This is a genomic window from Burkholderia sp. MSMB1459WGS (genome assembly GCF_001534535.1).
Lineage (GTDB): Bacteria > Pseudomonadota > Gammaproteobacteria > Burkholderiales > Burkholderiaceae > Burkholderia.
Window position 1 is genome coordinate 1 of record NZ_LPMU01000012.1, and the last position, 56,545, is coordinate 56,545.

Genomic DNA, 56,545 nt, shown 5'->3' on the forward strand with positions numbered 1-56,545 from the left:
GCGCTGGCGGTGCACAAGCAGATGGGCTGGGACACGTCGAAGGTGAACGTGAACGGCGGGGCGATCGCGATCGGTCATCCGATCGGCGCGTCGGGCTGCCGGATCCTGGTGACGCTGCTGCACGAGATGGTCAAGCGCGATGCGAAGCGCGGGCTGGCGTCGCTGTGCATCGGCGGCGGGATGGGCGTCGCGCTCGCGGTCGAGCGCGTCTGAGCGGGGTGACTGCACGGTTCGCTTGCGGCGCGGGGCGGCGCCGCGGGTGAGCCGGGCGGTTTTTGCGCAAGACAGGCAATCGACAATACGCGCGAGGTACCGGTGCGTGCCGCACCCGCGATGCGGGCGGATGCACATCGAAGCGGCGGGGCGGCAGCATGTGCGATGCCGTTGCCCGGCCTTTCATCGATCACTTTTTTGTCGGTAATTAATAGGATGACTAAGCGAATTGCAGTTGTGACGGGTGGGATGGGCGGCCTCGGCGAAGCGGTCAGCATCCGGTTGAACGATGCGGGTCACCGGGTAGTCGTCACGTATTCGCCGAACAACGCCAACGCGGACCGCTGGCTGACCGAGATGCATGCGGCCGGCCGAGCGTTCCATGCGTACCCGGTGGACGTGGCCGATCACGACTCGTGCCGGCAATGCATCGAGAAGATCGTGCGGGATGTCGGCCCGGTCGACATTCTCGTGAACAACGCAGGCATCACGCGCGACATGACGCTGCGCAAGCTCGACAAGGTCAACTGGGACGCGGTGATCCGCACGAACCTCGACTCCGTGTTCAACATGACGAAGCCGGTGTGCGACGGCATGGTCGAGCGCGGCTGGGGCCGTATCGTCAACATTTCGTCGGTGAACGGCTCGAAGGGGTCGGTCGGCCAGACCAACTACGCGGCCGCGAAAGCCGGCATGCACGGCTTCACGAAATCGCTCGCGCTCGAGGTCGCGCGCAAGGGCGTGACGGTGAACACGGTGTCGCCGGGCTATCTCGCGACGAAGATGGTCACCGCGATCCCGCAGGACATCCTCGACACGAAGATCCTCCCGCAGATTCCGGCGGGTCGGCTCGGCAAGCCCGAGGAAGTCGCGGCGCTGGTGGCCTATCTGTGCTCGGAGGAGGCCGGCTTCGTGACGGGCTCGAACATCGCGATCAACGGCGGTCAGCACATGCACTGACGCGCGGCGGCCCGCACGGCGTTCGAAGCCGTGCAGGCCGCGTTTCCCACTATCCCGCGCCGGAGCGGCGGCAGGCGCGCCGCTTCGGCCTCGCATTCCGGAGAACGCATGGGCGACACCTGGATGGGACTCGTGATCGGCGGGGCGGCGCTGGCCGTCGCGCTGGCGATGGCGATCTCGCTCTACTGGCTCGAGCGGCGCCGCGCGCGGCTGCTGCGGAACTTCGATCATCGCGATTGCTGGCTGGTCGCGTACGGCAAGTGCTTCGCGCGCAGGCCGGCGAGGCCGCTACGGCGCATGCGCGGCGCCCGCTGACGGCGGCGCCGGCGCGTTGCGATCGGCGAGCGACCGATGAGTGGTCGAGTCCCGCGCGCATGCCTTCGGCAACGCGCGCGGGACGCGCGATCAGTCGTGCTTCTGGCTTTTTCCCGCCGACTCGCCCGAATCGTTCTTGTGGAAGATCCGCTTCGTCGTGCGCTTGGTGGCTTCCCAGCCTTCGCGCGACGCATGGGCGACGCCGTGCCCGACCGCCTTCGCGGCGCTCGCGGTCGCGTGGCCGAAGCTGCGCGCCGCGTCGCCGGTCTTGTGCGCGGCTTCCTTCGAATCGCGCTTGATGTCCTGCTTCACTTCCGACATGTCCGCGTGCGCGAGCGGGCTGAGCAGCGCCGAAACGAGCGCGGCGCCAATGAACTGACGAACTTTCACGACCGGTTTCCTTGAGGTAGGCCTCTTCATCGAGGATTCGTGTGGCCGGCAGGCGCCGGTTGAAACGCGCCGGCGGCCGATGCGTCGAGCATCACCGCCGCGCGGCCGGACAGCAGCACGCGCTCGCCGCAGCGCAGCGCGAAGCCGTACAGTACCGAGCGGCCGTCGCCGCTCACGCGTTGCGCGTCGACGGTGAGCGGCTGCTCGAAGGTGTCGAGCCGGTCGACGAACGCGTCGACGTTGCGCACGCTCGCGAGATAGCCGACGCGCGGGCGCGCTTCGTGCGCGCCGAGCAGCGCGCCGTGCACGGCCATCGCCTGCGCGGCATATTCGATGCCGCAGACCGACGCGAGCCGCCCGTGCGCGCGCAGCGGGTTGTGCGGGTCGCGGTGGCTCGTCGCGGTGCAGCGGATTCGTTCGGTATCCCACGCATCGACCGAATCGAGCACGCACATCGTGCCGGCATGCGGAATGTGCGCGGCAATCCACGCATGGTCGAGCGGTGAGGTCAAGACGGCCGTTGCGATCATGGCGCGTGCTCCGCGACGGGTTTGGGCATCGCGACGTCGACCTGCACGCGCGTATCGGCCAGATAGTCGAGCACGACGCGCGTCGAACGCCGCGCGGCGAGCGCATCGAGCAGCGGCAGCACGCGGGCGGCCGGATTGCCGGCGCGCAGTGCGTCGAGTCCGGCATCGGCGAGCGTTGTCGCGGGTGCATCGGTGAGCTGCACGTCGATGCGGGCGAGCGTGCGCTCGCTTGCTTGCGGCGAGAGCACGAGCGCGACGCCGAACGCGTCGTCGATCGGCCGCACCGTGCGCAGCGGTTCCGGATAGTCGGTGTCGTACGCGATCAGCAGGCTCGGCACGCGATCGACGACGACCTGGCACAGGCTTTCGAGCAGGCCGGCGGCAAAGCTGCCGTCGTGCGCACACAGTACGTTCGACGTCGCCGTCGCGCGGGTCGCGATGCTCCAGTAGCCGGCCGGGGCATTGTGCACCGAGTTGTGGAAGCGGGTCGGCGACAACTGGCGATCGTCGCCGGCCAGCGTTTCGCAGATCGCGTGGCAGTTCTGGCCGTCGCCGCCGGATGCGCTGAATACGGTCGCGAGCGTCGCGGCGTCGCGGCCGCTCGCCGCCACCGCTTCGTGGCCGACCGCGAGCGCGGCGCGCACGACGGGACCCGTGCGCCGCCGTTCGGCGGACGGCAGGCCGGCCGGCGGCGGCAGCTCGGTGCGGGCGGGCGCGTAGGGCGCGCGGCCTGCGAGCACGTCGGCCGCGTGCGGCCAGTCGTTCAATCCCGGCCCGACGAGGCCGATGCTTTCGATGAAGGCGGTCAGGGTCATGGCGGGCCTCAACGGCGGGCGTGATCGGCGCGGCCGAGGATCAGGCTGCAGTTCGTGCCGCCGAAGCCGAACGAGTTGGAGAGGACGGCGCGTACGCGCGTGTCGCGGCTCGCGAGCACGTAATCGGCTGCGAGCGCCGGGTCGGGCTGCGTCGTGTTGACGCCGGCCGGCACGAACTGCTCGCGCAGCGCGAGCGCGGCGACGATCGCCTCCAGCGCGCCGGCCGCGCCGAGCGTGTGGCCGGTCGCGCCCTTCGTCGAGCTGCACGGCGTGCGGGCGAACAGCGCGCCGACCGCGCGGCTTTCCGCTGCATCGTTGCTCGGCGTCGCGGTGCCGTGCAGGTTCACGTAGTCGATATCGTGCGCGCCGAGGCCGGCGGACGCGAGCGCCTGCTCGATCGCGGCGCGCGCGCCGCGCCCTTCCGGATGCGGCGACGACATGTGGTGCGCGTCGCTCGTTTCGCCGACGCCGAGCAGCAGGATCGCGTCGCCGTCCAGCGCGGCGGGCGGCGCAGAGGCGCGCTCGACGAGCGCGAACGCGGCGGCCTCGCCGATCGAGATGCCGTCGCGGGCGACGTCGAACGGCCGGCACGGCCGGCGCGACAGCAGTTCGAGCGAATTGAAGCCGTACAGCGTGGTCAGGCACAGCGAATCGACGCCGCCGACGACGGCCGCGTCGATCAGCCCGGCCTCGATCATGCGGCGCGCGGAGCCGAATACCTTCGCGCCCGACGAGCACGCGGACGAGATCGCCATCGCCGGCCCGCGCAGCGCGAAATACGCTCGCACGAACGCGGCCGGCGAATACGGGTTGTGCGTGTGTGCGTAGCGGAAGTCGGCCGGCAGCGCGCCGCTCGCCGGGTCGCGGCGCCGGTACGCGCGTTCGGTTTCGAGGATGCCGGCCGTGCTCGTGCCGACGAACACGCCGACGCGTGCGGGGCCGTAGCGCGCGACGGCCGCCGCGACGCGGGCGTCGAAGCCGTCCTGCGTCAGGCCGAGTTGCGCGAGGCGGTTGTTGCGGCATTCGAAGTCGGCGAGATCGGCGCGCACGGGGTGCGCATCGACGCCGTCCACCGCGCCGATCCACGTGTCGAGGTCCGCACGCTCGAAGTTGCACGGCACGAGCCCGCCGCGGGCGTGGCGCAGCGCATCGAGGGTCGCGTCGAGGCCGCGGCCGATGCAACTGGTGGCGGTGAAGTGCGAGAGCAGGAGAGGTTTCACGAGGGTCGCTTCCGGTGGCCGGAACGGGCGCTGCAGCAGGGCTGGCGGGCGCGTCGTTCGAGGTCAGATTTTATCAAACGGGGGTGCCGGAACGCCCGGCTGGCCGGACGGTTCGGGCGCGAGCGCCGCGCGCAAGGTGGTCCAGTGCAACTGCGCATCGGCGGCCGCGCGCAGCACTTCGCGCAGCACGTCGAGCACGACCGGTTCGTCGCGCGCATCGCGCGCCGCATGACCGTCGTGGACCAGCAGGATGTCGCGCGCATCGAGGCCGTGCAGCAGGCGGCGCGTGACGGTCGCGGCGTTGCGGGCGCGCGTGTCGAAGCCGCGTCGCGTCCAGCTCGCGAGTTGCAGGCCGAGTTCGCACAGCACCGGTTCGAGAAACGGATTGCGCAGGCCGGCCGGCGCGCGGAAGAACAGCGGACGCGTGCCGGCGATGTCGGTCAGCGTCTGCTGCGCGGCCGCGATTTCGCGTCGCAGCGCGGCCGGCCCCGATAGCGAGAACGTATGGCTGTGCCGCTGGCTGTGGTTCTCGACCGCATGGCCGCGCGCGACGATCGCTTCGACCCAGCGCGGATGGCGGCGCGCGAGATCGCCGATGCAGAAGAACGTCGCGCGCGCGTCGTAACGGTCGAGCAGGTCGAGCACGCGCGGCGTGACGTCCGGGTCCGGGCCGTCGTCGATCGTTAGCGCGATGCGGCGGCCCGCGCCGGGCGGCAGGCGCGTCCAGTTCGGACCGAGCAGCGTGCTGCGCGGCCACAGGCCGGCCGCGGTCAGCGCGAGATGCGACGCGACCACGCCGCCGACGGCCCACGGCCACGTGGCCGGTTGCGCGATCGCGGCGGCGGCAGCGCCCGCATGCAGCGCGGCGGCGCCCGCGATCAGCGGCGTGGGTTTCCAGCGCCGCGCGGCGCCGGCGTGGTGCGGCGGAGTCGACGACGGCGCATTCATGCGCGGCCTCCTCGTTCACGATGGCCGACCGCCGGTGCGGCGCGCGGCGCGAGAATCGCCGCGAACGCGAGCGCGAGCATCGCGCCGGGGCCGACGGTCAGCCCGAAGGTTTCGAGCAGCGGCACGCGCGACAGCGCGAGCAGCCCGAAGCCGGCGACCGTCGCGAGGTTCGCGATCAGCAGCGACACCAGTGTGTACGGCATGACGGGCTGCGTGTCGTCGCGCCGGCAGAAGAACAGCGCGTAGTTCGAGCCGACCGCGACGATCAACAGCATCCCGACGAGGTGCAGGATCGTCAGCTGTACGCCGGCGAGCGCGAAGCCGGCCGTCACGACCAGCACGGCCGCGACGAGCGGCGCGAGGGCGCGCACCGCACGGCGCGGCGAGCGCAGCGCGATCAGCAGCAGCACGGCGATCGCGGCGAACCCGGCGAGCGACAAGCGGATGTCTTCGTGCACATAGCTCACGTACAGCCGATCGGCTTCGGTTTTCATGTCGACGAACAGCGCATCGGCCACGCCCGCGCGCGCGACGGCGGCGCGAATCGGCGCGGCATCGAGGCTCGACGCCGGCTGCGCGGTGCGGGCCGCGTCCGGCGCATGCAGCGGCAGCATCGCGCTCCAGCGGCCGTCGCGTTCGGTCAGCAGCGCATCGACGGCGAGCGCCATCGACGTGCCGCGCAGGTCCGCGCGCGTCAGCAGCGGTGCGTGACGCGCGGCGTCGACGTCGGCGAGGAACGGCGCGAACAGGTCGGGCTTGACCGCGATCGGCTGGTGCGCGACGGCGTCGCGCATCCGTGCGGCAAGCGCGTCCGCATCCGGCAGGCTCGCCCGGCGCGCGCGTTGCGCGGCGTCGCTCGGCAGGTAGCGGGCGGGGTTTTCGAAACCGCCGAGCGCGCCGCGGTCGACGAGCGGCTGCAATTGCGCGGCGACTTTTTCCGCGCCTTCGAGTGCGGCCTGTTCGGTCGGCGCGGCAATCACGACGAGATAGCGCACGTCGGGCGCGCCGACATCCGCGCGCAGCCGTGCGTCGAGCGCTTGCGCTGCCGCCGGCACGGGGCTGAGCGCGGCGAGTTCGCGGCTCCACAGGTCGTCGCGATGCAGCACGAGGGTCGCGCATGCGGCGACCACGAGCACCGCGAGCGGCCAGCGCAGCCGCGGCGCGGCGTCGGCCGCGCGCGCGAGTACGGCGCCGATGCGCGAGACGTCGCGGATCGCGCCATGCTCGCCGCGCAGGTGCGGCAGCACGAAGCGCGTGACGAGCGCGGCGGCCGTCAGCCCGACGATCGAATAGAGCCCGAGTTGCACGAGGCCCGGGAATCCGGAAAACAGCATCGACGCGAATCCGCACACCGACGTCAGCACGCCGAGCCGGATCGTCGGCCAGTACGCGGCGACCCAAGCGCGCGTCGCGTCGGCCGGGCGCGCGGCGGCGCCGCGCGTGCCGGCTTGCGCCGATTGCACGAACAGGTAGATCGAATAGTCGACGGCTTCGCCGATCAGCGTCGTACCGAACCCGAGCGTCAGCCCGTGGACCGTGCCGAACGCGACGCCGACCGCCGCGATTCCGGCCGCGACGCCCGTCAGCACCGGCAGCAGGCCGAGCGCGAGCGTGCGCGGCGAACGGTACAGCGTGAGCAGCAGCGCGACGATCAGCACGACGCTTGCCGTCGACAGCCGCTCGACGTCGTGCCGGATCGTGTCGCGCGTGTCGACCGAGAACACGCCGGGGCCCGTCATGGCGAGCGTGGTTGCCGCTGCATTCGGGATGGCCCGTTTCGCGGCGGCGAACGCGCGACGCACCGTGTCGATCGCGCGTGCCTGCGCATCGGTATCGGAGCCGGCGGCGGCCGTCTGCACGACGAGCACCGCGCGCGTGCCGTCGCGCGACGCCCACACGCCGTCGCGGCTCGCCGGTTCGGCTGCGCGGTCGAGGCCGTCGACGAGCGCGGCGACTTCGCCGGTCGGGTCGCGCGGCAGCATCGCTTTCGCGACGAGGCCGGCCGACGAACTCAAAAGGTCGAGGCTGTCGCCGAGCGCCCGGTGCAGGCCGTCGGCGCTGAAGCGCTGCGGCGTGACGGCCGGGCTCAGCAGATAGCGGTGATCGAAGATGAATTGCCGGTCGCGCGCGTCGTTCGCGGCTGCGCCGTTGTGCACGGCCGCGAACTGCGGATCGGCGCGCAGCGTGCCGGCGACGCGCCGCGACAGCGCGGCGCGCGTGCTTGCATCGCCGCCGTCGATCGCGACGAGGATCAGGCGCGACACGATGCCGTCGCGCAACTGGTCGACGAGCACGCGTTGCCCGGCGCTCGGCGCATTCGGCAGGAACGCGGACAGGTCGGCCGTGAAGTGCGCGCGCCCGATCGCGACGCCGCACACGGCGAGCGCGAGCAGCCACACGAGCACCGCGCGCTGCCGCCACACGGGCAGGCGGCGCGCGACGGGGGAGGGGCGCGTGCGATCGTCCATCAGTTCGCGTTCGCCGCAACGGGGTGCAGGCGCATCACCGAACGATCGCCGTCGGCCTGCCGGATCGCGACGCTGCGCAACACGTCGCGCGTGCCGTCGAGCGTGATCGTGCTGACGACCTTCAGCATCCGCGAGTCGAGCGGCGTGAGCGTCAGCGTCCAGTCGTCGCCGCGTCCGGAAAGGGCGACCTTGTACACCTGCTCGAGCGCGAAGCGGTTGCCGGCGAGCGTCGCGCGGATGCTGTCGATGAACGCGCCGAGCTCCGGATAGCGCGCGAGCGCGAGCGTGTACTTGCGGTTGTTGCGCTCGACGGTGAGCATGTCGCCGTCGACGACGAGGTGTTCCGGCTTCGGGCTCAGCGTGTGTTTTTCCAGGTGGTCGGGCGCGACGAACACCAGCTCGCCCGACGATTCGATCGGCTGCGCGGCGATCGACAGGGTCTTCGTCTCGGTGAAGGTCGCGCGGCCCGACTTGTGCTGCGCGAGCGTCGACATCAGCCGGTCGAGGCTCCACGCCGGTCCGGCGTCGGCCGCGTGCGCGGGCGCGGCCAGCGCAATGGCGGCGGCGCCGGTGGCGAGCACGCGGGCGACGCGGGGCAACGAGAACGGGAACGGGCGGCGGCGAACGGCGGTCATGCGTCGGAATCCCTCGTGGCGGGCAGCTCGGCGCCGGTGCGCACCACGTCGCGGCGCGCGGCCGCGGCATCGCCGCCTTGCCAGAAATCGAAATAGTTGAACCAGTTGTACGGCGCCATGCGGCAGTACTTGTCGAGAAGCGCGACGTAGCGCGCGAGTGCCGCGTCGACCGCGGCCGCACGCGCGTCGCGCCGCACGTCGGAGAAATCGGCGAGCGTCTCGAAATGCACGTCGTAGCGATTGCCGTCGCGATAAAGGCCCGTCATGAAGATCACCGGGCGCTTCAGCATCGCAGCCATGTAAAGCGGGCCGAGCGGGAACGCGGCCGGCGCGCCGAGCAGCGGCAGGCGTCGCAGCGACGCGGCCGCGTCGTCGAGCAGCGTGCGGTCGGCGAGCATGCCGACCATGCAGTTTGCGTCGAGGCGCTCGCGCACCTTCAGCATCGAGTCGACCTGCCCGAGCGGAATCACTTCCGGCTGCGCGGCCGGGTTTACCGCGGCGAGCGTCGCGTTGATCTTGCGCGCGTTCTTCTCGTACATCGTGACGACCACGCGCAGGTCCGGATGCGTGCGGCCGATCGCACGCACGACCTCGAAGCTGCCGAGGTGCGCGCCCATCAGGAATGCGCCGCGCCCGCCCGCGAGCGCGTCGTCGACGAGCGTCTCGCCGTGCAGCCGGATGTCGAACAGGTCGAAGCGCCCGTTCATCAGGTAGATGCGATCGTGGATCGTCGCCGCGAACGTGAACACGTGCCGGTACACGTCGCGCCAGCGCGCGGGGCGGCCGAGCACGCGGCGCAGGTAGTCGCGCGACGCCGCGCACGCGACCGGCGAGAACAGCACGAAATACGTCGCAATCAGGTGCAGGACGATGCGCGCGCGCTGCCGGCCGAAGCGCAGCGATATCCACGTCATCGCGCGCAGCAAGCTCGCGTTGCTGCGCTCCTGGCGCTCGGCCCATGCGGTGCGCTTCATGGCTGCGCGCCGTCCTGCGCGGGCGGCGGTGCGGACAGCGCGCCGGTCGCGACCTCGCGCGACCCAGCGCGCACCGTGAAGCGGATCGCGCCGCTGGCAGCAGCGTCGTACGCGAGCGCGAGCGGTTCGCCGGGCGCGACCGGGCTCAGGAATTTCGCGGACCCGAGCCGCCACGCATGCAGCGGACGGTTCAGCGCCGCGCCGATCGTGTGGATCGCGTGATCGAGCAGCACGACGCCCGGCACGACCGGATGGCCGGGGAAGTGGCCGGGCAGCGCGGGATGGTCGGCGGCGATCGTGAACGCGAGCGCGGGCGCGTCGGCCGGTTCGCGCTTGGCCGGCGGCGCGGCCGGCGTGCCCGCGGCACGCGCATGTTGCGCAACGAGCGCGGCCAGTACGTCGCGCGGCAGCTTGCCCGTTTCATTGCGCGGCAGCGCATCGACGAACACGAGCGGGCGCGGCATGAACGCGGGATCGATCCGCTCGCGCAGCGCGCGTTGCAGATCGGTGGCCGCGAGCGTCGGCGCGACGACCAGCGCGACGAGGCGCGTGACCGGCTTGAGGGCGGTGTCGCCCTGTGCGGGCGCGGCTTCGTCGGGCATGAAGAACACGCCGTCGACCACTTGGGGAATCGCGTTGAGCTGATGGTTCAGGTACGCGAGCGACGTACGCTTGCCGGCGATGTTGACGAGATCGGCCTTGCGGCCGTGCAGCAGGAACCGGCCGTCGCCGAGCAATTCGAGCGCATCGCCCATCGGCACGGGCGCCTCGACGTGTCCGCCCGACACCCAGACCGTCGGCCCGCCGTCGTCGCCGTCCGGGGCGTCGCGGGCGTCGAGCCGGATGTCCGGGAACAGTTCCCACGCCGCGCCTTGCGACGTGCGACGGGTCGCGATCTGCCCGGTCTCGGTGCTGCCGTAGATCTCGACGAGCGGTGCGTCGAGCGCGGCCTCGGCCTCGCACGCGAGCTTCTCCGACAGCGGCGCGGTGGCCGACAGCACCAGCGCCGCGCGTGGCAGCGCATGGCCGGCCGACAGCAGCGCACGCAGGTGGATCGGCGACGTGACGAGCACGCGCGGCTGCGGGATCGCGTCGAGTTCGTCGCGAATGTCGCTCGGGTAGAACGGCTGGCGATTGCTGAATGCGAGGCCGCCGATCAGCGCGAGCAGCACCGTCGATTCGAAGCCGTACATGTGCTGCGCGGGCACCGTGCCGATCAGCGTGGCCGGGCGGCCATCGAGCAGCCCGAGGCGATCGGCCGCCGCATGCACACAGCCGACCAGGAAGCCCCAGGTCTTGCGGTGCGGCACCGGCGCGCCGGTCGAGCCGGACGTGAACACGTAGGCCATGATCCGCGCCGCATCGATCTGCGGGACGGCGAACGGCGCGTCGCTCGCGAGTTCGCCGGGCGCGGCATCGGGATACGCGAAGCGCGGCAGGTCGATCGTGCAATCGGGCGCATCGTGCAGGCAGAACGCGTCGGGCGCGAACGACGCGAGCTGGCGGACCATTTCCGGCGTGTGCGTCGACGGCAGCAGGCTGATCTTGCCGGCGACGAGCGCTGCGCACAGGCTGACCGCGAAGCGATAGCGGTCGCGGCACACGTTGAACACATGGCCGCCCGCGGGCAGCGCGGCGGCTACGCGCGCGACGTCGGCGACGAATGCGCGCACGGTGACGGGCGAGCCGTCGCGCCAGGCGATCGTCTGGTCGGGCGAGGCATGGAATACCAGCGGGTGAGTCGGCATAAATCGGTCAAGACGGGAACGAAGGCCGCGCGGCCGTAGGGGCGCGCCGGTCATGAATTCATCGCGAGGCCTGCGACGCGTGGGCGGACGCGCGATACGCGCGCACCGCGTCGATCATGCGCGGCCGCGGCTCGTGCGGCAGCGCGACACGCCGGCACGCATGCTCGGCGGCGAACATCACGGCGACGAGCGGCAGCGACAGGTAGTTCGCGAAGGTCGACCACGTGACGATCGACGCGGTCGCGAACAGCAGCGTCGACACGGCGGCGATCGCGACGAAGAACACCGTCCATGCGAGCGTGATCTGCCGCGTGTAGCGCGCGACGGCCGGCGTGACCGTACCGTGGATCATCGCCGCGAAGCGCGTGCACAGCGGCACGTCGCCGGTCGCGAGCGTGCGGCCGAACAGCAGCGCCATCGCGACGTTGAAGCTCACGTGTTCCAGATACAGGCCCCATTCGAAGTGCCGCGCGAGCGGGGCGCGCGCGGCCCACAGCGCGGCGGCGGCCAGCAGCCATGCCGGCACGAGCCAGGCGCGCCGCGGCGAGCGCAACGCCACGCCGAGCGCGAGCAGCAGCGGCGGCACGAGCGCCATCGCGAGGCCGAAGCCGTGCGCGCCGGGCGTTGCGCTCGCGTAATGCGCGCCGGCCTGGTAGGCAGCCACGGCGCCGACCGCCGCGACGCCGCGCACGACGGGCAGCAGCCGGCTCATCGGCGGCCTCCGGGCGCGCGGCGCGTACACCGGCCGGCAGCCGGGTTGCAGCGGCTGACGGGCGGGCGAACCGGAACGGAGCGCAAGGGCGGACGCGGTATCACTGGAGACATCGGATCGTGGACGGAACGCGCGGGCGGGCCGTCGAAACATCATATGAATGGCGGCCGGGACGCGGGTCCGGGCCGGTGGTCGGGACGCTCATTTTAGGGCCGCGGCAGCGCGGGTTCGGGGCGGCCGCGAGCGGGTTTTGTAACCGATTGTATGGCACCGGACGAACGATTTTGCGGGGTCGGTCCATTTCCGTCCAAAGCGGCTCAAGCGTCTCGTGCATTCGCGTCCGAAACGGGCTGCCGCGGCGGCTCGCCAGTCTTGTAACCATTCGCGGTATACGGCCCGATACCCTTCGTCTAGAATCCGCGTAACTTTTACAAACGATCCCCAAACGACGCAGGCGGGGAAGCCGGCAGAGGCCGGAGGGACGGAGATTCGCACGCGCCGGGCGTGCACGACGGCTTGCCGTTTCCGGGCGCCTCCCGCTGCCGTGGGCCGCCTGCACGCACGCATGATGAACGCACTGGAACAAGAGCTCGCCACGCTGATCATCGGCGAACTGAATCTCGAAGACGTCCCGCTCGACACGGTGACGGCCGATACCCCGCTGTATGGCGAAGGTTTCGGGCTCGATTCCATCGACATCCTGGAAATCGCGCTGCTGATTTCGAAGAAATACGGCTTCGAACTGCGCTCGGACAATCCGGACAACCAGACGATCTTCGCGACGCTCGGTGCGCTGGCTGCCTACGTCGCCGCGCATCGCACGAAGTGACGGCGTCGCGCACGGGCGTCGCGCACGGGCGCGGCGCAACGGTGAAGACGGCATGCGGCGGCGCGCGAAGGACGATGCGCGGCCGCGTCGATCGAGGTGACAACGCGATGAACGGAGCCATTCGATGCGGGCGCTCGTGACGGGCGGCAGCGGCGCACTCGGGCAGGCGATCTGCACGGCGCTCGCGCAAGCCGGCCATGAAGTATGGGTGCATGCGAACCGCCATCTCGCGCAGGCGCAGGCCGTCGCGCAGCAGATCGTCGCGGCCGGCGGCGCCGCGCACGCGATCGCGTTCGACGTGACCGACGCCGATGCGACGCTCGCCGCGCTGCGGCCGTTCATCGACGATGCGCCGGTGCAGATCCTCGTCAACAACGCGGGCATTCACGACGACGCGCCGATGGCTGGCATGTCGCGCCAGCAATGGCACGGCGTGATCGACGTGACGCTCAACGGCTTTTTCAACGTCACGCAGCCGCTGCTGCTGCCGATGATCCGCACGCGGCGCGGACGGATCGTCAACATCGCATCGGTGGCCGGCGTGACCGGCAATCGCGGGCAGGCCAACTACGCGGCCGCGAAGGCGGGGCTGATCGGCGCGACGAAGTCGCTGTCGCTGGAGCTCGCGTCGCGCGGCATCACCGTGAACGCGGTGGCGCCCGGCATCATCGCGTCGCCGATGGCCGAACAGGCGTTTCCCGCCGAACGCATCAAGCAGCTCGTGCCCGCGCAACGCGCGGGCCGGCCCGACGAAGTCGCGGCGATGGTCGCGTATCTGGTGTCCGACGCCGCGGCCTATGTGACGGGGCAGGTGTTGTCCGTCAACGGCGGGCTCGCATGACGAAGCGCGCCGCGTTGGCCTGACGTCACGCAACGCGGTGCAAGGCCGCGGTGTCGGGCGGCCAGCGTCATCTAGTGAGGAAATCGAAGTGTCCGTGCATCCAGTCCACGCCGAACGGCGCCCGTGTTCCCCGTTGCCTGCCGCCGCGCCGTTCGCGCACGGCGACGGCCGCGCGCTGCGGCTCGTCCGGATGAGCCACGCGCGGCTCGTCGCGCTGCTGCACGATGCGCACCGCGGTGGCGACGGACTCGAGCGCGTGTTTCCCGGCGCACTGGGCGCGGTGTGCATCGGCGCAGCGGGAACGCCGGACGAAGCGCGCGCGCAGACGATGGCGCGGATGCTGACCGATGCCGCGCCCGGCCTGCCGGTCGCGCCGGTGCAGATGGCGCTGCTCGGCGCCGAGGTCGCACCGGGCGATGCCGTCTGCGAACTGTGGCAATGCGATGCGCACGACCTGCGCAGCGAGCGGCGCGGTGCGCTGTGCTATCGCCACAGCGAAGCCGCGGGGCTCGTGTTCGGCAGCCTCGTCGTGCACGAGGCCGATGCCGCATGCGACGCACCGCGCGACGGCGGCACGCCGCTCGAACGCGCGACGTTCGACGCGTACCGCGCGCTGTTCGACCTGCTCGATACGCTCGGCATGCCGCATCCGCTGCGGATCTGGAATACCGTGCCGGCAATCAATGCGGTGCAGTACGGGATCGAGCGCTATCGTCAGTTCAACATCGGCCGTCAGCGTGCGTTCGACGCGTGCCGTCGTGCCTTGACGGGCGGCGTGCCGGCCGCGTGCGCGCTCGGCTCGGTCGTGCCGGTCGCGGGTGACGCGTCGCCGGCCGCGCCGCTCGCGATCTACTTCCTCGCGAGCCGAACGCCGGCCGATTCCGTCGAGAATCCGCGCCAGGTGAGCGCGTATCACTATCCGGCGCAGTACGGCCCGCGTGCGCCGACGTTCGCGCGCGCCGCTGCGTGGGCGGACGGCGAGGCGGCGCCGGTGCTGTTCGTATCGGGCACCGCGAGCATCGTCGGGCACCGCACCGTGCATCGCGGCGACGTCGTCGCGCAGACGCGCGAGACGGTCGCGAACCTCGCGGCGGTGCTCGAGCAGGCCGCGCGGCAGGGGCACGGCCCGTTCTCGCTCGCCGACCTGAGCTATCGCGTCTACGTGCGCGACGCCGGCGATACCGCGACGCTGGCCGCGATCGGGCAAGTGCTGCGCGAGGCGGCCGGTTCTCACGTGCGGCCGCTGTTCGTTCACGCGGACGTGTGCCGCGACGACCTGCTGGTCGAGATCGAAGCCAGCGCCGGCCATGCCGTGGAGTGGCTGTCATGAAGCGCGAGAGCCTCGCGATCCGGCAGCCGGCGCGGCATGCGGCCGGGGTCGACGACGCGTGCCGACGGTCGTCGGCACGTCATACACTTTTGTCAGGATCCCCGTCTTCGCCCTCGGCTGTTCCCATGTCCAAGCTGCACGCGTCGTCCACTCATCTCGTCCTGATTCCCAGCTACAACCCGGGCGCCAAGGTCGACACGACCGTGCGCCAGGCACGCGAGCAGTGGAATCCGGTGTGGGTCGTCGTCGACGGCAGCACTGACGGCAGCGCCGAACGGCTGCAGGCGATGGCCGAGCGCGATCCCGGCTTGCGCGTGATCGTGCTGCCGGAGAATCGCGGCAAGGGCGCCGCGGTGCTCGCGGGGCTCGACGCGGCCGCCGCGAGCGGCTTCACGCACGTGCTGACGATGGATTCCGACGGCCAGCATCCGGCCGACCTGATTCCCGCTTTCATGGCGGCATCGCAGGCCGCGCCCGACGCGATGGTGCTCGGCGTGCCGAAGTTCGATGCGAGCGCGCCGCAGTTGCGCGTGCAGGGGCGCCGGCTGTCGAACGCGTGGGCCGACCTGGAGACGCTGTGGGCCGGGATCGGCGATTCGCTGTACGGCTTTCGGGTCTATCCGGTCGCGCCGCTGGCGGCGATCATGCGGCGCCAGCCGTGGATGCGCGGCTTCGACTTCGATCCCGAAGCGGCCGTGCGGCTGTGCTGGGCCGGCGTGCGCCCGATCCGCATCGACGCGCCGGTGCGCTATTTCGGCCGCCACGAAGGCGGCGTGTCGCACTTTCACTACGGCCGCGACAACGCGCTGCTCGCGTGGATGCACTTGCGTCTTTTCACCGGCTTCGCGATGCGGCTGCCGATGCTGGTCGCGCGCCGTTTGACGCGGCGCCGCGATCAGACGGCCTGAGCGCAGGCCCGCCCGTTTTTCTTTCCGTTCGCCGCCCCGGCGTGCGGCGATTGCCGCGCTTTTGTCGTCGATATGGCGCCGGATCGGCGCGCCGTTTCAATCCGCTGCGTAATCAACGTGTCATCTAGTGTAAACATCTGGTAATTTTCTGCCGGATTATGCAAAATCGCCGCTCCCAAATACAACTATCGAGGGATTCCGGGATGCAACTCAAGAAAGCGGTGGCGGCGTGTGGCGTGGCGTTTCTGTTGAGCGCATGCGGCGGGGTACAGAACCTTGACGCGAACAGCCTGACGTCGGCGGGGACCAACCTGTTCAAGGCAGCGACGCTGTCGGACAGCGACATCGCGGCGCTGTCGAACGAATCGTGCAAGTCGAGCGACGCCGAATCGAAGATCGCACCGCCGAACAGCGCATACGCGAAGCGTCTGACGAAGGTGATGAAGGGCTTCGGCGACATGACGCTGAACGGCCAGAAAATCAACTACAAGGTCTATCTGACCAAGGACGTCAACGCATGGGCGATGGGCAACGGCTGCGTGCGCGTGTACAGCGGCCTGATGGACATGATGAACGACGACGAGCTGCGCGGCGTGATCGGCCATGAAATGGGCCACGTCGCACTCGGCCACTCGAAGAAGGCGATGCAGACGGCATACGCGGTGAGCGCGGCGCGCAGCGCGGCCGGCGCCGCGTCGCCGGGCGTGGCGGCGCTGTCGAGCTCGCAGCTCGGCGACATCACCGAGAAGTTCATCAACGCGCAGTTCTCGCAGTCGCAGGAAAGCGCGGCCGACGATTACTCGTTCGACCTGATGAAGCAGAAGGGCATGAGCCAGAAGGGCCTCGTCACCGGCTTCCAGAAGCTCGCGCAGATGGACGGCGGCCAGAGCTCGATGATGAGCTCGCATCCATCGTCGGCGAGCCGTGCGCAGCACATCCAGGATCGCATCGCAAAAGGCAGTTGATCCCGCAACCGATTGCGCAACCGATCCCGCGGCCGATTGCGCAACGGATCGCCGGTCGTCGACGCAGGCGATCGGCACGCCAAATGAAAAACCCACGCTCGTCCGGGCGTGGTTTTTTTGTTTTTTCGGCGTGCACGTTGCCGCTTGCAGCACCATCCACGCGCGGTCGAACGACGACGCGTCCGTCGAGGCCGCGACCGACGCGAAGCTGCACGAGGCGATCGCGCTCGCGTCGCCCCAATACGATGTTTCTGCATCTGCACACGAGCGTGGTCGGGATGTTGCGCGAGCACATCTCGATCAACGTGGCCGGGATGACGATGGGGGACGAGCAGGCATCCGAGTTGCTGTTGTTGCAGCACCGGGCCGTGTGCGACGCGATTTGCGCGCACCGCGATGCAGACGCATATCGACTACGTGCGCAGCCATTTCGAGCGCAGCGGCGAGATGGCTTGAGATTGATCGGACCGGCGGGCGCGCCGGCCTGCGCGGTGGTGGGCGGGCGTCACGAGTCGCCCGGCAGTGCGGGTGGCGGCTGCGCGGCCCGGCCTGCGCGGCCCGGCCTACGCGGCCCGGCCTGCGCGGCCCGGCCCAATTGACCGGTTCGTCGGGCGCCCACTAGAATCGACCGGAACCGCCTGTCAGCCGCGCGCCGCGGCGATGATGTGCCCATTGATCCGACTGTCGAGGAAGCTTCCGTGCTCACATCCTTGATCCGGCGCGCATCGGCCGCGCCGTCGTGGCGCGCCGCATGCCGCCAGGCCCGCGCGCTGATCGTCTGCGCGCTGCTGCCGCTCGCTGCGTGCGCGACGCATCCGCCCGCCACTTCGCTCGATCGTCCCGTCTCCCACGCGTTGTCGGCCGATACCGCGACGCCGCTGCGCGATGCGCTGGCCGCGCCGGCAGCCGCGCATCCGGCGCAGTCGGGCTTCCGGCTGCTGGCCGACGGCGCCACCGCGTTGCAGATGCGCATCGCGCTCGCGCGTGCGGCGACGAAGACGCTCGACATGCAGTACTACATCGCGACCGAGGATACGACCGGCAAGCTGCTGCTTGCCGCGGCGCTGTACGCGGCCGATCGCGGCGTGCGCGTGCGGATGCTGGTCGACGACCTGAACTTCGACGATATCGATCGCGTGATGGCCGCGCTGAACACGCACCCGAACATCGAGATCCGCGTGTTCAACCCGTTCGGCGCATCGCAGCGCGGCGTGATGGAGCGCACGGCCAACTTCTTCACGCGGATCGACAGCTTCACGCGCCGGATGCACAACAAGGCGATGATCGCCGACAACCAGCTCGCGATCATCGGCGGCCGCAATCTCGGCGACGAATACTTCAGTGCGAGCCCGACGCTGCAGTTCCGCGATCTCGACGTGCTGGCGGCCGGCCCCGTGACGCACGACATCTCGAAGAGCTTCGACGACTACTGGGCGAGCGCGAGCAGCTATCCGTTGCGTGCCCTCAATCATCAGACGTTCGATCCGAAGGATCTCGACGCGATGCGCGACGAGCTGCGCGACCACTGGCGCAAGAATGCCGATCCGTACAACGCGAAGCCGCTGAACGCGACGCCGCTTGCACGACAGATCGCGCGCGACGAACTCGAACTCGTGTGGGCGCCGGCCGAATTCAAGGTCGACGCGCCGACCAAGGTCGCGCAGCCGACCGGCACGTACGTGAGCCCGCCGATGCAGCGCCTGGCCGAGCTGACGCGCGGCGCACAGAAGGAATTCCTCGCGTTTTCGCCGTACTTCGTGCCGCACGACGTTGGCGTGAAAATCCTCGGCGACACGGTCGCGCGCGGCGTGCGCGTCGCGATCGTGACGAATTCGCTCGCGGCGACCGACGCGGTCGCGGTGCAGGCCGGCTATGCGCCGTATCGCGTGCCGTTGTTGCAGCGCGGCGTCGAGCTGTACGAATTCAAGTCGCAGCCGGACCAGCAGCCCGCGCGGCTGTTCGGCTCGCGCTCGCGCGCGAGCCTGCATGCGAAGGCGTACGTGATCGACCGGCAGATTCTCGTGATCGGCTCGCTGAACCTCGACCCGCGTTCCGCGCACCTGAACACCGAACTCGCGCTCGTGATCCACAGCCCGGTGCTCGCGCAGCAGGCCGCGGCGATCTTCGCGCGCGTGACGCAGCCGGACGAAAGCTACCGCGTCACGCTCGCGACGCGGGCGGACGGCAGCCCGCCCGCGCTCGAATGGACGGGCACCGAAGGCGGTCGCACCACCACCTATCACGTCGACCCGCATGCCGGGCTGCTGCGCAACATGATGACGGGCATCTTCACGCTGCTGCCGGTCGACGACCAGTTGTAAGGGCGAAAACGGCTCCGGCAAAACCCGCGATACCGGTGTGCGGGGAAAGGTGATATGGTTGTGCACGCAACGATGTGCATATCGTGAAGGGCGCCGCGGAACCCGTCGCATAATGCGGGCCGGAACGACGCCGAACGACGTACCGCCGCACGTGCGCGATACGCACCGCGCGCGGCGCCGGCGGACGATGGACGATGCGCACCGCCACTCGCCCGGGGCCGCGCGCCCCTCGCAACCGGAGTTCCTCATGCAACGTGTACCGAACCAGCCGTTCGCGCGTCCCGCGCGCTTTTCCGAAGCCGAATGGCAGGCGCGTGTGCAGCTCGCGGCCGCCTACCGCATCTTCGACACCCTCGGCTGGACCGAGCTGATCTACAACCATATCTCGCTGCGCGTGCCGGGCGAGGACGGACATTTCCTGATCAACCCGTTCGGGCTCCATTACCGCGAGGTGTGCGCGTCGAATCTCGTGAAGATCGACATCGACGGCAACGTGATCGGCCATGCCGACTGGCCGATCAATCCGGCCGGCTTCACGTTCCACAGCGCGATCCATGCGGCGCTGCCCGATGCGCACTGCGTGATGCACGTGCATACGACGCCCACGATGGCCGTGTGCTGTTCGCGCGACGGGCTGTCGTTCTCGAATTTCTATTCGGCGCAGCTGTACGGGAAGGTCGCGTATCACGACTTCGAAGGCATCACCGTGCATCTCGACGAGGGCCGGCGTATCGTCGAGAGCGCGGGCGGGCGGCCCGTGCTGCTGCTGCGCAACCACGGGCCCGTGACGATCGGCGCAACCCTCGCGCAGACGTTCTCGCTGATGTGGCTGCTCAATCGCGCGTGCGAGGTGCAGATCGCGACGCATGCGATCGGCGATGCGCTGCCGATTGCGCCGTCCGTGCTCGAAGGGTGCGTGCGCGATTCACTGAATTTCGATCCGAAGCATGGCGCGGGACAGGACGCGTTCGACGCGCTGCAGCGTCTCGTCGACCGGATCGATCCGGGCTATCGCGCGTGACGCGGGCGGCGCGCCCGACGCGTGCGCCCGGCTAGAACCGGTAGCCGAGGCCGGCCTGGATCACGTCGGTGTCGCGATCGTAGCGCGTGACCACGCGGTTCCACGTGATGCGCGTGAGCCAGCGCTCGGAAATCCGGTAACTGGCCGAGATCGACACGATGCCGGAGAGCCGGCCGTCGCCCGGGCCGGGCTGGCCTTCGCGGTTGCGCTGGTTGACGGTGAAATACGCGCCGGCGCCCGCCGACAGCGTGGCCTTGTCGTTCAGGAACGCGCGCGTGAGCCACAGCTCGGACGCGATCCCGTTGCGGCGGACCGCCTGCTTCGCGCCTTCGTACATCCACGTCGCGGTCCAGTCGATCGAACGCGTGAGGCCGCGCCGGTATTCGACGCTGCCGCCGAGTGTCGAAGGCGACGAGCGGCTGTTGAGAATCGTCTCGCCGAGCATCGCGGTGACTTCGTTGTTCGTAACCTTGCGCGTGCGCGGCAGCGCGGCGTCGCGCGGGCCCGGCGTGTCGGGCGCGTCGAGCTGGTAGCCGACGCCGAACATCACCGACGTCGTGTCGGGCCCGCTGAACACCTGTGCGCGGTTGACCTGAAGCTGCGCAATCCAGCGGTGCGACGTGTAGTACGCGGCACGCACGCTCATCAGCACGCCCCAGCCATGGGTATTCGAGTAACCGCGGCCTTCGGCGGCCGGAACCGTGTCGAAGTAGCGATACGGGCCCGCGCCGGCCGACAGCACCAGGCGGCGATTCTCCAGCGGCATGCGGCCCCAGAATTGCACCGCCTGGCCATCGCGATGGTGATTCGGAATGTGCCCTTCGTTGTACCACGTGAAGCCGAGCGCGGTGTGCGGGCTCAAGCCTTCCTGGTAATCGAACGCCCACGTATACGTGCGTTGGCCGCCGCCCCACAGTTGGCCGGCGAACAGCGAGAATTCCTGCGCGTCGACGGGCGCGCCGTAGAGGGCGGCGGCGGAGCAGAGACCCGCCAGCAGCGGGCGGACACGGACGGGGCGGGGCGGGCAGGGCATCGGGAGACGGGCCGGCACGGTTCACTTCCAGTCACGACAACATGCGGCATTTTCCTGCGCGGGAAAACACGTGTCGACCCGGGTTCGCGCAATAACGTATTACACGTATCGTGACAACCTGCTGGGTACGCGATCCGGTTTCGGCAACTGTCCGCACGCGCACTTATCGCGACTCGCGTGGGACGAAAAACGATTCGTCCTGCTTGGTATTCTGGAAAGGGCGCATGCGTGCGCGGCGCGCCGCTTGCCGCAGGACACACGAAAAAAACGCGGCCGGGCGGCCGCGTGAATACTCGCAGACTCCTTCGGACGAAGGAAACAAGCAACTGTGAAACGAAGTGTAGCGAAAGGCCGTGCGCGGATTCAGCGGGCATGCTGCAAAGGTGTCTTCCAGGTTTCGGCAGGCTGCCCGGATCGACCGCAATCGACTACCATCCAGTGACGCGCCGCCGCCGGGGCGGCGTACCACGTCGTACAAGGAGAATCCATGCTCAAGCTGCGTTTGCTCCAGGTCGCGTTGTTCGCGGGCGTGCTGGCCGCCGGCGGCGCCGCCGCCGAAACGGTGCGCCTGTCCGCCAGTCTGCAGCCATCGAGCGAAGTGCCGCCGACGGCGACCAAGGGGTCGGGCGCCGTCGCCGCCACCTACGACACGGCCACGCACATGCTGCAGTGGACGGTCACTTACGAACACCTCACGGGGCCGGCCACCGCCGCGCATTTTCACGGGCCCGCGCCGGTCGGCCAGAACGCCGGCGTGCAGGTGCCGGTTCCGAAGGACGAGCTGGCGAGCCCGATCAAGGGTTCGAAGGAACTCACCGATGCGCAGGTCACCGACCTGATGGGCGGCAAGTGGTATTTCAATATTCATACGAAGGAGCACCCGTCCGGCGAGATCCGCGGCCAGGTGATGCCGGCGAACTGAGCGCCGACGTTTGATATAGAGGCACTTGTCGAGCGACGCGGGAACGTTCGCACGTACCATCGTCACATTGCGATGACGGAGTGCGTCCGATGAGTTGGCAAAGCAAGTTCGCCTGCTGGCTGCTGCGCTGGCAGTTTCGTCCGGAAACCACGCGCGAGGTGCTCGACCCCGCGCGTGCCCGGCGCTTTACCGACCTGCGGATGATCGTGCCGCGCCGCGCGCCGTCGGGCTACCGGCTGCGCCAGTGCTACGGCGCCGGCGACGCGCCGCTGCGCGGCGAATGGCTCGAACGCACCGACGCGGGCGCGGCGCGCGAGCCCGGCCGCATGCTGCTGTATTTCCACGGCGGCGGTTACTACTTCTGTTCGACGAAAACCCACCGGCCGTTGGTGTTCGGCCTGACGAAGCGCGCGGGCGTGCGTTCGTTCTCGCTCGACTACCGGCTCGCGCCCGAAAACCGCTTCCCGGCCGCGCTCGACGATGCGCTCGCCGCATACCGGCAACTGCTGGCGCTCGGCACGCCGCCCGAGTCGATCGTATTCGGCGGCGATTCGGCGGGCGGCGGCCTCGCGCTCGCGACGCTCGTCGCGCTGCGCGATCGCGGCGAGCCGCTGCCGGCCGGCGCGATCCTGTTCTCGCCGTGGACCGACCTGGCCGGTACCGGCGGCACGATGCGCGGCAACGACGGCCTCGACCCGATGTTCGCGGCCGCAGCGCTGCCGAAGGCCGCGAAGCTGTATCTCGGCGACGAGTCGGCAACCCATCCGTACGCATCGCCGCTCTATGCGGATTTGGCGGGCCTGCCGCCGCTGTACATCCAGGTCGGCAGCACCGAGGTGCTGCTCGACGATTCGCGGCGCGTCGCCGAGAAGGCGAAGGCGGCCGGCGTGGCGGTGGAGATCGAGGTGTGGCCCGACATGCCGCACGTGTGGCAGCTGTACGCGCCGATGGTGCCGGAAGCGCGCGACGCGCTCGACCGCGCGGCCGCGTTCCTGCGCCGCGTCGCGGTCGAGCGCGCGGTTCAGCGCGTCGGCGAGGCGTCGATCGCCTGATAGGCGGCCTTGACCGCCACCGAGCCGTACTTGCGTTCGAGCCGGCGCACGGTGAAATGGCCGTGCGCCATCTGCTGGAAGTGGTCGATGAACAGCGTGTTGACGGTCGCGCCGAGCACGGCGCCGATCGCCGGGATCGACTTCGCGGCCATCTGCTCGGTCACCTGCACCGAGAAGCGCGACGCCACCGTCTGCACGAGCTTGAACACGGCCGCCGAGCTGTGCGCGGCGATGCCTTTCGCCGTGATGTCCGACGACGCCTTCGAGATCGCCTGCGCGAGCGCGCCGCGCAGCACGAAATAGCCGAGATCGGCGTCCTCCTCCTGCTTGTCCGGGTTGCCGCCCATGCCGAGCACGGCCAGGCATTGCAACTGCGTATCGACCGACGTCAGGTTCTCGCCTTCGCTACGCGCGATGTCGCACACGGAGCGGAAGATCAGCGTGGTCGTCACCGGCAACTCGACCGGCAGCGCGAGAAAGCCGAACGCGCCGCCCGCCGCGCCGGTCGTCGCGACCGCGAGCTTGTGCAGCAGGTTGCTGGGCTTCTCGGGCTCGGCGTCCGGCGACGGCGGCTTGCCGAGCGTGCGCAGCGCGATGTTCAGGCACTTGCGCAGCGCAAGCTGCGTCGCATCGTTGATCTTGCCGGTCGCGAAATCCGGCAGCCGCGCGATCATTTTCTCGACCGGCGCGCCGAGCACGCCCGTCAGCTTCATCGTCAGCGACGGGCTTTCCAGCACCTGTTTCGCGCGCCGCAGCGCGTCCCGATCCTCCGGCGACAGCGTCGCGGCGGGGGTGATTGAAATCGGTTCCATCTTTCTCCTTGGCGTGAACGAGGCCCTGAACCATCGCCGGCCTAGATTACTCCGGCATGCTACAATTTTGAGATAATTTGACTCGGCAAAAGTTGCATCGACAAAAAATGGCCGTCCATACTGCCGCCCACCATTCGAGCGGGCAAGTCCTGCCGTTCCGCGAATCGCTGCTGGCGATGATCGGGATCTCGTTCGTCACCATGCTGGTCGCGCTGGACCAGACGGTCGTCGGCACCGCGCTGCCGACCATCGTCGCCGAACTTCGCGGCTTCGACCTGTACGCGTGGGTCGCGACCTCGTACCTGCTCAGTTCCGTAATCACGGTGCCGATCTTCGGCCGGCTCGGCGACTATTACGGCCGCAAGCCGTTCGTGATCGCGTCGATCGTCGTGTTCACCGGTGCGTCGGTGCTCTGCGGGATGGCCAACGACATGCTGTACCTCGTGCTCGCGCGCGGGCTGCAGGGCATCGGCGGCGGGATGCTGGTCGGCACCGCGTTCGCATGCATTCCCGACCTGTTCCCCGATTCCGTCGTGCGGCTGCGCTGGCAGGTGCTGATGAGCTCCGCGTTCGGCATCGCGAACGCGGTCGGCCCGTCTCTCGGCGGATTTCTGACCCAGTCGTTCGGCTGGCGCTCCGTGTTCTACGTGAACTTGCCGATCGGCATCCTGTCGCTGATCTTCGTGTGGCGCTACCTGCCGCACCTGCGCCACGTCGAGCACGATCGCAAGATGCGGCTCGACTGGCCGGGCGCGCTGCTGATCGCGCTGTCGCTCGGCGCGCTGCAACTGTTCGTCGAATGGCTGCCGAAGTACGGCGTCGCGAGCTGGGCGTCGCTGCTGCTCGTCGTCGCGGTCGCGGCCGGCGTCGGCCTGTGGCACTGGGAGAAGCGCTGCGCGCAGCCGATCCTGCCGTTCGACATGTTCGGCAATCGCGCGCTGTCGGCGCTGTTCGTGCTCGCGATCCTCGCCGGTTTCTCGATGTTCTCGCTGCTGTTCTACGCGCCGCTGCTGTTCCAGGGCGGCTTCGGGATGTCGCCGAAGGAGGCCGGGCTCGTGATCACGCCGCTCGTCGTGTTCATCACGATCGGCAGCATCATGAACGGCCGCGTCGTCACGCGCATCCGTCATCCGAACACGATGCTGCACGTCGGCTTCGTGCTGTTCGCGCTCGCATGCGCGGGCGTCGTCGTGGCGACCCACACGACGCCGGCCTGGGTGCTGATGGCGCTGATGGTCGCGGGCGGCATCGGGCTCGGCTTCGTGCTGCCGAACCTCACCGTGTTCGCGCAGCAGACGGCCGGCCGCGAGCACCTCGGCATCGCGACGGCGCTGCTGCAGTCGCTGCGGATGGTCGGCGGGATGCTCGGCACCGCGCTCACGGGCACGCTCGTCAACCAGATGTATTCGAGCGGCGTGCGCAGCGCGCTGTCGGCCGACCACGCGATGCAGTGGCACGCGCGGCTCGCCGATCCGCAGATCCTGATCGATCGCGCGGCGCAGGGCGGTCTCGTCGCGGAATTGACGCGTGCCGGGCATAATGGCGCGCTGCTGCTGGAAGCGGCCCGCGAATCGCTGGTCGGCGCGATTCACCTGGGTGTCGCGATGGCGGCCGTCGTCGCCGTGGTGTCGGTATGGCAGTGCCGCCGCGTGCCGCCGATCGCGCTGCGGCGCAAGATCGAACCGCACGTCGCGGCCGATTGACCGATCGGGCGATCGAGCGATTCGACGACTCAACGATTCACCGGAACGAAATCAGCGCATGGAAGAACAGGACCGCGTCGCGATCTTGCAGCAATTCGGACGCACGTATCGCGCGTTCATGACCGCGTTCGAAGCGCACGTCGGGCAACCGATGCCGCGCTGGCGCATCATGGTCGCGCTGCACACGATGGACGGGCATTCGTCGCAGAAGAAGCTCGTCGAAGTGCTGCGCATCGATCCGGGCGCACTCACGCGCCAGCTGAAGTCGCTCGACGCGCTCGGCTGGATCAAGCGCGAATCGGACGCGCGCGACAACCGCGTGACCAACGTCACGCTGACGGACGCAGGCCGCGCGGCGTTCGATGCCTGCCTGCCGCGCCGCAAGGCGTTTCTCGAACAGACGATGGCGCAACTGCCGGACGACGTGCTCAATGCGCTGTCGGGGGCGCTCGCGATGCTGGAATCGCGGATCGCGGACGTCGGGTCGACGCCGGTCGTGCGTTGACGTGCGGCGCCGGGCGGCACGTCAGTGCCGCCGGCCGCCGCTTCGTTTCCTTCCGATCGAGTGCAGGTTTACAGTTCGATGCGCGTGCCGAGCAGCGCGAGGAACTGCGCAAGCCACGCCGGATGCGCGGGCCACGCGGGCGCGGTGACGAACGGCGCGTCGGTCACGGCCGCGTCGACCGGGATGTCCGCGTATTCGCCGCCCGCGAGCTTCACCTCCGGCGCGCAGGCCGGGTACGCCGAAATGCGCTTGCCGCGGATCACGTCGGCGGCCGCGAGCAGTTGCGCCGCGTGGCAGATCGCCGCGATCGGCTTGCCGGCTTCGGCGAACTCGCGCACGAGCGAGATCACCTTCGGATCGAGTCGCAGGTACTCCGGCGCACGGCCGCCCGCGATCGCGAGCGCGTCGTAGCGCGCCGCATCGACGTCGTCGAACGCCGCATTCAGCGTGAACTGATGGCCGGGCTTCTCGGTGTAGGTCTGGTCACCCTCGAAATCGTGGATCGCGGTCTTGATCTTGTCGCCCGCGCGCTTGCCCGGGCAGACTGCGTCGACGTGGTGGCCGACGGCCTGCAGCGCCTGGAACGGCACCATCGTTTCGTAGTCTTCGGCGAAATCGCCGGTCAGGAACAGGATCTTCTTCGCGGCCATGGCTTTCTCCAGTGAAGCAGCGTTGAAGGCCCGGTCGCGCCGTGCACGACGGCGACGACGGGCCCCGAGGACGAAAGCGCAGTGTACTCCGGCAGATTGAAGCGCGCGTGACGGCCGCCCCGCACGGAGCGGCAGGGCGGCGCCGCGCGCGGCGTGCGTCAGAAGAAGGTTTCGACGACTTCCGTCACGCGGAATTGCGGATCGAGCACGAGCACCTGGCGCCATTTGTCGAACGTCAGGCACGGATGCGAGATGTCGAACGCGACCATGTCGCCGACCTTCACGTCCGCGCCCGGCGGAATCTGCAGGTACGCGTGCTGATCCATCATCCCGGTGACGGCCCAGCCTTCGGCGGCGGCGACGTCGCGCGGCGCGGTGTCGCGGCCCGGACGGAAGTGGCGCGCCGGCTCGGGCAGGCCCGCGTCGAACGCCGCATCGCGCTTGCCGAGTGCGACGATCGCACGATCCTGCTCCGGCACCGACTGCACGTACGCCCACAGCTGCAGCGCCGGCAGCAGCCCTTCGCCCATCGAGCGGGCGATCGGATTGCGCGCGAACACGTCGGTCTGTGCCTTCTTGTAGATGCCGACATCGTGCGTCAGGTAGCAGCCCGGCCGCAGCACGACTTCCGCGAAGCCCGCGTCGGACGCCTTCTTGAATTCTTCCGCGACCACGTCGTACCACGCCGAACCGGCGCCGGACAGGATCGCCGGCGTGCGCGCGAAGCGACCGGCTTCGGCCAGCTCGCGCGTGAGCGCGACTGCCTGCTGCAGGAATGCGCGGATCTCGCCTTCCTCTTTCAGCACGCCTTCATAGAGTTCGATGCCGGCCAGCTTCAGCGTGTCCGGATAGCGCGCGATCGCGGCCAGCACGGCCTCGCGTTGCGCGGCGTCGCGTACGCCCGCGCGGCCGCCCAGCACGCCGAGCTCGATCAGCACGTTCAGCGATTTCTTCGCGTCGCCGAAGAAGCGGCCGAGCTGATCGACGCTGTCCGCGGAATCGACGAGACAGAAGAATTCGAAATCGGGATCGGACAGCAGCCCCGCGATGATCGTCATGTTCTGGCGGCCGATCAGCTGGTTCGCGAGCAGCACGCGCCGCACGCCGCCGTGATACGCGGCCTGCGTCTGGTGCGCGGTCGCGAGCGTGATGCCCCACGCGCCGGCGTCGAGCTGGCGGCGGAACAGTTGCGGCGCCATCGTCGTCTTGCCGTGCGGCGCGAACTTGACGCCGTATTTCTGTACGAACGCCTGCATCCAGTTCAGGTTGTGCTCGACGCGATCCGCGTAAAGCACGGCGGCCGGCAGGCTGACGTCTTCCGCGAGCAGGTTCCATTCGAGCCGGCCCGCGTCGCCGAGCGGCACGCTCGCGCTCGGCAGATTGCCCAGGCCCTTGCCGAACGGATCGATCGTCGCTTCCTGATAGTTTGTAACTTTCATGTCATCCCGCTCCATCATCACTATGCATTGCACTGAAGTTGACATGCAGATGGTACAGAAAGTAGCATCGGCGCGGTGATGTTATTTAATAACATCCGGCTTCGCACCCTTTTCCGCCGATGAATACGCCTGCTTCCCCGTCCGCTTCGCCCGCGGCCGAGCCCCATCCGGCTCAGGCTGCCCCGCCGGTCCTCGACATCGTCGCGCGGATCGCCGAATGCGCGCCCGAGTTGCGCGAAGCCGAGCGCAAGGTCGCCGCGTTCATCCTCGCCGATCTGGCGCGCGCCGCGCATGCGAGTATCGGCGCGCTCGCACGCGACGCGGAGGTCAGCGTCGCGACGGTCACGCGTTTCGCGAAGGCCGTCGGCTGCCGCGACGTGCGCGAGCTGAAGGTGCTCGTCGCGCAGGCGGCGGCCGTCGGCCAGCGCTTTCTGGTGCCGTCCGACGACGCGCTGGCCGACGACACGAGCCCCGCGTCGATGGTCTACGACGAGATTCGCGTGGCGCTCGCGCACAACCACCAGCTGCTGCGCAACACGTCGTTCGACGCGGCGGCCGACTTGCTCGCCGGCGCGAAAATGACCTACGTGTACGGGCAGGGCGGCGGCTCGACCGCCCTTGCCGACGAGCTGCGCTTCCGGCTCGTGCGGTTCGGCCGGCCGGTCGCGAGCTACCAGGACAGCCTGCTGCAGCGGATGGTGGCCGCGACGCTGGCGGGCGACACCGTCGTCGTCGCGTTGTCGGTGAGCGGGCGCGTGCCCGAGCTGCTCGAGAGCTGCCGGCTCGCGAAGCGCTACGGCGCGAAGCTGATCGCGATCACCGCGCCGGCGTCGCCGCTCGCGACGCTCGCCGACCATCTGATTCCCGTCGTCGCATTCGAAACCGATTTCATTTACAAGCCTTCGACATCGCGCTACGCGATGATGATGGCGATCGACGTGCTCGTCACCGGCGTCGCATTGCGGCTCGGCGATGCGGGCCGAGAATCGCTGCGCCGCATCAAGCACGCGCTCGATGCGCACCGCGGCGGCGGAGACCGTCAACCGGTAGGAGACTGACCATGCATTCGCATCCCGAAGCGGCCGATACGCTGATCGTCGGCGCGCAACTGTACGACGGCACCGGCGCACCGCCCGTCACGCGTGACGTCGCGATCCGCAACGGCCTGATCGCGGCGATCGGCAACCTGTCGAACTGGCTCGCCGAGACCGTCGTCGACGCGAACGGCCGTGCGCTGGCGCCGGGTTTCGTCGACGTGCACACGCACGACGACACGCACGTGATCCGCGCGCCGGAGATGATTCCGAAGATCTCGCAGGGCGTGACGACCGTGATCGTCGGCAACTGCGGGATCAGCGCCGCGCCGGTGACGCTCGCGGGCGATCCGCCCGACCCGATGAACCTGCTCGGCGAGCGCGGCGCGTTCCGGTACCCGAGCTTCGCCGCTTACGTCGCGGCCGTGAACGATGCGCGCCCGGCCGTAAACGTCGCGGCGCTCGTCGGCCATACGGCGCTGCGCAACAACCAGATGGACCGCCTCGACCGTGCGGCGACCGATGGCGAGATCGCCGGCATGCGCGCGCAGCTCGAGGAGGCGCTCGCGAACGGCGCGCTCGGCCTGTCGTCGGGTCTCGCATACGGCTCCGCGTTCGCCGCGCCGACCGAGGAAGTGATGGCGCTCGCCGAGCCGCTCGCCAAGGCCGGCGCGCTGTACACGACGCACATGCGCACCGAATTCGACGCGATCCTCGATGCGATGGACGAGGCCTATCGCGTCGGCCGCCACGCGCAGGTGCCGGTCGTGATCTCGCACCTGAAATGCGCGGGCCCGTCGAACTGGGGGCGCAGCACCGAGGTGCTCGCGTCGCTCGACGGTGCGCGCCGCTACCAGCCGGTCGGCTGCGACTGCTATCCGTACAGCCGCAGTTCGTCGACGCTCGACCTGAAGCAGGTGACGGGCGATATCGACATCACGATCACGTGGTCGGAGCCGCACCCGGAAGTCGCGGGCAAGCTGCTGAAGGCGATCGCGGCCGACTGGGGCGTGACCGAGCAGGAGGCCGCGCAGCGCATTCGCCCGGCGGGCGCCGTGTACCACAACATGTCCGAGGACGACGTGCGCCGGATCCTGTCGCATCCGGCGACGATGGTCGGCTCCGACGGGCTGCCGAACGATCCGCTGCCGCATCCGCGGTTGTGGGGCGCGTTCCCGCGCGTGCTCGGCCACTACGTGCGCGACACGAACCTGCTGCCGCTCGAGGAGGCGATCCGCAAGATGACGTCGCTGTCCGCGCGCCGCTTCGGGCTCGCGCGCCGCGGCGAGGTGCACGTCGGCTACCACGCCGATCTCGTGCTGTTCGATCCGGCGCGCGTGATCGACGCCGCGACGTTCGACAAGCCGCAACAGCCCGCGCACGGGATCGACGCCGTGTGGGTGAACGGCGTGCTGACTTATGAAAACGGCCAGCCGACCGGCGAGCGCGCGGGCGGTTTCGTCGCGCGCGGCGAGCGCGTGCCGGCCAGTGCCGATGCGGCGTTCTGAACGCTCGCATTCCGATCTTCCATGCGCGCCGCAGCAGCCGGCGCGCGCATCCGCAACCGAGCGTTGCATGGGACCGGAGTAGGCGCCGAAGCGCCAACTCGGGTCGACAAACGAGGAGTGAAACGATGAAGCGATATGGCGTAGGCGAAGCGAAGGGGACTGGCGGCCAGGTGATGCCGTTCGCGCGGGCGGTGGAGGCAGACGGCTGGCTATACGTGTCGGGCCAGACGCCGATGGTGAACGGCGAGGTCGTCGAAGGCGGGATCGTCACGCAGTCGAAGCAGGCGATCGAGAACGTGATCGCGATCCTGAAGGAAGCCGGCTACGGCCTCGAGCACGTCGTGCGCTGCGGCGTGTGGCTCGACGACGCGCGCGATTTCGCGTCGTTCAACAAGGTGTTCATCTCGTATTTCGGCGAGAACCCGCCGGCGCGCGCGTGCGTGCAGTCGAGCATGGTCATCGACTGCAAGGTCGAGGTCGATTGCATCGCTTACAAGGCGCCGGCGAAGTAACGCGGCGAGGGCGGTTCGTTGTGCAACGGGGCCGGCGCATGGATGTGCGCCGGCCCCGTTGCGTTGAGGCGCTTTCGATGGATTTCTGATTTATCGCCTTTCCTGCGCAAAGAACAACGCAAATCCACGCCTCGCATCGGCTAATCGCGAATCTTGTCGGAAGATTGCCGCAGCCTTGCGTGTGGCCGATGCGAGTCGGCATTGGCGGGCCGCGAAATGCCCGCCAGCGCCACTTCATTTACTGCCGCGCCGTCCGCGCGTTGTCCGGCATCGGCTGGTTGTAGTTCGTGCGGAACGGGTTGATGTCGAGCCCGCCGCGGCGCGTATAGCGCGCATACACCGCGAGCTTCACCGGTTTGCACGCATGCAGGATGTCGAGGAAGATCCGCTCGACGCATTGCTCGTGAAAGCCCGTGTGATTGCGAAACGAGATGATGTAGCGCAGCAGTCCCGCATGGTCGATCTGCGGTCCGACATAATGGATCTGCACGCTGCCCCAGTCGGGCTGGCCCGTGACCGGGCAGTTCGAGCGCAGCAGGTCGGACACGAGCGTCTCCTCGACGGGCGCTTCGTCCTCGGCGGCCGACAGCAGCGACGGATCCGGTTCGTACACGTCGGTGTCGAGATCGAGCCGGTCGAGCGACAGCCCGTCGAGCTCGTCCATCTCCAGCTTGCGGAAATCGTGCGCCGGCACCAGTTGCACCGATACGCTCGCGCCGCATGCTGCCGACACGTCGCGCTTCAGTACGTCGCGCACCGCGTCGATCGAGTCGAACTTCGACTGCGCGAACGAACCGAGATACAGCTTGAACGACTTCGATTCGACGATGTTCGGCGATTCGGCGGGCACGTAGAACGTCGCGATCGCGACCTGCGGCTTGCCGCGCGCGTTGAGCCACGACAGTTCGTACGCGTTCCAGATGTCGGTGCCGAAGAACGGCAGCGCCGACGTGATGCCGAGCTGCTCGCGCGCGCCGGCGCGCGGGATCGGGAACAGCAGCGACGCGTCGTACTGCGTCGCGTAGACGGTGGCCTTGCCGAGCGGGGAATGTTCGGGATTCATCGTGTGACGCCTTTACGACAGGAAGAGGCGGTACGCCGGGTTGGCGCTCTCTTCGACATACGGATAGCCGAGCGCCGCGAGGAAGCGTTCGAACTCGGCGCGATCGGCCTGCGGCACCTGCAGCCCGACGAGGATCGAGCTGTAGTCCGCGCCCTGATTGCGGTAGTGGAACAGGCTGATGTTCCAGTCCGGCGCCATCGACGACAGGAACTTCATCAGCGCGCCCGGCCGCTCGGGGAATTCGAAGCGGAACAGGCGTTCGTCGAGCGCGAGCGGCGAGCGGCCGCCGACCATGTAGCGGATGTGTTCCTTCGACAGCTCGTCGTGCGTCAGGTCGACGCTCTTGAAGCCGTGCGATTCGAAGTTCGCGGCGATCTCCGCCGATTCGTCGCGACGGCGGATCTGCACGCCGACGAAGATGTGCGCGGATTGCGCATCGGCGATCCGGTAGTTGAACTCGGTGACGTTGCGATCGCCGACCAGCGAGCAGAAGCGCTTGAAGCTGCCGCGTTCCTCGGGGATCGTGACCGCGAACACGGCTTCGCGTGCCTCGCCCACTTCCGCGCGCTCGGCGACGAAGCGCATCCGGTCGAAGTTCATGTTCGCGCCGGACGTGACCGCGACGAGCGTCCGGTTCTCGATGCCTTCGCGTTCCGCGTACAGCTTCGCGCCCGCGACCGCGAGCGCGCCGGACGGCTCGAGCACGCTGCGCGTGTCCTGGAACACGTCCTTGATCGCCGCGCACAGCGCGTCGGTGTTGACCGTCACGACGCCGTCGAGGAACTCGCGGCACAGCCGGAAAGTTTCCTCGCCGACGAGCTTCACCGCGGTGCCGTCCGCGAACAGGCCGACTTCGCTCAGCTCGATGCGCTCGCCCGCGTCGAGCGACTGCGCCATCGCGCACGAATCCTCGGCCTGCACGCCGATCACCTTGATCTCCGGGCGCACCGCCTTCACGTACGCGGCGACGCCGGAGGCGAGCCCGCCGCCGCCGATCGGCACGAAGATCGCGTGGATCGGGCCCTGGTGCTGGCGCAGGATCTCCATCGCGATCGTGCCCTGGCCTGCGATCACGTACGGATCGTCGAACGGGTGGACGAACGTGAGGTCGCGCTCCTGCTGGACCTTGATCGCGTGCGCGTACGCATCGCTGTACGATTCGCCTGCCTGGATCACCTCGACGCTCGGGCCGCCGTGCGCGCGCACCGCGTCGACCTTCACCTGCGGCGTCGTGACGGGCACGACGATCACAGCCTTGACACCCATCCGCGCCGCCGAGAACGCGACGCCCTGCGCGTGGTTGCCGGCCGACGCGGTAATCACGCCGCGCGCGAGCGCGTCCGCCGGAATGTGCGCCATCTTGTTGTACGCGCCGCGCAGCTTGAACGAGAACACCGGCTGGTTGTCCTCGCGCTTCAGGTAAACGGCGTTGCGCAGCCGGGCCGACAGGTTGCGGGCCGGTTCGAGTTCCGTCTCGAGCGCGACGTCGTAGACGCGCGCGGTGAGGATTTTCTTCAGGTAATCGTGGGATGCCATGGGCGCTCGCGTGCAGTGCGGATGCAGACGGTAAAGGGTTAATGATAGCGCCAAGGGTCCGCCCGCATGCAAGCGGCATGCCGGGCGGGCGGCCGTCGGCGGTCGTGCGCGCGTGCGGGCAACGCATTCGCGCCGTCGGGCACCCGCTTTTTACCGGTTTAACCGCACGGTTACCGACCGGACGGACGGCGAATGATCGCATGAAACCGCGCGCAACCCCGCCCGGCGCGGCGCGCGGCGATAGCCCCACGACCTGTCCGGCGTGTCACGGGCGGCCCGATCATGGGTTAGAATTCCGTTTTGAATCAAGGATTCGGAAGATGCAGAGGCACCCTCGGATCGCACCGTTGAAGCCGACGCCGCGCGCAGCCAGCCCCGCGGCCGAACGGCATGCGCGCCGCGCGCGATCGTGCTGATGATTCCGAGTGCCGCCAGGCCCTGTCGCCGGCCAGGAGGGGCGAGTCGCCCGCTCCGGCCCCATGAAGGACAGCCACGCGCCTGGTAACCAGAACAGATTTCCCCAAGATTGCGCCCACGCGCTTGCCGACGCCCGTGCACGGGGTATCGGCCCTCCGAGTCGTCCGAACATGAACGCACCACAAGTTTTCGATCCGCATGGCGCGGCCGCCGCCGTCGCCGCCGACCCCGCGCCCCGCTTGCGCGAGATTCCCTACAACTACACGTCCTTCTCGGATCGCGAGATCGTGATCCGCCTGCTCGGCGAGGAGGCGTGGTCGGTGCTCGACGAGCTGCGTGCCGAGCGCCGCACGGGCCGCTCGGCACGGATGCTGTATGAAGTGCTCGGCGACATCTGGGTCGTGCGTCGCAACCCGTACCTGCAGGACGACCTGCTCGACAACCCGAAGCGCCGCGCGTTGCTGATCGAGGCGCTGAACCACCGCCTGACCGAGATCGGCAAGCGCCGCAGTGCGGATCTCACCGAGCATCGCGACGACGCCGGCCGCGAACGCGCATCGCGCGTCGAGATGCTGGAGACGGCCGCGCAGCGCGCGGTCGACGAGTTCGCGGACGAATTCGACAAGATGGCCGAGCTGCGCCGCCGCGCGACCAAGGCGCTCGGCCGCTGCACGCAGAAGGACAACATCCGCTTCGACGGGCTGTCGCGCGTGTCGCACGTGACCGACGCGACCGACTGGCGCGTCGAATACCCGTTCGTCGTGCTGACGCCCGATACCGAAGCCGAGATCGCGGCACTGATCAAGGCGTGCTTCGAGCTCGGCCTGACGGTGATCCCGCGCGGTGGCGGTACCGGCTACACGGGCGGCGCAGTGCCGCTCACGCCGTTCTCCGCGGTGATCAACACCGAGAAGCTCGAACAGCTCGGCGCGGTCGAGCTGACCGAACTGCCGGGCGTCGCGCACAAGGTGCCGACGATCTTCTCCGGCGCGGGCGTCGTCACGCGCCGCGTGACCGAGGCGGCGGAGGCGGCCGGCTACGTGTTCGCGGTCGATCCGACCTCGCTCGACGCATCGTGCATCGGCGGCAACGTCGCGATGAACGCGGGCGGCAAGAAGGCCGTGCTGTGGGGCACCGCGCTCGACAACCTGGCGTGGTGGCGGATGGTCGACCCGGACGGCAACTGGCTGGAAGTCACGCGCCACGAGCACAACCTGGGCAAGATCCACGATATCGCGGTCGCGCGTTTCGAGCTGAAGTGGTTCGACGGCGCGTATGCGCCGGGCGAGAAGCTGCTGCGCACCGAGATGCTCGAGATCGAAGGCCGGCGCTTTCGCAAGGAAGGGCTCGGCAAGGACGTGACCGACAAGTTCCTCGCCGGCCTGCCGGGCGTGCAGAAGGAAGGCTGCGACGGGCTCATCACGTCCGCGCGCTGGGTGCTGCACAAGATGCCCGCGCACACGCGCACCGTGTGCCTGGAATTCTTCGGCCAGGCGCGCGAGGCGATTCCGAGCATCGTCGAGATCAAGGACTACCTGTTCGAGACGTCGAAGCAGGGCGGCGCGATTCTCGCGGGCCTCGAGCACCTCGACGAGCGCTACCTGCGCGCGGTCGGCTATGCGACCAAGAGCAAGCGCAACGCGTTCCCGAAGATGGTGCTGATCGGCGACATCGTCGGCGACGATGCCGATGCGGTCGCACAGGCGACGTCCGAAGTGATCCGGATGGCGAACGGCAAGAGCGGCGAAGGCTTCGTCGCGGTCAGCGCGGAGGCGCGCAAGCGCTTCTGGCTCGACCGCAGCCGCACGGCCGCGATCGCGAAGCACACGAACGCGTTCAAGATCAACGAGGACGTCGTCATCCCGCTGAACCGGATGGGCGAGTACACCGACGGCATCGAGCGGATCAACATCGAGCTGTCGCTGAAGAACAAGCTGCAGCTGGTCGACGCGCTCGAGGCGTTCTTCCGCGGCGGCAACCTGCCGCTCGGCAAGACCGACGACGCGAACGAGATCCCGAGCGCGGAACTGCTCGAGGATCGCGTGCAGCAGGCGCTCGAGCTGCTCAAGCGCGTGCGGGCGCGCTGGGAGTTCGTGCGCGACCGGCTCGACCAGCCGCTGCGCGAGGCGCAGCACTACCTGGTGCAGCTCGGCTACGAAGCGCTCGCCGAGAAATTCGCGGATCGCGCGGACGAGCAGCCGGGCGCGACGCTGTTCCACGTCACGCAGGACCGCACGGTGCGCATCTCGTGGAAGCAGGAGATCCGCGCGGAACTGCGCGCGATCTTCAACGGCGGCGCGTTCAAGCCGATCCTCGACGAAGCGCAGGCGATCCACAAGCGCGTGCTGCGCGGCCGTGTGTTCGTCGCGCTGCACATGCATGCGGGCGACGGCAACGTCCACACGAACATCCCGGTCAACTCCGACAACTACGAGATGCTGCAGGACGCGCACGCGTCGGTGGCCCGCATCATGACGCTCGCGCGCTCGCTCGACGGCGTGATTTCCGGCGAACACGGGATCGGCATCACGAAGCTCGAGTTCCTGACCGACGACGAGATCGCCGAATTCCGCGCATACAAGCAGCGCGTCGACCCGAACGGCCGCTTCAACAAGGGCAAGCTGCTCGACGGCGCCGATCTGCGCAACGCGTACACGCCCAGCTTCGGACTGATGGGCTACGAGTCGCTGATCATGCAGCAGTCCGACATCGGCGCGATCGCCGATTCGGTGAAGGACTGCCTGCGCTGCGGCAAGTGCAAGCCGGTGTGCGCGACCCACGTGCCGCGCGCGAACCTGCTGTACAGCCCGCGCAACAAGATCCTCGCGACGTCGTTGCTGGTCGAGGCGTTCCTGTACGAGGAGCAGACGCGCCGCGGCGTGTCGATCAAGCACTGGGACGAGTTCAACGACGTGGCCGATCACTGCACGGTGTGCCACAAGTGCGCGACGCCGTGCCCGGTGAAGATCGACTTCGGCGACGTCACGATGAACATGCGCAACCTGTTGCGCAAGATGGGCAAGAAGAAGTTCAACGCCGGCAATGCGGCGGGCATGTTCTTCCTGAACGCGACCAATCCGCAGACGATCAACCTCGCGCGCGGCGTGATGATGGGCGTGGGCTACAAGGTGCAGCGCTTCGCGAACGACATGCTGAAGAAGGTCGTGACGAAGCAGACGCAGCACCCGCCGGCGACCACCGGCAAGCCGCCCGCGGTCGAGCAGGTGATCCACTTCGTCAACAAGAAGATGCCGGGCAACCTGCCGAAGAAGACGGCGCGCGCGCTGCTGGACATCGAGGACAACAAGATCGTGCCGATCATCCGCAACCCGAAGTCGACGACCGTCGATTCGGAAGCGGTGTTCTACTTCCCGGGCTGCGGCTCGGAGCGGCTGTTCTCGCAGGTGGGGCTGGCCACGCAGGCGATGCTGTGGGAAGCCGGCGTGCAGACGGTGCTGCCGCCGGGCTACCTGTGCTGCGGCTATCCGCAGCGCGGCTCGGGCCAGTACGACAAGGCCGAGAAGATCGTCACGGACAACCGCGTGCTGTTCCACCGGGTCGCGAACACGCTGAACTACCTGGACATCAAGACGGTGGTCGTGTCGTGCGGCACGTGCTACGACCAGCTCGCGGGGTATGAGTTCGACAAGATCTTCCCGGGCTGCCGGATCATCGACATCCACGAGTTCCTGCTCGAGAAGGGGATGAAGCTCGACGGCGTGACGGGCACGCGCTACATGTATCACGACCCGTGCCACACGCCGATCAAGACGATGGATCCGGTCAAGCTCGTCAACGAGCTGATGGGCTCGGAGAAGGACGGCTACAAGATCGAGAAGAACGACCGCTGCTGCGGCGAGTCGGGCACGCTCGCGGTCACGCGCCCGGACGTGTCCACGCAGGTGCGCTTCCGCAAGGAAGAGGAGATCCGCAAGGGCGCGGCGAAGCTGCGCGCGATTCCGGTGGTGGCGGGCGATGCGCCGGCGCCGGCCGCCGCGGGGGCGAACGGGCCGGACGTGAAGATCCTGACGAGCTGCCCGTCGTGCCTGCAAGGCCTGTCGCGCTACAACGAGGATGCGAACCTCGAAGCCGACTACATCGTGGTCGAAATCGCGCGCCAGGTGCTCGGCGAGAACTGGATGGCCGATTATGTCGCACGGGCGAACCATGGCGGGATCGAGCGCGTGCTGGTCTAATGCGGGCATGACGACCGCCCGACCGGGCCGGAAATGAGCGGGCGCCGGCGCAGCCATGCCGGCGCCGGTCCACATGGGAGCGACGATGGAATGCGTGTTTTGCCGTGAAGACGGCGGCGAGGTGCTCTGGCAGGACGATGCGCTGCGCGTCGTGCTCGCGACGGGCGAGCACGACTACCCGGGCTTCTGCCGGGTGATCTGGGGCGCGCACGTGGCCGAGTTCTCCGATCTCGGCGAGCCCGAGCGGGCACATCTGATGCGCGTGGTCTACGCGGTCGAGCGGGCCGTGCGCCGCGTGATGCAGCCGAACAAGGTGAATCTCGCGAGCCTCGGCAACATGGTGCCGCACGTGCACTGGCACGTGATTCCGCGCTTTTCCAACGATGCCCATTTCCCGCAGCCCGTGTGGGCGCCGCGCCAGCGCAGCGTGTCCGAGGCGCTCCTGCGCTCGCGCGCGGCGCAGGCCTCGCTGCTGCACAATGCGGTGCGCGAGGAAATTCAACGCATGACCGATTCGAGGCAGCCATGAGCGGTTTGACTTCCACGACGCCGATTCCGTCCGGCGTCGTCGTGCACGCGGTATCGCGCGTGCTCGAATTGCAGTACCCGAACGGCGAGAGTTACCGGATTCCGTTCGAGCTGATGCGCGTGTATTCGCCGTCGGCCGAGGTGCGTGGCCACGGGCCCGGCCAGGAGACGTTGCAGACCGGCAAGCGCGAAGTGACGATCACCGCGCTCGAAGGCGTAGGCAACTACGCGCTGCAGCCGACGTTCTCCGACGGCCATTCGACCGGCATCTATTCGTGGGACCTGCTGTACGAACTGGCGACGCGGCAGGACGCGCTGTGGCGCGACTATTTCGACAAACTGAAGGCGGCGGGCGTCGAGCGCGACGCGCCGATGCAGGCGGCCGGCGCGCCGCACGGCCACTGCCACTGAAATCGACGGCGCCCGCTCGGCGCCGTCTTGGCATTTACTGAGGATCAACGCGATGAGCAAAACCCACTTCGGCTTCGAAAGCGTCGAGGAAAACGAAAAAGCGAAGAAAGTGGCGGGTGTGTTTCATTCGGTCGCGAGCAACTACGATCTGATGAACGACCTGATGTCGGCGGGCATGCACCGCGCGTGGAAGGCGTTCACGATCGCGCAGGCGAACGTGCGCCCCGGCTTCAAGGTGCTCGACATCGCGGCCGGCACCGGCGACCTGACCAAGTCGTTCGCGAAGGCGGCCGGGCCGACGGGCGAGGTCTGGCATACCGACATCAACGAATCGATGCTGCGCGTCGGCCGCGACCGGCTGCTCGACAAGGGTATCGTGACGCCGTCGCTGCTGTGCGACGCCGAGAAAATTCCCTTTCCGGACAACTATTTCGACGTGGTCACCGTTGCGTTCGGGCTGCGCAACATGACGCACAAGGATGCCGCGCTGGCCGAGATGCGCCGCGTGACGAAGCCCGGCGGCCGCGTGATGGTGCTGGAATTCTCGAAAGTCTGGGATCCGCTGAAAAAAGCGTACGATCTGTATTCTTTCAAAGTATTACCGTGGCTTGGCGACAAGTTCGCGAAAGATGCTGAAAGTTATCGGTATCTTGCTGAATCTATCCGGATGCACCCCGATCAGGACACGCTGAAGACGATGATGGAACAAGCGGGCCTCGACGCCGTCAAATATTACAATTTGTCAGGTGGCGTGGTAGCTTTACACCTCGGAACCAAGTACTAAGGGGTTCTTTCCATACATTCGCCTTACATCTGGAGAAGCTGATGTCCGAATCGCGTTCGTTGTTCAACCGTAGCAAACCGTCGAAGCCGTGGGCTCGACGGGTCGGCACGCTGCTGATGGTCGGCCTGCTCACGGCCGGCACGTTCGCATCGCTCGACGCCGAAGCCCGGCGCATGGGCGGCGGGCGCAGCATCGGCCGCCAGAATTCCACCGTCACGCAGCGCCAGGCCACGCCGCCCGCGCAGCAGCCGATGCAGCAGGCCGCGCCGTCGCAGGCGCAGCGTGCCAACCCGGCTGCGCCCGCGCCGGCCGCGCAGCCCAACCGCTCGCGCTGGCTCGGGCCGATCGCCGGTCTCGCGGCCGGCCTCGGCATCGCGGCGCTGCTGTCGCACTTCGGCCTCGGCGGCGCATTCGCGAGCATGATGGCGAACGTCATCGTGATCGCGTTGCTCGCGATGGTCGGCATCTGGCTGATCCGCAAGTTCATGAACCGGCGTCGTCCGCAGGAGCCGGCGTATTCGGTCGGCGGTGCCGCATCGTCGTCCGGCGGCTACGCGCAAAGCCCGTCGTTCCAGCAGGGCAACACCGGCAGCAACTACGCGGGTAGCGGCAGCAGCTACGCGAACGAAGCGCAGGGCGTGTTCGGCGGCGGTGCGGCGGCCGCCGGCGCGGCCGCGGCGGCAGCGGCGCCGCTGCAGGTGCCGGCCGGCTTCGACACCGAAGCGTTCCTGCGCAGCGCGAAAGTCTATTTCGTACGCCTGCAGGCGGCATGGGACCAGGGCAACCTGGCCGACATCCGCGAGTTCACGACGCCCGAAATGTTCGCCGAGATCAAGATCGACCTCGATTCGCGCGGCAACGACGCGAACCAGACCGATGTCGTGCAGCTCGACGCGGAATTGGTCGCGATCGAGGATCGCGGCATCGAGCAGTCGGCGAGCGTGCGCTTCCACGGCCTGATCCGCGAATCGGCGAATACGTCGGCCGCGCCGTTCGATGAGGTGTGGAACCTGTCGAAGTCGGGCGGTCAGGGCTGGCTGCTCGCGGGTATCCAGCAGATCAACACGCACTGAGCGTGGCCGGCGGCCCGCGCCGCCGGGCACCCGGGCGACGGCCGTCGCACTGCGGCCGCTTGCCGCCCGGCTGTACGGTCAGGCACGGTCTGCCGCCGATCCGACGTTACAATAGAAACCCGCGTGGGCGCCCGGCCTGCGCGGGTTTTTTCTTTCCCAGCCCGATGACCTTTGCCGCCAAGCCTTTTGCTGCTGCCGTCAATCACTTGCTCGCGCGCGAATCATGGGCGCGCGATCGCCTGATTCCCTATGCGGGCAAGACTGCCCGGATCGACGTGTCTCCCGTCACGCTCACGCTGCTGGTGCAGCCCGACGGCTATCTGTCGGCCGTCGACGCGCGCGATGCGCAACGGGTCGACGTGTCGATCGCGCTGGCCGGCGACACGGTCGCCGCATTTCTGCAGGGCGGCCAGGCGGCCGTGATGAAGCACGTGAAGATCGAAGGCGACGCGGAGTTCGCGACGCAGATCGCGAAGCTGGCCGAGCACCTGCGCTGGGAACCGGAAGAAGATCTCGCGAAGCTGGTCGGCGACGTGGCGGCGCACCGGATCGCGACGGTCGTGCGCGACGCCGGCGCGCGCGCACGCCGCACCGGCCGCAACGTGCTCGATTCCGTCGCCGAATACTGGCTCGACGAGAACCCGCAAGTCGTCCGGCGCGCGTCGCTCGGCGGCTTCGACGCCGAACTGGCGCGCGCACGCGATGCGCTCGCGCGGGTCGAAAAGCGGGTCGAGCGACTCGAACAAAAAATCGGCGCGCGCACGGGTTCCGGCCCGCGCGGCGCGCACTGAGGGCCGCAGGGCATGCGCATTTTCCGTTTCATCAAGATTGTCTACACCGTCATCCGCTTCGGTCTCGACGAAGTGATGCTGTCCCGGATCGACGACCGGCGCGTGAAGCTGCTGTTGCGGATCACGACGATCGGCCGCCGCTACTCCGATCCGCCCGCCGTGCGGCTGCGCCACGCGCTCGAAAGCCTCGGTCCGATCTTCGTGAAGTTCGGCCAGGTGCTGTCCACGCGCCGCGACCTGCTGTCGGTCGATTTCGCGAATGAGCTCGCGAAGCTGCAGGACCAGGTGCCGCCGTTCGATTCGGCGGTCGCGATCGCGATCATCGAGAAGTCGCTCGGTGCGCCGGTCGACGAGCTGTTCGACGAATTCGAGCGCGAGCCGATCGCGAGCGCATCGATCGCGCAGGTGCATTTTGCGAAGCTGAAGCAGGGCACACATGCTGGCAAGGCCGTCGCCGTCAAGGTGCTGCGCCCGAACATGCTGCCGGTGATCGATTCCGACCTCGCGCTGATGCGCGACATCGCGACGTGGACCGAGCGCATGTGGGCCGACGGCCGGCGCCTGAAGCCGCGCGAGGTCGTCGCCGAATTCGACAAGTACCTGCACGACGAGCTCGACCTGATGCGCGAGGCCGCCAACGGCAGCCAGTTGCGTCGCAACTTCGCGGGCCTCGACCTGCTGCTCGTGCCCGAGATGTTCTGGGATTTCTCGACGTCGCAGGTGCTCGTGATGGAGCGCATGACGGGCGTGCCGATCAGCCAGGTCGAGACGTTGCGCTCGGCTGGCGTCGACATCAAGAAGCTCGCGCGCGAGGGCGTCGAGATCTTCTTCACGCAGGTGTTCCGCGACGGCTTTTTCCATGCGGACATGCACCCCGGCAACATCCAGGTGAGCCTCGATCCGGAGACGTTCGGCCGCTATATCGCGCTCGATTTCGGGATCGTTGGCGCGCTGTCCGATTTCGACAAGAATTACCTCGCGCAGAACTTCCTCGCGTTCTTCAAGCGCGACTACCACCGCGTCGCGACGCTCCACCTCGAATCGGGCTGGGTGCCGCCCGAGACGCGCGTCGAGGAGCTCGAAAGCGCGATCCGCGCGGTGTGCGAGCCGTATTTCGACCGCGCGCTGAAGGACATCTCGCTCGGCCAGGTGCTGATGCGCCTGTTCTCGACGTCGCGCCGCTTCAACGTCGAGATCCAGCCGCAGCTCGTTCTGCTGCAGAAGACGATGCTGAACGTCGAAGGGCTCGGCCGCTCGCTCGACCCCGAGCTCGACCTGTGGAAGACCGCGAAGCCGTATCTCGAGCGCTGGATGACCGAGCAGATCGGCCTGCGCGGCTGGTACGAGCGGTTCAAGGTCGAGGCGCCGCAGTGGAGCAAGACGCTGCCGCAACTGCCGCGCCTGATCCACCATGCGATGGCCGCCCGCCACGACGCGCCGCGCGCCGCGAGCGAGGAGTTGATGCGCCAGATCCTCGTCGAGCAGAAACGGACGAACCGGCTGCTGCAGGCGTTACTGGTCTTCGGCCTGGCCGTCGGCGTCGGCGCGCTCGTCGCGCGCGTGCTGCTCGCGCTCGCGTACGGCGCTTGATCGAAAGGAGCACGGCGATGTCCGATCCGAAGCAACCGGCCGCACCGTCGGCCGCCGAATTCGCGACGAGCGACCCGGGCAGCGCGTCGTTCTGGAACGAGCGCTTCGAACGCGGCGTGACGCCGTGGGAATTCGGCGGCGTGCCGGACGGGTTCCGCGTGTTCGCGCATCGGCTCGAGCCGTGCGCGGTGCTGATTCCCGGCTGCGGCAGCGCGCAGGAGGCCGGATGGCTCGCGCAAGCCGGCTGGCCGGTGCGTGCGATCGATTTCGCCGCGCAGGCGGTCGCTGCTGCGAAGGCGCAGCTCGGCGCGCATGCGGGCGTCGTCGAACAGGCCGATTTCTTTCAGTACCGTCCGCCGTTCGACGTGCAGTGGGTGTATGAGCGTGCGTTCCTGTGCGCGTTGCCGCCGAGCCTGCGCGCCGGCTATGCGGCGCGGATGGCCGAGCTGCTGCCCGCGGACGGATTGCTGGCCGGTTATTTCTTCCTGGTGGCGAAACCGAAGGGGCCGCCATTCGGGATCGAGAGAGCGGAACTCGACGCGTTGCTCGCGCCGCACTTCGAGCTGGTCGAGGATTTGCCGGTGACCGATTCGCTGGCCGTGTTCGACGGGCACGAGCGCTGGCTCACGTGGCGTCGCCGCTGATGCGCGGGCGCCGCGACCATTGCCGGAGCGCGCCGGGGTTTCGGCTATAATTCAAGGTTTTGCAAGCCGTTTCCAGTTTCTGCGGGAAAATATCATGCCGATCTACGCCTATCGATGCGAAGCGTGCGGTTTCGCGAAGGACGTGCTCCAGAAGATGAGCGACGCGCCGCTGTCGCAATGCCCTGAATGCGGGAAGGATACTTTTCGCAAACAGGTGACCGCCGCCGGTTTCCAGTTGAAGGGCTCGGGGTGGTATGTCACCGATTTCCGCGGCGGCTCGGGCGGCGCCAGCGCACCGGCGACGGCGTCGGGCGACGCGGCGCCGGCAGCGCCCGCGGCGCAAGCCGCACCTGCCGCGGCCGCGCCTGCTGCGGCGAGCGGTTCGGGCAGCACCACGACGACGAGCGCCGCGCCGGCTCCGGCCGCGACGCCCGCCGCCGGCAGTTGACCGTCGCGGCCCGGCCGGGTCGCGACCAACCCGCGCTTCCGGCGCGGTTCATTGACGGCAGATGATGAAAAAGACGACCCTGAAAACGGTGTTCCTGACCGGCCTGCTGGTTCTCGTCCCGCTCGCGATCACGCTGTGGGTGCTCGGCCTCATCATCGGCACGATGGACCAGACGCTGCTCCTGCTGCCCGAATCGTGGCAGCCCGAGCGGATGCTCGGCTTCCATCTGCCGGGGATCGGCGCGGTGCTGACGCTCGCGTTCATCTTCGTGGTCGGGCTGGCCACGCAGAACTTCATCGGCCAGAAGCTCGTCACGTGGTGGAACGCGGTCGTGCGTCACATCCCGGTCGTCGGGCCGATCTACACGAGCGTCAAGCAGGTATCGGACACGCTGCTGTCGAGCAGCGGCAATGCGTTCCGCAAGGCGCTCCTGATCGAATACCCGCGCCGCGGCTCGTATACGATCGCGTTTCTGACCGGCACGCCCGGCGGCGACGTGGTCAACCATCTGACGGAAGAGTACGTGAGCGTGTACGTGCCCACGACGCCGAACCCGACGTCGGGCTTCTTCCTGATGCTGCCGAAGAGCGAAGTCATCGAACTCGACATGTCGGTCGATGCCGCGCTCAAGTACATCGTCTCGATGGGCGTCGTGGCGCCTTCGGCGCCGGTTCCGGCGCCCGCCCGCCGTCCCGTCGAGCCGCCGCTGTAAGTAAAGAATCATCGCCCGGGCCGCGCGTTGCGGCGCCCGTTGATCAAACCGAACGAAAGCAAACATCATGTCGATGCGTACTGAATACTGCGGTCTCGTGACCGAACACCTGCTGGGCCAAACCGTGTCGCTGTGCGGCTGGGTGCAGCGCCGCCGCGATCACGGCGGTGTGATCTTCATCGACCTGCGCGATCGTGAAGGCCTCGTGCAGGTGGTGTGCGATCCGGATCGCGCCGAGATGTTCGCGACCGCCGAAGGCGTGCGCAACGAGTTCTGCGTGCAGATCAAGGGTCTCGTGCGCAACCGTCCGGAGGGCACGGTCAACGCCGGCCTGAAGAGCGGCAAGATCGAAGTGCTGTGCCACGAACTGAACGTGCTGAACGCGTCGGTCACGCCGCCGTTCCAGCTCGACGACGACAACCTGTCGGAAACGACGCGTCTCACGCATCGCGTGCTCGACCTGCGCCGCCCGCAGATGCAGCACAACCTGCGCCTGCGCTACCGCGTCGCGATCGAGGCGCGCAAGTACCTCGACGAGCAGGGCTTCATCGACATCGAAACGCCGATGCTGACGAAGAGCACGCCGGAAGGCGCGCGCGACTATCTCGTGCCGTCGCGCGTGAACGCGGGCCAGTTCTTCGCGTTGCCGCAGTCGCCGCAGCTGTTCAAGCAGTTGCTGATGGTCGCGAACTTCGACCGTTACTACCAGATCACCAAGTGCTTCCGCGACGAGGACCTGCGCGCCGACCGTCAGCCGGAATTCACGCAGATCGACTGCGAGACGTCGTTCCTCGGCGAGCAGGAAATTCGCGATCTGTTCGAAGACATGATCCGTCATATCTTCAAGACGACGATCGACGTCGAGCTCGACGCGAAATTCCCGGTGATGCCGTACTCGGAAGCGATGGCGCGCTTCGGTTCGGACAAGCCGGACCTGCGCGTGCAGCTCGAATTCACCGAGCTGACCGACGCGATGAAGGACGTCGATTTCAAGGTGTTCAGCACGCCGGCCAACGCGAAGGACGGCCGGGTCGCGGCGCTGCGCGTGCCGAAGGGCGGCGAGCTGTCGCGCGGCGACATCGACGGCTACACGGAATTCGTGCGCATCTACGGCGCGAAGGGCCTCGCATGGATCAAGGTCAACGAGAAGGCGAAGGGCCGCGACGGCCTGCAGAGCCCGATCGTCAAGAACCTGCACGACGCATCGATCGCGGCGATCCTCGAGCGCACCAGCGCCGAAGACGGCGACATCATCTTCTTCGCGGCCGACCGCGCGAAGGTCGTCAACGACAGCCTCGGCGCACTGCGCCTGAAGATCGGCCATTCGGAATTCGGCAAGGCGAACGGTCTCGTCCAGGCCGGCTGGAAGCCGCTGTGGGTCGTGGACTTCCCGATGTTCGAGTACGACGACGAAGATGCGCGCTACGTCGCCGCGCACCATCCGTTCACGAGCCCGAAGGACGAGCACCTCGAGTACCTCGAGACCGATCCGGGCCGCTGCCTCGCGAAGGCGTACGACATGGTGCTGAACGGCTGGGAAATCGGCGGCGGCTCGGTGCGTATCCACCGCGAGGAAGTGCAGAGCAAGGTGTTCCGCGCGCTGAAGATCGGCGCCGAGGAAGCGCAGGCGAAGTTCGGCTTCCTGCTGGACGCGCTGCAGTACGGCGCGCCGCCGCACGGCGGTATCGCATTCGGTCTCGACCGCATCGTCACGATGATGGCCGGCGCCGATTCGATCCGCGACGTGATCGCATTCCCGAAGACGCAGCGTGCGCAGGATCTGCTCACGCAGGCGCCGAGCCCGGTCGACGAGCGTCAACTGCGCGAGCTGCACATCCGTCTGCGTCAGCCGGAGCAGCCGAAGGCGTAACGTGCTCTTCGCAGGTCGTGTGAGCGGTCACGCCCACGCGGCACCGATGAAAAAGGCGCAGCGATGCGCCTTTTTCGTTTTTTGCGGTACAGTCGCAGCACTTGCCGCACGTTCGGAGCACGGGTCCATGCACGGCCCTGTGCCGCATGAAACAAAGATGACGAAGCCGCCGAAAATCCCCGAATCCGTTCTCGTCGTGATCTACACGCCCGAGCTCGATGTGCTCGTGATCAAGCGTGCCGACCAGCCCGATTTCTGGCAATCGGTGACCGGCTCGAAGGACGCGCTCGACGAGCCGCTCGCCGTCACCGCCGCGCGCGAAGTGGCGGAGGAGACCGGCATCGCGATCGGCACGCCGGACGTGCCGGCCACCGCGCTCGTCGACTGGCATCACCGGATCGAATACACGATCTATCCGCAATACCTGCACCGCTACGCGCCGGGCGTCACGCGCAACGTCGAGCACTGGTTCGGCCTGTGCGTACCGCATCGCATCGACGTGACGCTGTCGCCGCGCGAGCATGTCGATCATGCGTGGCTGCCGTTCCGCGAAGCGGCCGCACGTTGCTTCTCGCCGTCGAACGCCGAAGCGATCCTGCAATTGCCCGTGCGCGTGGCGCTCGCGCGTGCGCCGCACGGCTCGTCCGCATGAATGCGGAAACCCGCAAGCGCTTCGCGCAATTGCGGCAGATGTTCCTGCAGGAGCGCGGCTCCGCGTCGCGGCTCGCGTTTACGGCCGGCAATACGGTGCGGCTGTGCGAAACCGGCGGCGAATTCTTCCGGGCGCTCATCGAACGGATCGACGCCGCCCGCGAGCAGGTGATGCTCGAAACCTACATCTTCTGCGACGACGAGGCCGGTCGCCCGGTGTCGGACGCGCTGATCCGCGCGGCGCAGCGCGGCGTGCGCGTGCGCGTGATCACCGACGGCATCGGCACCGCGCGCCTGCCGCTGTTCGACACGTGGGCCGAGTCCGGCGTTGAGCACTGCATCTACAACCGCTTCCTGTTCGGCCGCTTCGGCTTCTCGCGCACGCACCGCAAGCTCGCGGTGATCGATCATGCGGTCGCGTTCTGCGGCGGCATCAACATCGTCGACGACTACACGCAAGGCAGCGCGACGCTGCCGTTTCCGCGCTGGGATTTCGCGGTCGAGATGGCCGGCCCCGCGGTGTCGGACGTGCGCGCCGCATTCGAGCTGCAGTGGCACCGGATCCAGTTCGGCCACAAGCCCTATGCGCAGTACGCGGCGGGGCTGCACGGCGGCGAAGCGTTCCCGGACATGTTCCGGCGCTGGATGCGCAGCCACCGGTGGATCAAGGCCGGCGCGCTCCGGGTCGTGACCGAGCCGAGCGTCGCGTTCGTCGCGCGCGACAACGTCGTGAATCGCCGCGCGATCGAGAAGGCCTATCTCGCGGCGATCGGCCAGGCCCGCCAGCGGATCCTGCTCGCGAATCCGTATTTCATGCCGGGCCGCAAGCTGCGCCGCGCGCTGACGGGCGCGGCGCGACGCGGCGTCGACGTGCGGGTGCTGATCGGCCGCAAGGAGTTCGCGGCGCTCGATACGGCCGTGCCGTTCCTCTATCACACGCTGCTGCGCGCGGGCGTGCGCGTCGCCGAATACGACAAGACGATCCTGCACGGCAAGGTCGCCGTGATCGACGACAACTGGGCGACGGTCGGCTCGTCGAATCTGGACGCGCTGAGCCTGATGCTGAACAATGAAGCGAATGTCGTGCTGGTGCGCTACGATGCAGTGACGAACCAGTTGCGCGACGCGATCGCCGCTGCGTTCGCCGAAGGCCGCGAGATCGACGCCGCGCGCTACGCCGCGCGCCCGCGCGTCGAGCGATTGCTGAACTGGCTCGCGTACACCGCGTATCGTGTCGTGATGAAGGCACTGACGGTCGGCGGTTACGACTGACGCAGACTAAGCATTCGCTTCAAAAATCTGTCCGCACGTTCGTGCGGAAAAGCCGCTCCGGTCCCGCCGGAATCGCGCAAAATAGCGGCTCGGTTAGACACCGGTTTCTAATAATTTCCTTGTTTCGAGAGCGGCCGCACTCAATAATAGTACGGCCGTTCGATTTTATTCGAACCCCCGAACGGTTACAGAAAAAGCTATGCGAAAAGGCGAACAGACGCGTGCCGCGATACTCGAAGCTGCTTTGGATCTCGCCAGCCGTGACGGGCTGGAGGGGCTGACGATCGGCCTGCTGGCCGAGCGCATGCAGATGAGCAAGAGCGGCGTGTTCGCGCACTTCGGTTCGCGCGAAGACCTGCAGGTCGAGGTCGTCCGCGAGTATCACCATCGTTTCGAGAACGAGGTGTTCTTTCCGAGCCTGCGCGAGTCGCGCGGTCTGCCGCGTCTTCGGGCGATGCTGGCGCGCTGGATCGAGAAGCGCATCCAGGAGGTGACGACCGGGTGCATCTACATCAGCGGCGCGGTGGAGTACGACGACCGGCCGGACAGCCCCGTGCGCGAGCAGTTGATCGCGAGCGTGACCGCCTGGCGTGCCGCGTTGCTGCGCGCCATTTCGCAGGCGATGGAAGAAGGGCATCTGCGCACGGACACGGATCCGGAACTGATGCTCTTCGAGTTGTACAGCTTCACGCTCGGCCTGCATCACGACGCACGCTTCCTGCATTCGCCGGACGCGGTGCGCCTCACGTGGGCCGCGCTGGAAAAGACGATCGTTTCGTATCAGAGCGAGAGCCGTTAGCGGCGCGTGATCCGCCCGCCAGGAGCTCGAGCCGTTTTGCCCACCTTTGGAGAGAGTCATGGGACAGTACGCCGCGCCGCTGCGCGACATGCAATTCGTGTTGCACGAGCTTCTGAACGTCGAAGCCGAAGTCAAGCAAATGCCCAGGCATGCGGACCTCGACGCCGACACGATCAACCAGGTCCTCGAGGAAGCGGGCAAGTTCTGCTCCGAGGTACTGTTCCCGCTGAACCAGGTCGGCGACCGCGAAGGCTGCACGTATGAAGGCGACGGCGTCGTGAAGACCCCGACCGGCTTCAAGGAAGCGTATCGGCAGTACGTCGAGGCCGGCTGGCCGGCGCTCGGCTGCGATCCGGACTACGGCGGCCAGGGCCTGCCCGCGTTCGTGAACAACGCGCTCTATGAAATGCTGAACTCGGCGAACCAGGCATGGACGATGTATCCGGGCCTGTCGCACGGCGCGTACGAATGCCTGCACGCGCACGGCGCGCCGGAACTCCAGCAGCAATACCTGCCGAAGCTCGTGTCGGGCGAATGGACGGGCACGATGTGCCTGACCGAGCCGCACTGCGGCACCGACCTCGGCATCCTGCGCACCAAGGCCGAACCGAACGGCGACGGCTCGTACTCGATCAGCGGCACGAAGATCTTCATCTCGAGCGGCGAGCACGACATGTCGAAGAACATCGTTCACCTCGTGCTCGCGCGCCTGCCGGACGCGCCGCAAGGTACCAAGGGGATCTCGCTGTTCATCGTGCCGAAGTTCATTCCGGATGCTTCGGGCGAGCCGGGCGAGCGCAACGGCATCAAGTGCGGCTCGATCGAGCACAAGATGGGCATCCACGGCAACTCGACGTGCGTGATGAATCTCGACGGCGCGAAGGGCTGGATGGTCGGCGAGCCGAACAAGGGCTTGAACGCGATGTTCGTGATGATGAATGCCGCGCGTCTCGGCGTCGGCATGCAGGGCCTCGGCCTCACGGAAGTCGCGTACCAGAACTCGCTGGCGTATGCGAAGGAACGCCTGCAGATGCGCTCGCTGACGGGCCCGAAGGCACCGGACAAACCGGCCGACCCGATCATCGTGCATCCGGACGTGCGCCGCATGCTGCTCACGCAGAAGGCCTACGCGGAAGGCGCGCGCGCGTTCACGTACTGGTCCGCGCTGCAGATCGACAAGGAGCTGTCGCACGCCGACGAAGCGGTGCGCAAGGAAGCGGCCGACCTCGTCGCGTTGCTCACGCCGATCATCAAGGCGTTCCTGACCGACAACGCGTTCGAGTCGACCAACCACGCGATGCAGATCTACGGCGGCCACGGCTTCATCTCCGAGTGGGGCATGGAGCAGTACGTGCGCGACGCGCGGATCAACATGATCTACGAAGGCACGAACTCGATCCAGTCGCTCGACCTGCTGGGCCGCAAGGTGCTCGGCGACATGGGCGCGAAGCTGAAGAAGTTCGGCAAGCTCGTGACGGAATTCGCGGAAGCCGAAGGCGTGAAGCCGGAGATGGCCGAGTTCATCAACCCGCTCGCCGACATCGGTGAAAAGGTCCAGAAGCTGACGATGGAAATCGGCATGAAGGCGATGCAGAACCCCGACGAAGTCGGTGCTGCGGCCGTGCCGTACCTGCGTACCGTCGGCCACCTGGTGTTCTCGTACTTCTGGGCGCGCATGGCGCGCATCGCGCTCGACAACGAAGCATCCGGCGACCCGTTCTACAAGTCGAAGCTCGCGACCGCACGCTTCTACTTCGCGCGCCTGCTGCCCGAGACGGCCGCGACGATCCGCGCCGCGCGCGCTGGTTCGAAGACGCTGATGGAAGTCGACGAATCGCTGTTCTGACGCGAGTCCGGGCGGTGCGCGCCGCACGCCGCCCGAACGCAACGGTTCCTGGTACTCACTTCGCCGTGCAGCCCTCACATTCCGCGCTGCACGACACTATCCGGAGACATCCCGTGAGCAATTTCCTGATTCGCAAGGTCGCCGTGCTGGGCGCCGGCGTGATGGGCGCGCAGATCGCCGCGCACCTCGTCAACGCGCGCGTGCCGGTGCTGCTGTTCGACCTGCCGGCCAAGGAAGGCCCGAAAAACGCGATCGCGCTGAAGGCGATCGAGAACCTGAAGAAGCTGTCGCCCGCACCGTTCGGCGTGAAGGACGACGCGAAGTACCTCGAAGCGGCCAACTACGAAGACGACATCGCGAAGCTGGCCGAATGCGACGTCGTGATCGAAGCGATCGCCGAGCGGATGGACTGGAAGCACGACCTGTACAAGAAGGTCGCGCCGCACATCGCGTCGCACGCGATCTTCGCGACCAACACGTCGGGCCTGTCGATCACGAAGTTGTCCGAAGGTTTCTCGGACGAACTGAAGTCGCGCTTCTGCGGCGTGCACTTCTTCAATCCGCCGCGCTACATGCACCTCGTCGAGCTGATCCCGACTGCGCACACGCGTCCGGAAATCCTCGACCAGCTCGAAACCTTCCTGACGAGCGTCGTCGGCAAGGGCGTCGTACGCGCGAAGGACACGCCGAACTTCATTGCGAACCGCGTCGGCATCTTCTCGATCCTAGCGGTGATCACCGAAGCCGCGAAATTCGGCCTGCGCTTCGACGAAGTCGACGACCTGACCGGCAGCCGCCTTGGCCGCGCGAAGTCGGCGACGTTCCGCACCGCGGACGTGGTCGGCCTCGACACGATGGCGCACGTGATCAAGACGATGCAGGACAACCTCGCCGACGATCCGTTCTTCCCGGTCTACCAGACGCCCGCCGTGCTCGCCGAACTGGTGAAGCAGGGCGCGCTCGGCCAGAAGACGGGCGGCGGTTTCTACAAGAAGGAAGGCAAGGCGATCAAGGTGCTCGACGCGAAGACGGGCACCTACGTCGATTCGGGCGCGAAGGCGGACGAAACGGTCGGCCGCATCCTGAAGCGTCCGCCGGCGGAACGCCTGAAGCTCCTGCGCGAGACGGATCATCCGCATGCGCAATTCCTGTGGTCGATCTTCCGCGACGTGTTCCACTACATCGGCGTGCATCTCGAATCGATCGCCGACAACGCGCGCGACGTCGACCTCGCGATCCGCTGGGGCTTCGGCTGGAACGAAGGCCCGTTCGAAGGCTGGCAGGCCGCCGGCTGGAAGCAGGTCGCCGAATGGGTGCAGGAAGACATCGCGGCCGGCAAGGCGCTCGCGAACGTGCCGCTGCCGTCGTGGGTGCTCGAAGGCCCGGTCGCCGAGAAGGGCGGCGTGCACACGGCCGAAGGCTCGTGGGCGCCGGCGTCGAAGCGTTTCGTGCCGCGCTCGGATCTGGCCGTCTACGGCAAGCAGGTATTCCGCGCGCCGCTGATCGGCGAAGCGGGAGCCGATCCTAAGACCTACGGCAAGACGCTGTTCGAAACCGACGCGGTGCGCGCGTGGGTCGACGACCGTGCGGGTGAAGACGACGTCGTGATCGTGTCGTTCAAGTCGAAGATGAACACGATCGGGCCGAGCGTGATCGACGGCCTCGTGCAGGCGATCGAACTCGCGGAGAAGGACTACAAGGGCGTCGTGATCTGGCAGCCGACGTCGCTGAAGCTCGGCACGCCGGGCGGCCCGTTCTCGGCCGGCGCGAACCTCGAAGAGGCGATGCCCGCGTTCATGATGGGCGGCGCGAAGGGGATCGAGCCGTTCGTGAAGAAGTTTCAGGAAGGCATGCTGCGCGTGAAGTACGCGAACGTGCCGGTGGTGGCGGCCGTGTCGGGCATCGCGCTCGGCGGTGGGTGCGAGCTGATGCTGCACAGTGCGAAGCGCGTCGTGCACGTCGAGAGCTACATCGGCCTCGTCGAAGTGGGCGTCGGCCTCGTGCCGGCGGGCGGCGGCCTGAAGGAAGCGGCGCTGCGCGCGGCGGAAGCCGCGACGGCCGCGAATGCGACCACCGACATCCTGAAATTCGTCACGAAGTCGTTCGAGAACGCGGCGATGGCAAAGGTCTCGTCGTCGGCACACGATGCGCGCGCGATGGGCTACGTGAAGCCGTCCGACACGATCGTCTTCAACGTGTTCGAACTGCTCGACACCGCGAAGAAGGAAGCGCGTGCGCTGGCCGCCACCGGCTACCGCGCGCCGCTGCGCGCGAAGGACGTGCCGGTTGCGGGCCGTTCGGCGATCGCGACGATCAAGGCATCGCTCGTCAACATGCGCGACGGCCGCTTCATCAGCGACCACGACTATCTGATCGCGAGCCGCATCGCCGAAGCCGTGTGCGGCGGCGACGTCGAAGCCGGCAGCCTGGTCGACGAAGAGTGGCTGCTCGCGCTCGAGCGCCGCGCGTTCGTCGAGCTGCTCGGCACGCAGAAGACGCAGGAGCGGATCATGGGCATGTTGCAGACCGGCAAGCCGGTGCGTAACTGAGCGAGCGGACAGAGCGGACAAGGAGTCTGAAATGAGCAAACAATTGCAAGACGCATACATCGTCGCCGCCAGCCGCACGCCGATCGGCAAGGCCCCGCGCGGTGTCTTCAAGAACACGCGGCCGGACGAGCTGCTGGTTCACGCGATCAAGTCGGCGGTCGCGCAGGTGCCCGGTCTCGACACGAAGGTGATCGAGGACGCGATCATTGGCTGCGCGATTCCCGAAGCCGAACAAGGGCTGAACGTCGCGCGGATGGGCGCGCTGCTCGCAGGCCTGCCGCAGACGGTCGGCGGCGTGACGGTCAACCGTTTCTGCGCGTCGGGCATCACCGCGCTCGCGATGGCGGCCGACCGGATCCGCGTCGGCGAATCGGACGCGCTGCTCGCGGGCGGCTGCGAGTCGATGAGCATGGTGCCGATGATGGGCAACAAGCCGTCGATGTCGCCGCACATCTTCGATCGCAACGAAGATTTCGGCATCGCATACGGGATGGGCCTGACGGCCGAGCGCGTCGCCGAGCAGTGGAAGGTGAGCCGCGAGGACCAGGACGCGTTTTCGGTCGAGTCGCACCGCAAGGCGCTCGCCGCGCAGCAGGCCGGCGAGTTCGGCGACGAAATCGCTGCGTACACGATCACCGAGCGCTTCCCGAATCTCGCGACCGGCGAAATCGACGTGAAGACGCGCGAGATCAAGCTCGACGAAGGCCCGCGCGCGGATACGTCGCTCGAAGGCCTCGCGAAGCTGCGCACGGTGTTCGCGAACAAGGGCTCGGTCACGGCCGGCAACAGCTCGCAGACGTCGGACGGCGCGGGCGCGCTGCTCGTCGTGTCGGAGAAGGTGCTCAAGGAATTCAACCTGACGCCGCTCGCGCGCTTCGTGAGCTTCGCGGTGCGCGGCGTGCCGCCGGAAATCATGGGCATCGGCCCGAAGGAAGCGATTCCGGCCGCGCTGAAGGCCGCCGGCCTGAAGCAGGACGACCTCGACTGGATCGAGCTGAACGAGGCGTTCGCCGCGCAGTCGCTGGCGGTGATGCGCGATCTCGGCCTCGATCCGTCGAAGGTCAACCCGATGGGCGGCGCGATCGCGCTGGGCCACCCGCTCGGCGCGACCGGCGCGATCCGCGCGGCGACCGTCGTGCACGGCCTGCGCCGCCGCAACCTGAAATACGGGATGGTCACGATGTGCGTCGGCACCGGCATGGGCGCGGCGGGCATCATCGAACGCCTGTAAGCGGGACGCGACGAAGAGCGACGACGGTGCGCGGGCCACGAGCTCGCGCACCGTTTTTCATTCCGGTAGAGGACAGTTGAAGGAGACGGTTGTGGCCGACATTCAAGTGGAACGCGCCGACGGCGTGATGACGATCACGATCGCGCGCCCGGCGAAGAAGAATGCGCTGACGGCGGCGATGTACCAGACGATGGCCGATGCGCTCGCCGACGCGCAGGAAGACAAGGCGGTCCGCGCGATCCTGCTGCGCGGTAGCGACGGCAATTTCAGCTCGGGGAACGATCTCGAGGATTTCCTGAAGTCGCCGCCGAAGGACGACACCGCATCGGTCTTCCAGTTTCTGGCGCGGATCAGCGGCGCGAGCAAGCCGATCGTGGCGGCCGTGCCGGGCATCGCGGTCGGGGTCGGCGTGACGATGCTGCTGCACTGCGATCTGGTCTACGCGGCCGACACCGCGACGTTCTCGCTGCCGTTCGTGCAGCTCGGGCTGTGCCCGGAAGCGGCGTCGAGCGCCCTGCTGCCGCGCCTGGCCGGCCATCAGGTCGCCGCCGAGAAGCTGTTGCTCGGCGAGGCGTTCGACGCGCTGGAAGCGCACCGGATCGGCATCGTCAATCGCGTGCTGCCGGCGGCCGAACTCGACGCATTCGCGGCGAAGCAGGCGGCGAAGCTGGCGGCGTTGCCGGCGGCTTCACTGCGTGTGACGAAGGCGCTGTTGAAGGATACGGGCGGCGTGGCGACGCCCGCGCGGATGGCCGAGGAAGCGCGCCACTTCGGCGCGATGCTGCGCGCGCCGGAGGCGCGCGAGGCGATGACGGCGTTCT

At 68.1% G+C, this 56,545-nt stretch carries 50 protein-coding genes and 2 pseudogenes (1 of these 52 cut by a window edge); 36 read left to right on the top strand and 16 right to left on the bottom strand.

The window, feature by feature from the left end:
• The 3 genes and pseudogenes from WT97_RS05005 to WT97_RS05015 form a co-directional block, all read left to right on the top strand.
• Positions 1 to 213, top strand: a pseudogene (locus WT97_RS05005) (acetyl-CoA C-acetyltransferase); the annotation flags it as partial.
• Between the two features lie 216 nt (positions 214 to 429).
• Positions 430 to 1,173, top strand: coding sequence for an acetoacetyl-CoA reductase (gene phbB, locus WT97_RS05010; protein WP_059504379.1), 744 nt, complete (start codon positions 430 to 432; stop codon positions 1,171 to 1,173).
• A gap of 108 nt (positions 1,174 to 1,281) precedes the next feature.
• Positions 1,282 to 1,488 (top strand): hypothetical protein, encoded by a 207-nt coding sequence (locus WT97_RS05015; protein ID WP_034208396.1) that lies wholly within the window; start codon positions 1,282 to 1,284, stop codon positions 1,486 to 1,488.
• A 90-nt stretch (positions 1,489 to 1,578) separates the two neighbouring features.
• Here the strand turns inward: WT97_RS05015 and WT97_RS05020 are convergent, their stop codons facing one another.
• The 10 genes from WT97_RS05020 to WT97_RS05065 all read right to left on the bottom strand — a co-directional run bounded on the left by WT97_RS05020 (position 1,579) and on the right by WT97_RS05065 (position 11,928).
• The gene (locus WT97_RS05020; RefSeq protein WP_059789096.1) at positions 1,579 to 1,908 is read right to left on the bottom strand and encodes a hypothetical protein; all 330 of its coding nucleotides are present in this window, start codon (positions 1,906 to 1,908) and stop codon (positions 1,579 to 1,581) included.
• The gene (locus WT97_RS05025; RefSeq protein ID WP_059789095.1) at positions 1,905 to 2,408 is read right to left on the bottom strand and encodes a hotdog family protein; all 504 of its coding nucleotides are present in this window, start codon (positions 2,406 to 2,408) and stop codon (positions 1,905 to 1,907) included. Before WT97_RS05025 ends, WT97_RS05020 begins: the two co-directional genes overlap by 4 nt.
• A complete protein-coding gene (locus tag WT97_RS05030; RefSeq protein ID WP_059789094.1) occupies positions 2,405 to 3,223 on the bottom strand; it encodes a beta-ketoacyl synthase chain length factor in 819 nt (272 codons plus the stop codon). The genes WT97_RS05025 and WT97_RS05030 overlap by 4 nt, the downstream gene beginning before the upstream one ends.
• 8 nt (positions 3,224 to 3,231) lie before the next feature.
• Positions 3,232 to 4,443 carry a beta-ketoacyl-[acyl-carrier-protein] synthase family protein gene (locus WT97_RS05035; RefSeq protein ID WP_059789093.1) on the bottom strand — a complete coding sequence of 404 codons (1,212 nt, stop codon included), beginning with the start codon at positions 4,441 to 4,443 and terminating at the stop codon, positions 3,232 to 3,234.
• Positions 4,444 to 4,506: 63 nt separating this feature from the next.
• On the bottom strand, positions 4,507 to 5,391 hold the full coding sequence (locus WT97_RS05040; protein ID WP_059789092.1) for a polysaccharide deacetylase family protein: 885 nt from the start codon (positions 5,389 to 5,391) through the stop codon (positions 4,507 to 4,509).
• Positions 5,388 to 7,859: an MMPL family transporter gene (locus WT97_RS05045; protein WP_060353082.1), complete on the bottom strand. Its 2,472-nt coding sequence runs from the start codon at positions 7,857 to 7,859 to the stop codon at positions 5,388 to 5,390. Before WT97_RS05045 ends, WT97_RS05040 begins: the two co-directional genes overlap by 4 nt.
• Complete coding sequence (locus WT97_RS05050; RefSeq protein ID WP_059504395.1) at positions 7,859 to 8,494, bottom strand: outer membrane lipoprotein carrier protein LolA; 636 nt, start codon at positions 8,492 to 8,494, stop codon at positions 7,859 to 7,861. The genes WT97_RS05045 and WT97_RS05050 overlap by 1 nt, the downstream gene beginning before the upstream one ends.
• Positions 8,491 to 9,468: an acyl-CoA synthetase gene (locus tag WT97_RS05055; RefSeq protein ID WP_060353083.1), complete on the bottom strand. Its 978-nt coding sequence runs from the start codon at positions 9,466 to 9,468 to the stop codon at positions 8,491 to 8,493. The genes WT97_RS05050 and WT97_RS05055 overlap by 4 nt, the downstream gene beginning before the upstream one ends.
• Entirely contained in the window at positions 9,465 to 11,216 is a 1,752-nt protein-coding gene (locus WT97_RS05060) for an acyl-CoA synthetase family protein (protein ID WP_060353084.1), read from the bottom strand. The genes WT97_RS05055 and WT97_RS05060 overlap by 4 nt, the downstream gene beginning before the upstream one ends.
• Positions 11,217 to 11,274: 58 nt before the next feature.
• Positions 11,275 to 11,928, bottom strand: coding sequence for a hypothetical protein (locus tag WT97_RS05065; protein WP_060353085.1), 654 nt, complete (start codon positions 11,926 to 11,928; stop codon positions 11,275 to 11,277).
• A gap of 544 nt (positions 11,929 to 12,472) precedes the next feature.
• Between WT97_RS05065 and WT97_RS05070 the strand changes: the two genes are divergently transcribed.
• From WT97_RS05070 to WT97_RS05105, 8 genes and pseudogenes are all read left to right on the top strand, one after another.
• Positions 12,473 to 12,757: a phosphopantetheine-binding protein gene (locus WT97_RS05070; RefSeq protein ID WP_011546210.1), complete on the top strand. Its 285-nt coding sequence runs from the start codon at positions 12,473 to 12,475 to the stop codon at positions 12,755 to 12,757.
• A 124-nt stretch (positions 12,758 to 12,881) separates the two neighbouring features.
• Positions 12,882 to 13,598, top strand: coding sequence for a 3-oxoacyl-ACP reductase FabG (gene fabG, locus WT97_RS05075; RefSeq protein ID WP_059504402.1), 717 nt, complete (start codon positions 12,882 to 12,884; stop codon positions 13,596 to 13,598).
• Positions 13,599 to 13,635: 37 nt separating this feature from the next.
• Positions 13,636 to 14,928 (top strand): hypothetical protein, encoded by a 1,293-nt coding sequence (locus WT97_RS05080; protein WP_059504404.1) that lies wholly within the window; start codon positions 13,636 to 13,638, stop codon positions 14,926 to 14,928.
• A 125-nt stretch (positions 14,929 to 15,053) separates the two neighbouring features.
• Positions 15,054 to 15,836 carry a glycosyltransferase family 2 protein gene (locus tag WT97_RS05085; RefSeq protein WP_034208384.1) on the top strand — a complete coding sequence of 261 codons (783 nt, stop codon included), beginning with the start codon at positions 15,054 to 15,056 and terminating at the stop codon, positions 15,834 to 15,836.
• Positions 15,837 to 16,039: 203 nt separating this feature from the next.
• On the top strand, positions 16,040 to 16,801 hold the full coding sequence (locus tag WT97_RS05090) for a M48 family metalloprotease (RefSeq protein WP_059789085.1): 762 nt from the start codon (positions 16,040 to 16,042) through the stop codon (positions 16,799 to 16,801).
• A 160-nt stretch (positions 16,802 to 16,961) separates the two neighbouring features.
• A pseudogene (locus tag WT97_RS05095) lies at positions 16,962 to 17,257 on the top strand (GntR family transcriptional regulator); the annotation flags it as partial.
• Between the two features lie 242 nt (positions 17,258 to 17,499).
• Positions 17,500 to 19,122 (top strand): phospholipase D family protein, encoded by a 1,623-nt coding sequence (locus tag WT97_RS05100; protein ID WP_060353086.1) that lies wholly within the window; start codon positions 17,500 to 17,502, stop codon positions 19,120 to 19,122.
• 247 nt (positions 19,123 to 19,369) lie between these two features.
• Complete coding sequence (locus WT97_RS05105; protein WP_059789097.1) at positions 19,370 to 20,143, top strand: class II aldolase/adducin family protein; 774 nt, start codon at positions 19,370 to 19,372, stop codon at positions 20,141 to 20,143.
• A gap of 31 nt (positions 20,144 to 20,174) precedes the next feature.
• Here the strand turns inward: WT97_RS05105 and WT97_RS05110 are convergent, their stop codons facing one another.
• Positions 20,175 to 21,176 (bottom strand): hypothetical protein, encoded by a 1,002-nt coding sequence (locus tag WT97_RS05110; protein ID WP_059789084.1) that lies wholly within the window; start codon positions 21,174 to 21,176, stop codon positions 20,175 to 20,177.
• A gap of 487 nt (positions 21,177 to 21,663) precedes the next feature.
• Between WT97_RS05110 and WT97_RS05115 the strand changes: the two genes are divergently transcribed.
• Together WT97_RS05115 and WT97_RS05120 are read left to right on the top strand one after the other, a co-directional pair.
• Positions 21,664 to 22,098 (top strand): CHRD domain-containing protein, encoded by a 435-nt coding sequence (locus WT97_RS05115; protein WP_059789083.1) that lies wholly within the window; start codon positions 21,664 to 21,666, stop codon positions 22,096 to 22,098.
• An 89-nt stretch (positions 22,099 to 22,187) separates the two neighbouring features.
• Positions 22,188 to 23,150, top strand: coding sequence for an alpha/beta hydrolase (locus WT97_RS05120; RefSeq protein ID WP_059789082.1), 963 nt, complete (start codon positions 22,188 to 22,190; stop codon positions 23,148 to 23,150).
• Here WT97_RS05120 and WT97_RS05125 read toward each other — a convergent pair.
• Positions 23,120 to 23,962, bottom strand: a complete 843-nt coding sequence (locus tag WT97_RS05125; RefSeq protein WP_059504420.1) for an EcsC family protein — start codon at positions 23,960 to 23,962, stop codon at positions 23,120 to 23,122. The two genes, WT97_RS05120 and WT97_RS05125, sit on opposite strands and share 31 nt — an antisense overlap.
• A 107-nt stretch (positions 23,963 to 24,069) precedes the next feature.
• On the opposite strand from WT97_RS05125, the gene WT97_RS05130 reads away from it, so the two are divergent.
• Positions 24,070 to 25,665, top strand: a complete 1,596-nt coding sequence (locus WT97_RS05130; RefSeq protein ID WP_060353087.1) for an MDR family MFS transporter — start codon at positions 24,070 to 24,072, stop codon at positions 25,663 to 25,665.
• Positions 25,666 to 25,723: 58 nt separating this feature from the next.
• Positions 25,724 to 26,170: a MarR family winged helix-turn-helix transcriptional regulator gene (locus tag WT97_RS05135; protein ID WP_060032120.1), complete on the top strand. Its 447-nt coding sequence runs from the start codon at positions 25,724 to 25,726 to the stop codon at positions 26,168 to 26,170.
• Positions 26,171 to 26,238: 68 nt separating this feature from the next.
• Here WT97_RS05135 and WT97_RS05140 read toward each other — a convergent pair whose 3' ends face one another.
• Both WT97_RS05140 and WT97_RS05145 read right to left on the bottom strand, forming a co-directional pair.
• Positions 26,239 to 26,820 carry a DJ-1/PfpI family protein gene (locus WT97_RS05140; protein WP_006487930.1) on the bottom strand — a complete coding sequence of 194 codons (582 nt, stop codon included), beginning with the start codon at positions 26,818 to 26,820 and terminating at the stop codon, positions 26,239 to 26,241.
• Between the two features lie 158 nt (positions 26,821 to 26,978).
• On the bottom strand, positions 26,979 to 28,259 hold the full coding sequence (locus tag WT97_RS05145) for an amino acid deaminase (RefSeq protein WP_060353088.1): 1,281 nt from the start codon (positions 28,257 to 28,259) through the stop codon (positions 26,979 to 26,981).
• Between the two features lie 119 nt (positions 28,260 to 28,378).
• Here WT97_RS05145 and WT97_RS05150 point away from each other — a divergent pair, with 119 nt between their 5' ends.
• From WT97_RS05150 to WT97_RS05160, 3 genes are all read left to right on the top strand, one after another.
• Positions 28,379 to 29,317, top strand: a complete 939-nt coding sequence (locus WT97_RS05150; protein WP_059789080.1) for a MurR/RpiR family transcriptional regulator — start codon at positions 28,379 to 28,381, stop codon at positions 29,315 to 29,317.
• 2 nt (positions 29,318 to 29,319) lie between these two features.
• A complete protein-coding gene (locus tag WT97_RS05155; RefSeq protein WP_059504430.1) occupies positions 29,320 to 30,801 on the top strand; it encodes an amidohydrolase family protein in 1,482 nt (493 codons plus the stop codon).
• 125 nt (positions 30,802 to 30,926) lie between these two features.
• Entirely contained in the window at positions 30,927 to 31,313 is a 387-nt protein-coding gene (locus WT97_RS05160; protein ID WP_006497391.1) for a RidA family protein, read from the top strand.
• Positions 31,314 to 31,551: 238 nt separating this feature from the next.
• On the opposite strand, the gene queF is transcribed toward WT97_RS05160, so the two are convergent.
• Positions 31,552 to 32,376 carry an NADPH-dependent 7-cyano-7-deazaguanine reductase QueF gene (gene queF / locus WT97_RS05165; protein WP_059504434.1) on the bottom strand — a complete coding sequence of 275 codons (825 nt, stop codon included), beginning with the start codon at positions 32,374 to 32,376 and terminating at the stop codon, positions 31,552 to 31,554.
• 12 nt (positions 32,377 to 32,388) lie between these two features.
• Positions 32,389 to 33,912 carry a threonine ammonia-lyase, biosynthetic gene (gene ilvA, locus WT97_RS05170; RefSeq protein ID WP_059504436.1) on the bottom strand — a complete coding sequence of 508 codons (1,524 nt, stop codon included), beginning with the start codon at positions 33,910 to 33,912 and terminating at the stop codon, positions 32,389 to 32,391.
• Positions 33,913 to 34,499: 587 nt separating this feature from the next.
• Here ilvA and WT97_RS05175 point away from each other — a divergent pair.
• The 18 genes from WT97_RS05175 to WT97_RS05260 all read left to right on the top strand — a co-directional run.
• Complete coding sequence (locus WT97_RS05175; RefSeq protein ID WP_060353089.1) at positions 34,500 to 38,525, top strand: DUF3683 domain-containing protein; 4,026 nt, start codon at positions 34,500 to 34,502, stop codon at positions 38,523 to 38,525.
• 85 nt (positions 38,526 to 38,610) lie between these two features.
• Positions 38,611 to 39,054, top strand: coding sequence for an HIT family protein (locus tag WT97_RS05180; protein WP_060353116.1), 444 nt, complete (start codon positions 38,611 to 38,613; stop codon positions 39,052 to 39,054).
• On the top strand, positions 39,051 to 39,464 hold the full coding sequence (locus WT97_RS05185) for a gamma-butyrobetaine hydroxylase-like domain-containing protein (protein ID WP_034208367.1): 414 nt from the start codon (positions 39,051 to 39,053) through the stop codon (positions 39,462 to 39,464). Before WT97_RS05180 ends, WT97_RS05185 begins: the two co-directional genes overlap by 4 nt.
• 52 nt (positions 39,465 to 39,516) lie before the next feature.
• Positions 39,517 to 40,248, top strand: a complete 732-nt coding sequence (gene ubiE / locus WT97_RS05190; protein WP_011546189.1) for a bifunctional demethylmenaquinone methyltransferase/2-methoxy-6-polyprenyl-1,4-benzoquinol methylase UbiE — start codon at positions 39,517 to 39,519, stop codon at positions 40,246 to 40,248.
• 41 nt (positions 40,249 to 40,289) lie between these two features.
• The gene (locus tag WT97_RS05195; RefSeq protein ID WP_059822864.1) at positions 40,290 to 41,321 is read left to right on the top strand and encodes a Tim44 domain-containing protein; all 1,032 of its coding nucleotides are present in this window, start codon (positions 40,290 to 40,292) and stop codon (positions 41,319 to 41,321) included.
• 164 nt (positions 41,322 to 41,485) lie between these two features.
• Positions 41,486 to 42,112 carry an SCP2 domain-containing protein gene (locus WT97_RS05200; RefSeq protein WP_060353090.1) on the top strand — a complete coding sequence of 209 codons (627 nt, stop codon included), beginning with the start codon at positions 41,486 to 41,488 and terminating at the stop codon, positions 42,110 to 42,112.
• A gap of 12 nt (positions 42,113 to 42,124) precedes the next feature.
• Positions 42,125 to 43,702 carry a ubiquinone biosynthesis regulatory protein kinase UbiB gene (ubiB, locus tag WT97_RS05205; RefSeq protein WP_059504446.1) on the top strand — a complete coding sequence of 526 codons (1,578 nt, stop codon included), beginning with the start codon at positions 42,125 to 42,127 and terminating at the stop codon, positions 43,700 to 43,702.
• Between the two features lie 17 nt (positions 43,703 to 43,719).
• On the top strand, positions 43,720 to 44,346 hold the full coding sequence (locus tag WT97_RS05210; protein ID WP_059793980.1) for an SAM-dependent methyltransferase: 627 nt from the start codon (positions 43,720 to 43,722) through the stop codon (positions 44,344 to 44,346).
• A 94-nt stretch (positions 44,347 to 44,440) separates the two neighbouring features.
• Positions 44,441 to 44,794, top strand: coding sequence for an FmdB family zinc ribbon protein (locus tag WT97_RS05215; protein WP_059504450.1), 354 nt, complete (start codon positions 44,441 to 44,443; stop codon positions 44,792 to 44,794).
• A gap of 61 nt (positions 44,795 to 44,855) precedes the next feature.
• Positions 44,856 to 45,506, top strand: a complete 651-nt coding sequence (locus WT97_RS05220; protein ID WP_012329208.1) for a DUF502 domain-containing protein — start codon at positions 44,856 to 44,858, stop codon at positions 45,504 to 45,506.
• Positions 45,507 to 45,573: 67 nt separating this feature from the next.
• Entirely contained in the window at positions 45,574 to 47,376 is a 1,803-nt protein-coding gene (gene aspS, locus WT97_RS05225) for an aspartate--tRNA ligase (RefSeq protein WP_060353091.1), read from the top strand.
• Between the two features lie 157 nt (positions 47,377 to 47,533).
• A complete protein-coding gene (nudB, locus tag WT97_RS05230) occupies positions 47,534 to 48,028 on the top strand; it encodes a dihydroneopterin triphosphate diphosphatase (protein ID WP_059794089.1) in 495 nt (164 codons plus the stop codon).
• A complete protein-coding gene (gene clsB / locus WT97_RS05235; protein ID WP_059793984.1) occupies positions 48,025 to 49,299 on the top strand; it encodes a cardiolipin synthase ClsB in 1,275 nt (424 codons plus the stop codon). The genes nudB and clsB overlap by 4 nt, the downstream gene beginning before the upstream one ends.
• 199 nt (positions 49,300 to 49,498) lie before the next feature.
• Positions 49,499 to 50,098, top strand: coding sequence for a TetR/AcrR family transcriptional regulator (locus WT97_RS05240; protein ID WP_006485742.1), 600 nt, complete (start codon positions 49,499 to 49,501; stop codon positions 50,096 to 50,098).
• A gap of 58 nt (positions 50,099 to 50,156) precedes the next feature.
• Positions 50,157 to 51,944, top strand: coding sequence for an acyl-CoA dehydrogenase C-terminal domain-containing protein (locus tag WT97_RS05245; RefSeq protein WP_059504456.1), 1,788 nt, complete (start codon positions 50,157 to 50,159; stop codon positions 51,942 to 51,944).
• Positions 51,945 to 52,057: 113 nt separating this feature from the next.
• Positions 52,058 to 54,493 carry a 3-hydroxyacyl-CoA dehydrogenase/enoyl-CoA hydratase family protein gene (locus tag WT97_RS05250; RefSeq protein ID WP_059504458.1) on the top strand — a complete coding sequence of 812 codons (2,436 nt, stop codon included), beginning with the start codon at positions 52,058 to 52,060 and terminating at the stop codon, positions 54,491 to 54,493.
• A 31-nt stretch (positions 54,494 to 54,524) separates the two neighbouring features.
• On the top strand, positions 54,525 to 55,724 hold the full coding sequence (locus tag WT97_RS05255; protein WP_059504460.1) for an acetyl-CoA C-acyltransferase: 1,200 nt from the start codon (positions 54,525 to 54,527) through the stop codon (positions 55,722 to 55,724).
• A 91-nt stretch (positions 55,725 to 55,815) separates the two neighbouring features.
• Positions 55,816 to 56,545, top strand: the 5' portion of a protein-coding gene (locus WT97_RS05260; protein WP_060030353.1) for an enoyl-CoA hydratase. It continues 38 nt past the right edge of the window; the window shows 730 of its 768 coding nt (coding positions 1-730); it begins with the start codon at positions 55,816 to 55,818; its stop codon lies off the right edge, out of view.

What these genes read in the sequence shown, in the direction of transcription:
- WT97_RS05060 (WP_060353084.1), bottom strand. Translation starts at nt 11,216, where the DNA reads ATGCCGACTCACCCGCTGGTATTCCATGCCTCGCCCGACCAGACGATC.
- WT97_RS05015 (WP_034208396.1), top strand. Translation starts at nt 1,282, where the DNA reads ATGGGCGACACCTGGATGGGACTCGTGATCGGCGGGGCGGCGCTGGCC.
- WT97_RS05135 (WP_060032120.1), top strand. Translation starts at nt 25,724, where the DNA reads ATGGAAGAACAGGACCGCGTCGCGATCTTGCAGCAATTCGGACGCACG.
- WT97_RS05085 (WP_034208384.1), top strand. Translation starts at nt 15,054, where the DNA reads ATGTCCAAGCTGCACGCGTCGTCCACTCATCTCGTCCTGATTCCCAGC.
- WT97_RS05215 (WP_059504450.1), top strand. Translation starts at nt 44,441, where the DNA reads ATGCCGATCTACGCCTATCGATGCGAAGCGTGCGGTTTCGCGAAGGAC.
- aspS (WP_060353091.1), top strand. Translation starts at nt 45,574, where the DNA reads ATGTCGATGCGTACTGAATACTGCGGTCTCGTGACCGAACACCTGCTG.
- WT97_RS05120 (WP_059789082.1), top strand. Translation starts at nt 22,188, where the DNA reads ATGAGTTGGCAAAGCAAGTTCGCCTGCTGGCTGCTGCGCTGGCAGTTT.
- WT97_RS05090 (WP_059789085.1), top strand. Translation starts at nt 16,040, where the DNA reads ATGCAACTCAAGAAAGCGGTGGCGGCGTGTGGCGTGGCGTTTCTGTTG.
- WT97_RS05220 (WP_012329208.1), top strand. Translation starts at nt 44,856, where the DNA reads ATGATGAAAAAGACGACCCTGAAAACGGTGTTCCTGACCGGCCTGCTG.
- WT97_RS05020 (WP_059789096.1), bottom strand. Translation starts at nt 1,908, where the DNA reads ATGAAGAGGCCTACCTCAAGGAAACCGGTCGTGAAAGTTCGTCAGTTC.
- WT97_RS05145 (WP_060353088.1), bottom strand. Translation starts at nt 28,259, where the DNA reads ATGAAAGTTACAAACTATCAGGAAGCGACGATCGATCCGTTCGGCAAG.
- WT97_RS05055 (WP_060353083.1), bottom strand. Translation starts at nt 9,468, where the DNA reads ATGAAGCGCACCGCATGGGCCGAGCGCCAGGAGCGCAGCAACGCGAGC.
- WT97_RS05050 (WP_059504395.1), bottom strand. Translation starts at nt 8,494, where the DNA reads ATGACCGCCGTTCGCCGCCGCCCGTTCCCGTTCTCGTTGCCCCGCGTC.
- WT97_RS05065 (WP_060353085.1), bottom strand. Translation starts at nt 11,928, where the DNA reads ATGAGCCGGCTGCTGCCCGTCGTGCGCGGCGTCGCGGCGGTCGGCGCC.
- WT97_RS05185 (WP_034208367.1), top strand. Translation starts at nt 39,051, where the DNA reads ATGAGCGGTTTGACTTCCACGACGCCGATTCCGTCCGGCGTCGTCGTG.
- WT97_RS05245 (WP_059504456.1), top strand. Translation starts at nt 50,157, where the DNA reads ATGGGACAGTACGCCGCGCCGCTGCGCGACATGCAATTCGTGTTGCAC.
- WT97_RS05150 (WP_059789080.1), top strand. Translation starts at nt 28,379, where the DNA reads ATGAATACGCCTGCTTCCCCGTCCGCTTCGCCCGCGGCCGAGCCCCAT.
- fabG (WP_059504402.1), top strand. Translation starts at nt 12,882, where the DNA reads ATGCGGGCGCTCGTGACGGGCGGCAGCGGCGCACTCGGGCAGGCGATC.
- WT97_RS05240 (WP_006485742.1), top strand. Translation starts at nt 49,499, where the DNA reads ATGCGAAAAGGCGAACAGACGCGTGCCGCGATACTCGAAGCTGCTTTG.
- WT97_RS05200 (WP_060353090.1), top strand. Translation starts at nt 41,486, where the DNA reads ATGACCTTTGCCGCCAAGCCTTTTGCTGCTGCCGTCAATCACTTGCTC.
- nudB (WP_059794089.1), top strand. Translation starts at nt 47,534, where the DNA reads ATGACGAAGCCGCCGAAAATCCCCGAATCCGTTCTCGTCGTGATCTAC.
- WT97_RS05110 (WP_059789084.1), bottom strand. Translation starts at nt 21,176, where the DNA reads ATGCCCTGCCCGCCCCGCCCCGTCCGTGTCCGCCCGCTGCTGGCGGGT.
- WT97_RS05125 (WP_059504420.1), bottom strand. Translation starts at nt 23,962, where the DNA reads ATGGAACCGATTTCAATCACCCCCGCCGCGACGCTGTCGCCGGAGGAT.
- WT97_RS05160 (WP_006497391.1), top strand. Translation starts at nt 30,927, where the DNA reads ATGAAGCGATATGGCGTAGGCGAAGCGAAGGGGACTGGCGGCCAGGTG.
- WT97_RS05130 (WP_060353087.1), top strand. Translation starts at nt 24,070, where the DNA reads ATGGCCGTCCATACTGCCGCCCACCATTCGAGCGGGCAAGTCCTGCCG.
- WT97_RS05140 (WP_006487930.1), bottom strand. Translation starts at nt 26,820, where the DNA reads ATGGCCGCGAAGAAGATCCTGTTCCTGACCGGCGATTTCGCCGAAGAC.
- WT97_RS05030 (WP_059789094.1), bottom strand. Translation starts at nt 3,223, where the DNA reads ATGACCCTGACCGCCTTCATCGAAAGCATCGGCCTCGTCGGGCCGGGA.
- WT97_RS05180 (WP_060353116.1), top strand. Translation starts at nt 38,611, where the DNA reads ATGGAATGCGTGTTTTGCCGTGAAGACGGCGGCGAGGTGCTCTGGCAG.
- WT97_RS05255 (WP_059504460.1), top strand. Translation starts at nt 54,525, where the DNA reads ATGAGCAAACAATTGCAAGACGCATACATCGTCGCCGCCAGCCGCACG.
- phbB (WP_059504379.1), top strand. Translation starts at nt 430, where the DNA reads ATGACTAAGCGAATTGCAGTTGTGACGGGTGGGATGGGCGGCCTCGGC.
- WT97_RS05175 (WP_060353089.1), top strand. Translation starts at nt 34,500, where the DNA reads ATGAACGCACCACAAGTTTTCGATCCGCATGGCGCGGCCGCCGCCGTC.
- queF (WP_059504434.1), bottom strand. Translation starts at nt 32,376, where the DNA reads ATGAATCCCGAACATTCCCCGCTCGGCAAGGCCACCGTCTACGCGACG.
- WT97_RS05115 (WP_059789083.1), top strand. Translation starts at nt 21,664, where the DNA reads ATGCTCAAGCTGCGTTTGCTCCAGGTCGCGTTGTTCGCGGGCGTGCTG.
- WT97_RS05155 (WP_059504430.1), top strand. Translation starts at nt 29,320, where the DNA reads ATGCATTCGCATCCCGAAGCGGCCGATACGCTGATCGTCGGCGCGCAA.
- WT97_RS05025 (WP_059789095.1), bottom strand. Translation starts at nt 2,408, where the DNA reads ATGATCGCAACGGCCGTCTTGACCTCACCGCTCGACCATGCGTGGATT.
- WT97_RS05105 (WP_059789097.1), top strand. Translation starts at nt 19,370, where the DNA reads ATGCAACGTGTACCGAACCAGCCGTTCGCGCGTCCCGCGCGCTTTTCC.
- ubiE (WP_011546189.1), top strand. Translation starts at nt 39,517, where the DNA reads ATGAGCAAAACCCACTTCGGCTTCGAAAGCGTCGAGGAAAACGAAAAA.
- WT97_RS05210 (WP_059793980.1), top strand. Translation starts at nt 43,720, where the DNA reads ATGTCCGATCCGAAGCAACCGGCCGCACCGTCGGCCGCCGAATTCGCG.
- ubiB (WP_059504446.1), top strand. Translation starts at nt 42,125, where the DNA reads ATGCGCATTTTCCGTTTCATCAAGATTGTCTACACCGTCATCCGCTTC.
- clsB (WP_059793984.1), top strand. Translation starts at nt 48,025, where the DNA reads ATGAATGCGGAAACCCGCAAGCGCTTCGCGCAATTGCGGCAGATGTTC.
- WT97_RS05195 (WP_059822864.1), top strand. Translation starts at nt 40,290, where the DNA reads ATGTCCGAATCGCGTTCGTTGTTCAACCGTAGCAAACCGTCGAAGCCG.
- WT97_RS05045 (WP_060353082.1), bottom strand. Translation starts at nt 7,859, where the DNA reads ATGGACGATCGCACGCGCCCCTCCCCCGTCGCGCGCCGCCTGCCCGTG.
- ilvA (WP_059504436.1), bottom strand. Translation starts at nt 33,912, where the DNA reads ATGGCATCCCACGATTACCTGAAGAAAATCCTCACCGCGCGCGTCTAC.
- WT97_RS05040 (WP_059789092.1), bottom strand. Translation starts at nt 5,391, where the DNA reads ATGAATGCGCCGTCGTCGACTCCGCCGCACCACGCCGGCGCCGCGCGG.